Genomic DNA, 57,671 nt, shown 5'->3' on the forward strand with positions numbered 1-57,671 from the left:
AAACACGGCTTCGATACTCCGATTTGGACTTGTCGTCGTGTAGCAAAGTTAATAGAAAAGAAGTTCTGTATCCACTATCATCCGGATCATGTATGGAAAATATTACGTAGAATTGGTTTTAGTGTACAAAAGCCGATTCGACGAGCTAAAGAACGAGATGAAAAAGCGATCTCGAATTGGAAGAAGCGTCGTTGGCTGAAAGTTAAAAAAAAGCCCAAAAAGAGCGAAGAAAGATAGTTTTTATCGATGAAAGCGGTTTAACGCAAATACCTACCGTGTTTCGCACATGGGCCCCCGTAGGACAAACGCCTGTTCTTACACATGTAGGGTCTTGGAAAAAGATTTCCGTAATCGGAGCAATTACACAAAGGAATTTATATTTTCAAATATTAAAGGGAGCAGCTAAACAAGAAGATATTATTTGTTTTCTTAAGTCCCTACTTCGCAATATCCCCGGGAAATTGATCATCATCTGGGATCGAATCAATATTCACCGTTCCTTGGCAGTCAATGAGTTCATTAACTCTTTGAATGGTAGAATAACAATTGAATTTCTACCTCCTTATGCTCCAGAACTAAATCCTGTCGAATATGTTTGGGGTAAATGGAAACGATATCTTCTTCCTAACTTTTGTCCGGAATCCTTTGAAACTTTGAAAAAAGAAGCTAAACGTTCATTAAGAAAATTGAAACGTAGAATTAATCCTGTTAAATCATTCTGGAATCAAGCTCGGTTGTCTATTTAAATTGGTGATATATTATGCAAATGTCAGTAACAGTGAGAAGGTGGGAAAATTTTCAAATTTTTGAATTTTTATAATATTTATAATATTTATAATATTTTTGTGGAATTTATTTTTATTTTAACATAGATAAAAAATCCATATAATTCTGTAAATTCCTCCTCTTTCAATCCATTGCTGGTTTTTTTCTGAGGAAAATTGCGAGTATCTTTTTTGTATAAGGATTGCAACCAAATCCTTTTGACTTTGTCTATAAAACTTGTAGATCTTACTTTTTCAGTTGTTTCTGTAAATACTTAGGCTTAAGAATTATGAAACTAGATGAGTATAGATGATGTTTCTTATACATCGAATTGATTTAGAGATCTCAAAAAACAAACGGTTGTTTCTCTCAAATTTGGTTTGTTGTCGGAAGAATTCTATTTTTAAGATGAGTTGGCGTAAGAACATGAAAAAGAATTTTCTAAAAGTATGAGTTCCCACAATTTTAGAATTTGTCTGTAAAATCGTGATTTGTAATAGTTCCCACAAATTAAACCACATTATAAATTTTAAAACATTCACTTTTTGTAATAGTTCCCACGTTTTAGGAATTGATCTGTAAAGTTTTGATCTCAACTTTTTTCAGAAAAATGGACCGTGGATTTCTTACACAGAATTCACATTAAAAATACGATTTTGAACTTGTACCAAAACCGTCCAATGTGGAAACTACTATGAAAATTTAACGATAAATAGATCTGCTCGAAAGTTTGCAAATTGGACGGTTTTGTATTTTAGTTCGTCCGCGTCAAGGCGCGTTTTCTCTTCGCGAATGCGAAGAGAAATTTGCGGTAAAATTTATAATTTATACGTTGCGGAAAAGGAAACGTCTAAACCGGTTCTATATTTTTGGAATACGTATTCTTGTCCTGTTAAAGGATCTGTTTGTGTAATTTTAAATTGTGTATTCATAATATTTCTGACAGAAGATCTAAAATCAAGTCTATCGTTATGTCTGTAAGTATAAACTACGTCGGAGGTTCCAGTCCCTTTTTGAATTGCGTTTGGAACTCCGTCTGATCCTACCAGTGCAATTCTATCGCTAAAGTAATTATAATAAAATCCTACGTTATGTTTTTTACTTTTAGATACGAACACATCTACTTTCAAATTGGCGACAAAGTCAGATTGACCTTGTAAAGGTCGATTGAGGGTAGTAGGAGAGTAGGCTGCGTATGTAGAAAGAGGGTCCACTTGGCCGGTTGTGATCAAACCGTAAATTTTAGAATCGATCACGTCCACTCTTGACTTGATAAAGAAAACGTTTGCTTCTACTCTTAACCACCAAAGAAGTTCTTTACGATAGTCTAATTCGATTCCTCGAATTGTTGCTTGTTGAGCGTTTGCGTATTTATACACCAAACTTGCACTTCCCGCAACTGGTAGGCCAATCAACTCGATCGGATTGGAAAGATTTTTAAAAAACGCTCCCACTCCTATATAATCTGTATTTGTAATATAGTATTCCCATCTAAGATCGTAATTATGAATGTACGTTCTTTGAAGACTTGCATTTCCGAAAATTCTATCTGCTTGAAAATAAGCTGCAAAACCAAAAGGAGAAAGTTCTCTGAGATCCGGTCTTGTAAGAGTTTGGGAATATCCCAATCTAAGATTCATGTCTTTTGCAAATTCCCAAACCACGTTTCCAGAAGGAAGTTTATCTTTTGTTCTTAGTTCTCCAATGCCTACGTTAGTTGAGTCGCAGATATTAGCCCTGATTAACAATAGTCTTTCTTCTTCGGAATTAGTCTTACATCCATAACTAGTATTAAAACCGTTCCAACTGTTTTTAAGGTCGTAGGTTTTGGTTTTTTGATAACTATCTTCGTATCTGACCCCTACGATCGATTTTAATTTTGCAAGTATCGGAATTTCTAATTGAGCGAAAGCGGCGCGTAACGCTTGGGAGGCGTCGTATGCGTTGTTTCCGGACGCACGTTCGTAGATTTTTCTATTTCCATTTGCATAGGCCAAAGGATTATAAATCACTTCTCCAGGAATTGGATAGGCTACGTCTCTATCACTCCCGGTAAAGTTTCTTTGTGCAATTTCTCTAAATTCAAAATGTTTAAATCGATCTAAGTTGCTGATTCCGAACTTCAATTTGCTTTGAAGTCCGTCCCATTGGTTGAAAGGAATTTCGTATTTCAAAGATTGACTTCTGACGGTATCTGCGGTGTTCGAAAAATATCTGGTTCCGTCTGGGTTGTTCCCCAGTCTTCTATAACCATTTGCAAGATCGGTTCCACCTTGGGACCAAGCCTGATTTCTTGCGTCTGGTTCGTCTCTTTCGGCTAATGCATAGTTGACGTTCCATTCCACTTTATGAGGTCTTGCACTAAAAGCTCTAACTTCGTGTTCTCCACCTAATGTGTTGTTGAAGATAGTTCTACTGATATAACTTAGGTTTGTGGATTTGAAGTTGAAGTTGTCTATGTAGTTTGCGCCGTCTCCCTCTCGAACGGTTTTATCGGATTGAACCGAATATAATGTTTTTATAAAGAACTGCTGTCCGATTTTGGGTTCGTACGCTAAATTTAAATTGTTACCCCAAAGAACTTCTTCTCCATAAATTTTGAGATTATTTTGGTTCAAAGGACGTAATATATTAGAATCTTTTAAATAAATAGAAATAGGATTGGAAGCTTGAAAACGTGCGTTTGCTTCTTCTCTATAGTTGTAACTTCTGTTATACGTAGTTCCTGCAAGAATTCCAAATCTTCCCCACTTTTCAGTCTTAAATGAATTTCCTGCGGAAATACTGAATGATTTGTTAAAAGGAGAATCCTCTTCTTTTGGAGACCATTCTTGATTGAAGGATAAGGCTCCAATTTTCATCAGGTTAGTTGGAATTCCGCCGAAACGATCTCCTTCTACAAAAGGAATTACTTTTGGTAAACCTGAGATCATATCTGGGAGTTCCTGTTTTTTAGAAACCAAACCGAAACTATTATTTATATCTCCAGTATTAAAAGTTTTGAATTTATGGCCTGCAACTTGAGTATTCTTTCCCACGCCTAAGGAAACGGAAAGAGAAAGAGTATCAGGATATTCTTTGGTTTCGATCTTAACGATCCCACCCGAAAATTCTGCCGAGTCTTCTGCGGAAGCGGTTTTAATCACTCGAATGTTTTTGATCACACCCGCGGGAAATAAATCCAAAGGAACAATTCTTTTATCCGGTTCGGGTGAAGGTATTACGGAATCGTTTAAAATGGTATTTGAATATCTTTCTCCTAAACCTCGTACGAAAATAAATCTACCACCTACGAGAGTAATTCCGGTTACTCTTCTTAAAACGTCTCCTGCGGAAGAGTCCGGACTTTTTTTAATCGCTTCCTCGCTGATGGCGTCTGAAACAACTCCACTTTTTCTTTGTAGAGCTAACAACGCGGATTCGGAATTTTCAAGACCTCTTCCTTTTACTTCCACTGTATCTAAAACCTGAGCTCCCATTACTACGTTCATAGAAATCCGAGCGCCTGGAGAGATCGTAATTTTTTTGAACTGAGTGGCAAATCCTATCATTTGAAATTCTACCGAATGTTCACCCGGAGGAAGGTTCAATTCGTATTTACCGTCAAAGTCGCTTCGAGTAGCGGCCTTGATAGATCGAACGATAATCACCGTTCCGAAAACCGGATCTCCTGATTCCGAATCCACGATTTTACCAACCAGTTTACCGGTCGTTTGACCAAATACTGGACTTGCTATCAGAGAGAAGAAAAAGAATAAGCTTAGAATTTTATGTTTCATGTTCCGTATGTACAAACTTTAAATTGATTTTTATGTTCTATAACGAGTTTGATCTCTTCGATTCGGATCGTCTTGGATCCAACTTGTAGATCCAATTCGCCAATGATATATCCGTTGATGTTTGTCAACTTACGGTTGTTATATGGCTGAGTAAGTGGGAGAATTTTAAAATCCCCTTTTGTATTTTGAATCTGTTTTCTAATTTTATCTAAACCGGCGGTTCTTCTTAAAAGAATCAGATACATAGAATCTTCTATTTTAGAATTTGCTGTTATATTGTTTTGATTTACGTTATTGGGAAGATAGATCTTTCTGATTTCTTCCGGGCTACAGGAAAAACGAAGTAAATCGTCTGGTTTATTTGGATTGTCCCTGATTTCTGTCAGAGCGATTTGAATGGCTTTTGCAACCGAAGACGAAGAGTTTAGGATTTGATAAGATTCTTTGATTTCTGATCTTAAAATTTCTTGATCTTTTTGGATTTCTAATGTGTGTTTAGGGTCTGTAAGTTCTTCTTTATTTGAGTTTGGTTTTGGGTTGCTCTTTTTACAATCAAATGTGAAGGCTGATGAAAATATAAATATTAGAATATTAAGAAAAATAAAATGGTTTGGAAGGAAAAAAGATAAGAACGTTTTATCTCTATGAAAAGTAAACTGATTGGAAGTAACGGCCTCGCGTGTCGATTTTTGGAGGGTTTTACTTTCGAATTTTTTTTGAAACATGATCTTGATGATTTTAAAATAGATTAAAAATTTTGAATTAGGATTCCCAAATTAGGGAATCCTAATATATAAGTTTATCTTGCTCTATAAACGGTCCAACCAAAAGCCCAGTTCAAACCGCTTACCATACCACCGTAAGTTGTGTTATCGGTAAAAAACGAATCCGAGGATTGAGCGCTTAGAGCGGAACCAGCTAAAGCCGCGGCTTCTCCGGAAGGTTGATAGTCCGGTTTGGTCGCAAATTCGCAGTTATCCGAATCTCCTGAACCTAAGGAAATTATAGGAGAGGAAGAAAGTCCGTTTGTAGGTAATACACAGGCTGCGTTGTTTCCGTTTCCTTTTGCCGCTTCTACTAAAACGTTTGCAAAAGTAGGGGAAGTCGCTGCTCCACCGGCTCCATTGGCTACACAATCAATATTTCCGGCTTGAAAACCGTAAATGGCTCCGTTCGAAAATTTACCTTGAAGTCCTTCTCTCAGTCTTGCTCCAAATCCGTTGGAAACATTTTTTCCAAGAAGAGTAAAGTTAGAAAGTTTTACGTTCGTGGTCGTTTTAGAAGTTGCGGATGCGGTTCCACCGCTATGAGTTCCGTCCATTTCAAAACCATGAGGATCGGTGGATGCAGTTCCGCCGCAACTGGTAGGATATTTATGAGCGATTAAGAACTGAACCTTTCCAGTAAATGCTTCATCTAAATCTAAGTCGTCGTCCATTCCACCGGTCATCAAAAGATATTTACCGGTCCAAGCGCCGCCCCAAGCTTCGATACCATCGTCTAAATGTCTATGAACTTGAACGTGATCTAAAGTAGTACCACTTCCTACCACATACATAGAAAGTCCGTTTAACTCGTCACCGGGAGAAACTTCGTTTCCTGCAAACTCAACGATCGTATAAGTAAGGTTACCCGAACTTCCGTTATCATTTGCACCGCTATTGTATTGAAGACCGGTTCCACCTTCTGTGTTTTGTGCGGCCGCTCTGGATCCGATGCCGTCTCCTACGATCAAAATTCCACCCCAATCGCCAGGGGCTCTGTTTCCAGAAACTTTAGAAGAAGTAAAACATACGGGTGCAGTAGCGTCTCCATTGGTTACAATCTTTCCGCCTTGTTCGACAATCAGAGCAGAACCTGCAGTTCCGAAAATTACGGAACCTCTTTCAAAAGTAAGAGTGGCGCCGTTTTTTACTCTAACGATTCCGCTTAACGAGGAAGAGGAGTAAGCGGGAAGATTCTGACTAGAAGTGATGTTGCCCGAAAGAACTGTGTTTCCACCTTGAACCGAAGCACCGTCGCAGATAGCGGCTCCGGCGTCGCTGTTACCTCCCGCTAAGAGTGCGAGAAGTAATAACATACTATTGTCGCTTTTGTCTTCTTTACAATTGATAAAAGAAGAAAGTAATAAGGCCGCACTTACGATTAAAAGTGAAGTCCTTTGTAAGAAAGTTGATTTCATCTTATAACTCCTTGAAAATAAACCGTAGAAGGTCTGAAACAAAGATAGAGGGAAGGAGTTACGTATAAGTTACAAACTGATATAATTCGCGTAACTTTTATTAAATTAAAAAGAAAGTTCTTTTGCAGAATCAAAAAGTAAAACGGCATGATTTTGTTTCCTATGGAAGTATAAAAAATAGGATTAAAAGTAAACCCATCGATCCTAAAGCAAGATAACGATCTGATTTGGTTTCTTCTTTCGATTCTTCTTCTTTTGCCCAGGTAACTTCTTTTTTTTGGATTGTGACCGCTTCTTTTTTAAAACCTCTTCTTGTGCCGTCTTGGTATTCTACGATAATTCCTTGTTCGTTTTCTGAAGTTTTAACGTTTTCAATCACTTCGTTTGTTTTAGAGTTTGTGACCGTGTCTGCAAAAAGTAAATTAGAGAAAAATAATGCAGACACGCATAAGAATAGGATGAATTCAGAACGTCTTGTAATCATTTTGTAATCGTTCTCCTTTGAGAATGATATTCGCTTCTCATCCATATCAGATTCTACAAGAGGAAAATCGTACGAATTGTTACAATCGTATTAAAGATAAATTGTAGGGATTTTAAATTAAGAATCTAAATTGATAAACTTTTTTATGTATTAGAGTTGTTGAACAACTCTATAGTTCGACGTAAAAAAATCTGGACGGAACCGACTTGCCACAGACAAGCCGGACCGGGTCCTCAGCTCTGGTTAATAAATTGTATAAAAGAAACGTAATGCGACATTTCGATTTTAGTTTTAATCTAGAACGCGATCTGTCGAGCGATTATAGAAGCGAGACGCTGAGTTTGAGAGAGCGTTCTGCTGAGTTCTTTCGTATCGATTCCTTTCACGTTAACACATGTTAGTTCAGATTAACAAAGCTGCTTCAAACGACCGTTTTCACAAAACCGATGAGAATTCGTTTATTAACAACACTATATTAGGGTTTACGTATTTAATTTAAAGATTTCGGCTTAAATTGAATTGAAAGGATATTTCTATAAAAAAAGGAAATTAAATTCAATTCATCTAAACAGAAGTATAAAATGATTTGAAACCGACAAAGTTCTTTTAGTTTTTTCAGAAAGTTAGTAATTTCTAAAACTAATTATAGAACGATTCCATTCGAAATCATTTTACTAACGGCTTCTAAAATTATACCTTCTCGAATCTTTTGAAAGGTTCCCAGAGAGACTTAACGCGTAATACTTTCTAAAAGTATAATATTTTATCGAATAGAATAGAATCATTTTCTAAAGTAAAACTTTTGTGTTCGTTCCTATTTAATTACATTTTTAAACTTATTCATATAAATTTTTTAGTAAATGAATCAGTGTAAGTTGGTCAATGTCCTAAAGCCATTTCAAAAAAATTATCTTTGAGTAAAATACAGAATTCTAATATATTTTTGAGATAACGGTAACGCTACATCTAAGAAATTAAAATTTCAATTTAGAAATAGAGATCAGTATAAAAACTTATAGCTCTTGGATATTGCTTGAGGAGTTCAATGAAAAATATTATTTTATATAAAGTATATTGATGAATTTCTGGAATATATCTTTTATATTAATTGCTTATTTTTTTACTTAGAACTTATTCCAAAATGTGGTGACTACTGCGAAAATTGAACTGCTCGAAAATTTGCAAATGCGACTTAATTTGTAGGAACTGCTATATTTTATTAAAAATTTCCAAATAGTTATCGCGTAAAATTCTTTGAGATTTTGGGATAAGTTCTTAATTTTTAGAATAATTATCTGCCGAAACGAATTCGATCCTATATATAGTTTTAAGCAATCCATATTCTTACGGTTCGTAAATAGTTGATTCTGCGAAAATGAATTTTATTTTCTGAATATAATAGAAAAAACATTCGTCGAAGTTATTTATAAAAAATTCTATTATAAAATTTGAAAGTTCCTTATAAAATCAAAGATTGTGTAAAATCAGTATTTAGAATATTGTATGATAGAATTACAAAATACGGGATAAAAACGTCAAACATACAATTAAAACAACTCATAAAGTAGCAAAAAGTTTTCAAGTAAACGGAATAAAACGGCGCCTAACTTCAAATATATTGCGTGCCTTTTTTTCATATTTTTCGTCGATTTAAAAAAGAAAATATCAGGAGTTAAATTTTAAAAGTTTGTAGGATTGTTCGTTCGTTTCTCAAAGATGCTCTAGAACCAAAAGAAAAATTTTAGAAAAAGGATACAGGGTAGAATCGAAAAGACCAAATTTTCCTGCCAGAAGCTAGAAAAAGGTTCTTTTTGGGGCAGCGTTTAAAAGTTTGCCGAGAACAATCGGATAAAAATTAAAGGAGAAAGAATGAATCACTCTATTCCGAACTTTCTAAAGCCGATCATTATAATAGAAATCTATAGAATAGTTATCGTTTTATAAATTCAATTGAATGTAATAAACTCTTTGATCGGATAACAAAACTCGAACGGGAACGTTATGAATTCATTGCTCAATCTATATAACTGGAATATTCGCCAAAAGTTAATGGTGATCATTTCAATTATCATTCTTATCTCTTTAGGAACAATCATTGCTCTTGCTACATATTTTTTCAAATCGGATAACGAAATTCGCGTCAAAGAAAACAACTTGAAACTGACGGACGTAATCAGTCAGAAAATACGTTCGGATATTGCTTCTTTGACAAAACGTTCTCTACTTCTTGCTCGGTCTGTAGCGGATTCAGAAGGATCCAGCGATATTTTACAAAACGACGACGATATTTTTTATCTGAAAATTTTCAGAAAAGAAGGTTCTGATTACGTAGGTGTAAAACGAATCATAGACGAACGTACACTTAGAGATTTTAAAGTTAGTTCGGATAACGCGGATAAAATCGTACGTAAATATTTAAACGGACAAAAAAAGGCTCAGTTTGGAAAGCCACTCGTATTCAACGTATCCCCCGATTTTCGCAGACCAGTATTGTATCTTTCCATTTTTGTAGGAGACGGAACTAATTCGGCAATACTCGTGTCTTTGGTTAAAATGGATTCTATATTAGATTCTTTTAAAACGTCCGGGATCACACAATTTTTCCTAGTAGGGAATGACGGCAAACTAATCGCACATTCCGATTCTAAATTGATCCTACAATCTACCGATCTTAAAGACGAACCGATCGTTAAAAATTTGTTGGAAAGTCCAATTAGTAACGGACAAACTCGTTACAAGGGAAAGGACGATCAATACTATTTAGGATCTTTTAGAAGGATTGGATATGCTGGGCTTGGAGTAATTTCCAGTACTTCTGAAAAGAAAGCGTTTGAAGAAGTTTATAATATTCAAAAAAGAAATATTTATCTGATGATCGTAGTGGTAAACGTTTCTATATTATTCGTATTTTTTTATGCAAGAAGGATGACAAGGCCCATCCTTAAACTCGTGGACGCTTCTAAACAAATCGAACAAGGAAACTTTCATATAGATCTCAAACCGGAGTCAGGGGACGAAATCGGAAAACTTACATCTTCCTTTGTCGAAATGGGAAAAGGTTTATCCGATCGGGATAAGATGAAAGACGCTTTCGGAAAATTTGTTAACAAAGACATTGCGGAAATGGTTTTACGGGGAGAAGTAAAGTTAGGAGGAGATAAAAGGGAATGTGTAATTTTATTCTCCGATATCCGTAACTTCACTTCTATTTCAGAAAAAATCGAACCGGAGTTAGTCGTAGAATTTTTAAATCAGTATTTTACCGCAATGGTAAAGTGTATTAACGAAAACGGAGGGAGCGTAAATAAATATATAGGAGACGCAATCATGGCCGTTTGGGGCGAATTGGGACATACAAATTCAGATACGGAAAAATCGATTCTGGCCGCGTTGGATATGCGCAAGAGTTTGATACAATTCAACAAAGGAAGAGGAGGTGATAAAAAACCGAAAATTTTGATCGGGATCGGAATCAACACGGGAGAAGTCATTGCGGGTCAAATCGGTTCCGAGGATAGACTAGAATATACGGTTATAGGTGATACTGTAAATCTTGCTTCTAGAGTAGAATCTTTAACAAAAGTATTCGGTGCAGATATATTGATCACAGGAAACTCTTACGAAAAGGTAAAAGGAATTTTTAATGTAGAAAAACTAAAACCGATTCAGGTAAAAGGAAAAAAATCCTTACAGACGATCTACGCGGTTTTAGGACATTCTAAAGATAAAAACTGTCCTAAAAATTTGAAAGAACTTAGAAAACAAATTGGAATGGAATTCAAACCTGGTAGGTCTAAATAACGATATGAAAGATAAAATTCTTTCAGGCGACAAACCGATTCTATTTCTTCTTATATTTAACATCGTATTGTTTACGGGAGTATTTATATACGATTATACTCGATATGGGTATCAGGGTTCTCAAAAAGTAATTGGAACTATTCTTTATAAATCGAATACAACCCAAAGAAAATATGATTCCGAAGTGGTCTGGAAAGAAATTGAAGTGGGAAATTCCGTCCAAAACAGAGATACAATTTTAACTTCGGAAGGTTCTCAGGCAAAGATCAGACTTTCAGATGGAAGCGAAATCATGATCGCTGAAAACTCGATGATCTTTATAGATTATCTAGACAATCGCACTAATTTGGAAATTTCCGCAGGTGGATTACAGATCACAAGAAAATCGGATAACAAAGAAGATACCTCCTCTTTAGGGATTCGTTCTGGTGATGGAGTGTTGAAACTTGTAGAAGGAGTCGTAAACGTAGAAAAGAAAAAGAATCAAAAAACTCTGGATTACGCGGTTCTTTCCGGCGCGGTTAAACCCGATCCTAGTAATCCTTTTCCCATGTTGCCTAAAAAGTCTTTAAACGGATTTGAGAAGTTATTTCCCGGGTCGGAAAATATCCAAACGGTTAAATCCATTCAAGCCGCCGCTTCTGCTGCAAATTCCAATCTGTCAACTAACACTAATTCGGCGACTACGGTTGGCTCTGGTTCTTCTGTATCAGGTTCTAATACTGCCCCACCTATAAAATCTGAAAATACTACAAAATCACAAAATACAGAAGCTGATTTACAATCTAAATCTGGTTTAAAAACAGAACGAACTAGTTCAGTAGATACTTCATCATCCGGAAAGAAAATACCTGGCTCCAATCAAAACGAAAGCAATTCGAAATCGGATTATGATCCAGGAAATTATATTAAAAAACAAAAGTATGAACATAAGGTTCAGGAGAAGTCCGATTCTCCTGCAGTTCACCAAAATAAAACGGAGTTTAAACCTTCCGAATCGACTCAGGCCCCATCTACTAAGAACGGTAGATCTTCTTCGGAAGTAAAAAAACAAAGACAAAACCGGGAATGGACCCCTGAAGAATTACTTCGACAAGAAAAAGAAAAACGCAGAAGAGAAAGGGAAGATAAAGAGCAAAGAGAATTTTTGCGGATGTAAAACTTTACTCTAAAAAAATTGTGAATAAAATTATGGTTTCGTGTAATTTTTCTCTGAGGAGATTTGTACTTCGTTCTTTAAAAAAAACGCACTCGAAACAGAGTGCTTAATGTTAGGATTGTCTAGAAAAATTAAAATCATTTTGCAAAACTTTTGAAGGCTACTACGTAAAAACGAGAGTCTATAATTGTGATTCTCTTAATTTCAAGCATCACAACCTTCCTCTCAATACTATTGTTGTAAAATTTCAGTCAATATAAATTCAATTGTGGTATAAATTTATTGGATTTAGTTTGCTTAAAAACAAAACGGAAAGGTTTCGTTTCTTCTGAAATTGAAATCTTGCTGTAGTTAAAGAATGGATTTTGTTTTAAAATTTAGAGTATTGGATCTCAAAGAAGAAGAAATTTGTGATTCTGAGAGCAATTTTAGTTAACATCCGGTTTTAAAATGAAAGAAAAAATCATGTCACAAAATTTTCAAAAACTTAAGAATTTAACGCAAAAGTATTGAAAAGAATTTTATAAAAGGGAACCTCTATAAAAACCAAAGGGTTAATAGTCTTAAAATCCAAACTTGTATAAAATTTTATCTCGATTGATTTTTAGAAAAAGGTTTTGTTTAAACGGACCTTAAACAATTTTTGAGATGCGTCTTAATTGTTTTCGATTTCTTTTTTTCCCAGGCTAAAAATAAATCTTTGAGCAATTTCAAATTCTTTTTTTGGAAGCACTGTAAGTATTTCGATCATTTTCGGAAGTCCTTCTTTAGAAGTTATTTTTTTCAACAAAGTATTTTCCAATTCAAATTCTTTCGTTCTTATTCGAGATGTTTGTATTCGTCGAGTTACCTTTTCCGGAAGTTCTCCTTCGAGAAGCCATTGTCTTCGGTATCCATGTACCATTTCTATTGTAATCGCTGCGTCTTCCGGTATTGGAAATCTACCACTTAACCAACCACTGATTGTTTGTTTGGATTTGCCAATTGTGACTCCAAATTCCTTTTGATTTCCTTTGAAATCTAAAAGTATGGTTTTTAGTCTTTTTTTTTGCTCGCTCAAAATATATCCTGAAATAATACTTTTTAATTGACATTAGTATTAAAATAATACTAATCTGTCTTTAGAAAACCTATAAGTAGCACAACTTTCAAAAAATCAATTCAAATGTCAGTTCTATTGCAACTATGGGTCATAATCTTTAAAAAAATAAATAGTTTTATGCTATAGAAATGGATTGGTTGTATAAAAACATGTTTTTGCCGTTGAAAAATAAAATGTTTTTGATCTTTCAATTTTCTTATCCTCAGAGTGATGTTTCCTTTCAAAAAAATTTACAATACGAGCGAAATCGGGGAGAATTACCGGTGCGTATCGTATCGAAGCGAAAAATAAGATCGATGTAAAAGTTTTGTCGGAACACACTCCAAAGGATAAAGAAACAACTCTTTTCCTCTTGAAGATAAATCTGAGTAAATCTTTGTCTGAATTTGAACCATAGATAAAGATTGAGATATATCATCGTGAATTCCAAAACTAGTTTTGGTTACAGAACCAAATTACTACCGATAAGCGAAGACAAATATTAAATTTAGCGAAGAATTAGCGTATGAACCTCAACCATTTAATTCCAGTTTTAGCGGGATTTCTCCATTTGTTTTTTGGAATGTATGTCTTTAGTTTAAAACCAAGACAAAAGTTACAAACTTTATTCCTGTTTATGAATATATGTATGGCTCTTTGGCTTTGCATCCAAGGTCTTAGAGGATTATTTCCTCTTGAATATCGTAATTTCGGATTAAACATAACGTTCCTTCCGATGTCCATTGCGACTTTTATCTATTATATTCTTTGTAAGAAGATGGAAAATCCAGATCAGAAAATTTCGATTTGGATACAAGTGGCTGGATTGATCGGATTTCTTTATTTTACTTGGGCTTCTTTGAATCAGAAAATGGTCGTATTGGGAGATCCAAACACTTTCGTTTTCGATTTTAGTTTAAATTACCATTTAATCATTATCTTTTCGGTTTTTTGGGTGGCGTTGTCTGCTTGGACAATTTTAAAAAAAATGTTGGTTAAAAGAGGAAATGATAGGGTAAGACTTTTTTTTGTTTTGCTCGGTTTCATGTTTGCTTATCCAATGACGTTGGTATTCATTTATTTTCTGCCTTTTTTAGGGATTTATAAAGCTTATTTATCTTCTTTGGGTCTTTCCATTGGATCAATCTGTTGGGCGATTGCAATTTTACACTATGACGCTTTTAAAATTAAAGCAGGTTTGATTCAAGGCCAAAGAGTTTCATTTATTAATCGCTTGGCTTCTAAGCCCTTTTTGACGTTGATGGGCAAATTGGATCCAATGCGATTTATTCAAAAAAGCTCTAGAGAAAAAGAAGAGCTTACGAAACAAATTCTCATCCAGGATTTTTACCTTGCTGAAAATACAGGTGAAATATCAGTCGATGAAAGAGCTAAAATTCTTTCTAAGCGGTTTGGTAAATATTTTAAGTAATAATTATCTAAGAACATTTCAAAAATCCATCTGTGATAATATTATTTGACTTATTATCACAGATGGATACCTTTGTGCTATCGGGTATATTTCGAATTAGAATTCGAGTCAATTTTTTTGTAATTTGAATTCGGATCTGTTTTGAAGCGATCGATTTCTTTCAATCGATGCTAAAATTGATTTTTAGTTACTCGCACGATAGAGGAGGTTGATATGTCGAAGTGGTATGATCCGGCAGAACTGGAAGATTTTTTAGGTTCATTGCCTAAGTTTAGAGTGAAACTTCAACTTGCGTCCGAGTATAAAAATCGCCAAGAAAAAGTACCAAAAGAACTCAGATATATGATTTTAATTCAAAAATTGTATCTGCAAAAGAAAGTACTTTTAAGACGAAACGAATGGATGAAAGGAGAATTAAAAAGTATTTTCTCGGAAAAGATTCAACTAGAGAGTGAATTTAAAACTCTGGAAAAACTATTGAAAGAAACGCGGAATGAAAACGCAAATTTGATCTGTGGTTAATTTGGCTTTATACTACTCAGAACTACATAATAAAGTATCAATTCGATAGTTTACACTTCAATCATATGAATTCGACATAAGAGAATTGGATGAATCCACTCGCTTTTCAGCTCCAGTTAATTAACTACATGAAATAAACTTAATATAATGCGAGTTCGGTATAACTAATGGAAAGTGATTATTATGTTGTGACCGCAATGTTGAGTTTTTATTCGTCGAATTCACGTTAATATAATATTTCATCTTTAGTTTTAATTTATTAGAGTTGTTGAAAAACAATTCTCTATGAGTTTCCGTTTTATGGAAACGGTTGATTGAAGCAGTTTTTTTGATCTGAACTATGAAATTTTCAACAACTCTATTTGTCGAGCGACTATAGACGCGAGACGCTAAGTTTAAAAGAGCGTTCCCTAGTTCTACGCCTCAATCGATTTCGTATTTAATTACGACTTAACGTATTTAAACAAATCTTTGTGATAAACATTTAGATACTCAATTTTATAAAGATAAGTAATTTATTTTAACAACTGAGAAAAATTTTTAAAAGATAATCAAGTGCTGTTGATTAAAAAAATAATTCTTTTATGAAAATGAAGAAGTGCTCTTGTCTAAGGTTTGGGAATATTTTGAACTTTATTTATAAAAATCAAATATCTCTTTGTCACGATAAACTATTTTATTCAATTTTGTTCATTATTTTTAATGGATTGATTGTAAATTTTCTTATAATCTTTTAAACATTACGAATACCTAAGAGAATTTACATGATTAAACTGACTCTATGAGTATTTTCCTTGGAAATTGTGTAGATAGAAAAAGAATCGTGGTTTATAGATTAGAGAACGAGATATTTTTTTGACTTCGATCTCTAAATAAAGAATAAGTTTTTCGAAAATATTGCAAATTTTGAAAAGAGAGAGTTATACAATTAAATCGTTATAAAATAAATTTATAATTTAGTGACTACCTTTTTTGAGGATAAAATACGATATGCAAAAATTCTATATATAGAGCGGAGACTTGTACCTGAGTTTGTTGTATTTTTTAGGTAATTAAAAATTTCTACAAACCTGTTCCAAATTTTAAAGATTACTGATGGAGAGTTAGAAAGTTCGTAAATACCCAGATTTGCCTGATAGTTTTTGTGAAAATTGAAAAGCCATCTCAAAAATAATTTATCCTTGCTTAAAATGTCGAATTCTAAGATATTTTTAAGATAGCGTGTTGAAACTTTGAAAGGATTATCATTTATGCTTTTTGAGGTTTTGGCATAAGTTCTGCGTAAAAGTTTGATCTGAAACGTTCTTTTTCAATTTTATTGAGGTTTTTACGAGATAAATTTAAAAGAAGTCTGTTTTGTAAAAGTAAAATTGTTTTTAGCAAATTTAGATTTGTATTCCTCTTTTTTTGAGAATGTCTAAGGCGGTCTGTCTTAGCAATGGATGAATTTGAAATTCAGAGACATCCGGAAAACTAGGAGTGGACGGAACTTCGGCCGTTGGGTCTGCAGGTTGGGCTTTGAATTTATCTGCACCAATCCATTGGCTAAAAGCCCAAATCATTCTTTGGAAAATTTCATCGATTCGTTTTTGATAACCTGCTTTTTTGTAATAACCATAGGCGAGCAGGGGCATTTTTTTTTCGTACATAAAATGATCCCCTAAACGAATGAGTCCGTCTTTATATTCTGCTTTGATAAAAAGATCTCTGGCTTTTCGAATATCGCCCTCGTTGAAGGCTCGGTTACCTTCTCGGATTATTTCCGCCTTTTCTTTGGAATCCATACTTAAACTTTCGGACATTTTTCTAATTTGCGCAAGTGAAAAATGAAAGAATATCAAAGATTTCCTTTAAAGTTTTAGATTGTAATTCTAATTTCATTTTTTGAAAATAATTATGGTTTTTAAAGAGAGTAAGTAAGTTTAGCATTGGTTAAAATGTTCAAGAAGTTTTGATTATAAATTTGGAATGTTTTTAGTTTCGATATTGTAAACGAATACACATGATTCAATGTTCTTACAAAAGAAAAATAAAATATCTATCAAAACGCTCTTGATTTCATTTCTAATAACTCTACGTAATATTTTAGATAGAATCAGGGATGTAAGACTACGTTTTTATATTATAAAAATATAAAGAAATTATTATATTTTATTTTTTATGAAAAATCAAACTATGAGACAAGTTTACATCGTTCAGGGTAGATAGTATAATGGCATCAACTTTTATTGCAAAAGTTTGTTTACTATTTGCACTATCAAAATTAATGGTCGATTTTACCAAAGATACAGAAGTCCTTAAACATCGCATTGAATCGGAATTTTTTGGTTTTTTTGAAGGAGATTTTGTATTCTAAGTTTTGAAACAAGCTCACTATAGTATTATTTTCATATATTCGAGTTATAAGTACAATATATTATAACTATATTATGTAGTTAACGTAAATTCAGTGTTAACCAATGCAAAAATGATTATTATGTTGTGCTTAAAACAAGATCCGTAAAGAACGTTTTACTGAGTTTGAGCCGTATAGGGGAATGAGATATTGAGTTGGAAAACTCAGTGGATGCCTCTTTGTACTCAGTAAACAGTAGGTGTTTAGATTGGCATCAAGAAAGCAACACTGAGTTCGGGAAGTCGTTACATTGAGTTTTTTTATTCACAAAAATTTTATTACGTCTAATTCTCGTTAGTTGTCAGTTATTGTAAAATTCAGATTCATAATAGTTTCTACAGATTAAGTCACATTACGAATTTTTAAACATTCATTTTTCGTAATTGGAATTTGTGTTAGTTCCCACATTTTAAAAATCCGGTTGTAAAATTCAGATTCGTAATAGTTATTAACATTTTATTTTTATGAAAAAATCAGATTTTATAAAACGGAATCTTTTATTTTGAGCTTTCTTCTGGTTTCATTTTCATCGGATTTTTTATGGTTTTTGGGCGTTTGTCCGTGATTTTGTTTTTGATTCGATCCATCTATAACCTTACCCACAGTTGAAGAGGATTTTGAACCAGAAGGATCAAAAACGCACATTTTTCAAGTGTTCCGACAAGAATGAGTCTTTTTACTTGCAAAAAGTATGTTTTTCTGATAAAGCAAAGTCTCTCAAACTTTTCTACCTCACCACCTAAAATTAGGGAAAACTCATGCAACGCTCTCAAACTCAGCGTCTCGTTTCTATTGGCGCTCGACAGATAGCGTTTTATTTGCATTATTCGCCATTTGAACACTTTTTCAGGAGCGGCTGACTAGAATAAAGTGAGTTCGGCTATGATTTATTTTTCTGAAAAGAATTGGAACCTGAACTTTGCAGATCGATTCCTAAAATGTGGGAACTACTGCAAATCACGATTTTACGAACAAATTCTAAAATTCTAGGAACGCATACTTTTAAAAGATTCTTTCTCATCTTTTAGGCTAAACTCACGTTAAATAAGTATGGGTCGCGAACACATTGTTCAATTCGAATCCTTCTAAGTTGATTTGAGATTTAATTGAAAGAATAGAGTTTTATTGGGCAGGGAAGGATTCGCCTCCCCATCGCTCGACCTCGTGGTCTCGCTCGCGTAGGCTCGTCACAATGTTTGCTCGACTTCCTGTCTCGCATCGCTCCCTTATGGGTCGCGAACACATTGTTCAATTCGAATCCTTTTAAGTTGAATAGAAAATTTTATTGGGCAGGGAAGGATTCGAACCTTCGAAGACATAGTCAGCAGATTTACAGTCTGCCCTCGTTGGCCACTTGAGTACCTACCCGAAGAAAAACAGCTGCCTATAGGAATCGAACCCACAACCGTCTGATTACAAATCAGATGCTCTACCAATTGAGCTAAGGCAGCAATTTGTTATGGAAGCCAGTATTGCAGGCTCTTTTTCTTGGTCAAATAAAAAATCCGAACGGGCTATTTCCGAACATTTCGGGAATGATTTCTTTTCTTAATTTTAGAATTTACTTGAAAAAGAGTTTGGACCGCGGTTCGTATGTCGAAAATAAAAAAGATGATTCTAACCCTGATACATATAGGAATGACTTTTTCAATTTCTTGTTTTTACACTGGTTATTATTTTCGTTTTAGAAAAAATTCTCTGCATCGTATTTTCAATCTGTTCGGTGCGGCTTTTAACCTAACAACTGCCTTTTCACTTTTATATCTGAAGTATTTAGGTGGCGGTTTAGAAAAAGTGGGGATTGTTCCTGCTGTAGAACGTTGGATCATTGATACTCATCGCGTATTCGCATTATTGACCTTGGTTTTAATGCTTTTGATGATATGGTCCGGGATCACTCGAAAAAAAGAATTTCACAGAAAACTACACTATATTTTCCTTCCTCTATACACTGCTATTTTCCTTTCCGGTTTGGTATTGTTTCGTTCTTCGAACTGACCTTATTCCGGCGCCTTGTTTTTTTTAGGTTGGGAATCGCATGATCTTATTCGCTTAGGAAGAATATGAACGAAATCAAAGAACTCAAGAATTTTGCAAACGAACTCAGAAAGAGTGTAATTAAAATGGTAACTGCTGCAAACTCTGGCCATCCGGGCGGTCCCTTAGGTCTTGCCGATATTTACGCGGTTCTATATAAGAAAATTCTAAATCATAAACCTTCTAATCCGGATTGGGAAGAAAGAGATCGTCTGATTCTTTCCAATGGTCATGTATGTGCAATTCGTTATGCGGCTATGGCTCATTCCGGTTATTTTCCGGTCGAAGATCTAATGACTTTTCGCAAACTGGGAAGTAAACTTCAAGGCCATCCTTCTACCCGTTATATGAACGGTATCGAAAGTTCTTCTGGTTCTTTAGGCCAGGGACTTTCTGTTTCCGTTGGTCTTGCACTTGGTGCTAGATTTAAAAAACAAAATCATAAAATTTATACCTGTATTTCCGACGGAGAATGCGGTGAAGGAATGACCTGGGAAGCTGCCCAATCCGCTGTACATTATAAATTGGATAATCTGATTGCTTTTATGGATAAGAACGGAATTCAGATTGATGGTTTTACAAAAGACGTAATGAATCTCGAACCTTTGAAAGAGAAATTTATTTCCTTCGGTTGGAACGTTTTAGAAGCAGACGGTCATGATATAGAACAAATTATCTCTGCATTTGAAAAAGCAAAACTGCATAAAGGATCTCCTACTATTATTCTTTTTAAAACGGTGCTTGGAAAAGGTGTTTCTTTTATGGAGAATAATCCAGGATGGCACGGGACTCCTCCTAAGCCGGAAGAAGAAAAAAAAGCTCTTGAAGAATTATCTGTAATTCCTATTTAAAAAATCCTCTTAACTGCTGTTATGTGGAATTTCGAGTTCACACTTTTTTAGAAAGTACTTTGTAAAATAGAGTTCATAGATTTGAATATAAAGTTTTTATTATAGATAACGGCTCGATTTCTATATTAGATTTGATGAGCCTCTATAAAATGTTAAAAATAATAGAATTGTTGAAAAATGGATCCTCCATCTATTTCTGTTTTATGAGAATGGTCAATTCAAACGGTTCTGTTAATCTGGATTATGAAATTTTTCAACAACTCTAATAAAGTAAAATATACTATCGATGAAAGTGGTTTCTACGATCAAAACTTTCTGATTTATCAACTGTCTTTTTATTGAAAGTGGTAACATTCAATTTTATCCTTTAAGATTGAAGAATTACTGATAATTGTATTATTATAAGTTGTCGGCAAATTTTGTTTCTAAACGGCGATTCATGTACAAATTTAAAATACTTATAGGCGCAGTTCTCAGTAGGATTGATGGACTGAAATTAAAATTTAAGAAAACACTTTTGTTTGGAGATTCATTTTGGGTTGATAACTGATCTGAGTCTTTTGTAAGTATATTCATTTTAAAACTTTTCTGAATCTTAACTTTCGGTTTTTTGTGCCGTAAGACATAGTTCATTTACGATCGTATCAAAATTCAAAATCTTATACTATAAGAAAACTTTAGTAAGTAAATGCTAAATTACTTTTGCGATAGCCCTCGTTTCATTTTTTCCGATGACGGATTTTATTCCGAATTGACTCATTTTGTTTTTTGTAAAAAGATATTGTTTATGCCTTATTACGAGTCTTTTCACCTTCCTCCCGATAAGTTAGAAGAAAAGTTTTACCAACTCGAATTTTCCAATAAGGAAGAAAAAGTTCGAGTGATACGTGAAATTGCGGACATGATTCCTTGGCAATTTGAAATCAACGATTTTATAGAAGAGTTTAAGGACCCTACGTTGAGGGTTTTTGCTCGTTCCGTTTCTTCCATCGTTCATCTCGAACGTATCAATACACGTTATTCGCTTCTTGCAGATAAGGGGCACGTCAACGACTACGGAGATTTAGAAGAGGCTGTATTTCTTTTGTCTAGTGTAGGAGATCCGGATGCTTCTTATCATGAGTTTAAAATTTATTTGGATCGGCTTGCGCTCAGAGTAGAAGAGTTATGCGATCTAAATCCAGAATACGTTTCCGAAGAATTGAAGGTTCATTTTTTAACGAGGGTTCTTTCTTCCGAAGAAAATTTTCAGGGAAATAACGATCAGTACGACGACCCGGACAATTCCTTTGTGACCCGAATTGTTCATACAAGAAAGGGAATTCCTATTTCTCTTTCCGCAATTTATCTTTTAGTCGCAAAGAGACTTTCCTTGCCTCTTTACGGGGTAAATATGCCACTTCATTTTCTTCTTCATTTCGATTCTACAGATTACGAAACCTTTATAGATCCGTTTCATGGAGGAGTTCTTTTGGATAAGTCTACCTGTATCCGTTTTTTAGAAGCGAATAGTTTTGTTCCAAGTGAAAGATATTTCACTAGAGCAAGTACACTTTCGATCATCAAAAGAATGTACCGAAATTTGATTCATATATATCGCAAAGAACAATTTCGAGATATGGAGGACATTCTTTCTAGGCAGCTTCTCATTTTGGAAAACAAACTCAAAGCCTGAAGAAGAGTTCCTGCTTGAGCCTGTAACCGTTATTTTAAATACTTGTCCCACGGTGAAAGCTGCTGTACTAAAAGATTCTCTAATTCGGAAATTTGATAAAAAATTAGAAACGATTATTCGGGAAGACCTTAAAATTCTCTCCGAAATTAAAACCTATACGATCCAGTCCGGTGGGAAGAGGATTCGTCCCATCCTTCATTATTGTTTTTGCCAACTTTTAGGTTATTCCGGTAAACACTGGTTAGACGTTGGGGCAATTGCGGAGTTAATTCACTCGGCTAGTTTACTTCACGACGACGTGGTGGACGAGGCGGAAACTAGAAGGGGACTTCAAAGTGTGGGTTCCAAATTTGGCAATAAAACGGCTATTCTTGCGGGGGATTATCTCCTCGCCTGTGGGATCGATCATCTAAACAGTTTGGGTTATCCCGAATTGATGGACTTTTTTACCCAGGTTATTAAAGATCTTTCCGTTTCTGAACTCATTCAAATGGAATGGGAAAAAAATCCTAAAATTACTTTAGATATTTATAATAAAATTATATATGGAAAAACAGCTTCTTTGTTTGCAGTTGTGTGCGTATCAGCTGGTGTTCTTTCCGGTAAAAGTGAAAAAGAAAAAAAGAAACTCAGACAATTTGGGATCGATTTAGGTTCTTTTTTTCAGAAGAAAGACGATGCGATCGATTATTTTACTTCTGCAAGTAAAAGTGGGAAAATTCCCCTCAAAGATTTTTATAACGGTCTTTATACGTATCCAATTTTGTTATTGCTTGATCAAGCCGATAAGAATGATAAAAAATTGATTCATTCTCTTTTTGCTAAATCGGAAAGATCGCAAGGAGACGGTATTGTAATTTTAAGTCTTCTTTCTCGTTATCAGGTTCGAGAACGAATGGATGTGGAGTTTCAGACGATCGCGAACAATCTGCTGAAATTCTTAAATGGTTTTTCGGAATCTACAATTCGTAATCTTTTAAGAGAACAAATTCTGAAACTTTTAGATGAATAGGTTTTGAGTATCGTTCTTTTTTGGTACGTAGCAACTTATGTTAATTTAAAGCTTGTCCCAAAACCTTCCAATGTGGGAACTACTACGAAAATTGAATGAGATTAATAATGCTTGAAAGTTTCCAAAATACAAAATGAGACAAAATCTGTGGGAACTAACTGTAGTTTATTAAAAATTTCTAAAGAATGATCGCGTAAAATTCTTTGGTTTTTGGGACAGGCTCTTAATAAAGTTGCTGAAAAAATTCTATAATTCAGATTAAAAAACTGTTTCAGTCGACCGTTTCTATAAAACAGAAACGGATGGAAAATTCATTTTTCAACAATTTGAATGTAGAATAATGTGAATTAACGCGAAAGGGATCGATGAATGAACTAAAGCAAAACGCTCTCCTGAACTCAGCGTCTCACTCCCTGAACTCAATGCATCGCTTCCTATGGGTCACTCTGCAGGGTCGCGTTAACTCAGCAAAACGCTTTTTACGAAAGCGTTTTAGGTCGATAAATTGAGACTAAGGACAATATGTTGTATAACGTTTCTTGCATGCAATTTATTGACCAGAGCTGAGAGCCCGGATTCGCCCAGACGTTTTTACGTCGAACTCACGTTAGATTCTAAAACTTATAATTCAGAAAAACGATTGAAGTAAATGAAAATTTAGTTTTAAATTTATGAAAGAAGGGGACAACTTTATGTATTCAAAGTATTTCATTTTGTTTATAATTTTAGGATTTTTTTTTCCATTAGCTGGGATTTTTGCAAAAGGAAGTTTTTACGATTTCAAAGTAAAAGACATCAAAGGAAACGAAGTGTCTCTTTCTAAATATAAGGGAAAGGTAGTAATGATAGTGAACGTAGCTTCCAAATGTGGTTATACCTATCAATATGAACATCTCGAAAAAGTTTATAAGAAATATAAAGATCAAGGATTTGCGGTAGTAGGATTTCCCGCCAATAACTTTGGAGGCCAAGAACCAGGAAGTGATCAAGAAATCGAAACATTTTGTAGGATCCAAAAAGGTGCAAGTTTTGATATGATGTCTAAAATTTCCGTCAAAGGAAAGGACATACATCCTTTGTATTCTTATCTGATTCAAAACTCTCCGAATCCGGGAGAAGTAGAATGGAACTTCGAAAAAATTTTAATATCAAAAAATGGTAATATAGAAGCGAGATACCGTTCTTCTGTTGAACCTGATAGTTCCGTAGTGACTCAAAAAATCGAAACTCTATTAAAGTAAATTGATTTGAATTTGAAAAATTCTTTTTTAGTAGAACTCTTGAATTTAATATTTTTATAAAATTCTAAACTACTAAAATATTAAAAATGAAGTTTTGGATTTATGCTAAAATTAACGCGAAAGGATCGATGCGAGAGGATTCAGTAGAGCGCTCTCTATGAATCGCGTTCTATGATGTTTCAAATTGTATTCTATTGAAGCTAAAGATGTAATATTGTATTATGTTTCTTTTATGCAATTGATTGACCAGAGTTGATAGTCCGGGTTCGGCTGCCTGTGGCAAACTGGATTTGCCCTGATTTTTTTACGTCTAACTCACGTTAAAATTAAGGTGTAGTATTCAGGACTATAAAATGAAGTACTCAATGTTTTTGTATTGAAACAGTTTTTGAGATAAAAATCCATTTTATTTAAATTTCTATAAGTTATTTTGGAAAACATTTAAGAACTTTAGTTTGGCAATAATATAGAAGAATTTTAAGATGATATTACGTAAAATCTTTGTTTGATGATATGATAGAGGTGGTTCTGTGATTATTACTCTTAAAAAAACTTTCATAGTATTTTTGTTTTTAATGTTAGGAAGTACAAATCCGGTATTTTCCGATGACAAATCGGAATCTAAAAAAAACTCAATTCCAGTTTCTATACAAAGTGGGGAAAGTGGGGCTCTTGTCAATTTTGAGACAATTCTAAAGAAGTTAGAAAATTATGATGTTTTAATTCTCGGAGAAGAACATGACGACGTCGTGGGACATCAAATCCGTCTGGATTGGTTTCAAAAGATTGCTTTAAACACCCCAGTGATTTTGTCTTTAGAAATGTTAGAAAGGGATCAGCAAAAAACTTTGGACGAATATCTAGCCGGTCATATCACAGAAAATTCTTACTTAAGATCTCTCATTTTTTGGCCTAATTATATCCGAGATTACCATCCTTTTATCAAATTTGCGAAAGAACATAACATTCCTGTAATTGCGTCTAACGTTCCAAAGAAATACGTAAATTTAGTAGCTTTTAATGGACTTGAAGCGCTGTTTAAAGTTCGTTCTGTGTTCTTACCGCCTAAATACCTTGTTCGTAAGTTTTCTCAGGACGGTTACGAGACCAAAATTAAAAATAGGCTTCAAACACATCCCGGAGTAAATTCGGAAAGTAGATTTATAGACGCTCAGTATCTTTGGGACACAGGAATGGCGGATTCGATCGCAAACGTTTTTTTAATGAAAGGTAAAAAGGTAATTCATATTAACGGTCGTTTTCACAGTGACGAGGGTTTTGGCGTTCCTCATCGATTGAGAGAGTTTGGTTTGAAGATTCTTTCGGTTTCTATGTTTCCTTTGAAGGAAGGCGACGTAGTTCCGACCGAAATACTCAAGGGTTGTGATTTTACGGTGATTACGGAAAGGAGATAAAAAGAGAATTAAATTGCTTGTCTGGAATTCGTACATTCTCCGACAATTATGAGGATGATGGAGACTGGGATTCAGACTCTAAAAACGGCTCGATTTTTATGTCCTGAATGTGGAACTACTTCTAGGCTTCCGGAAGGAGTTCCCACAGGTTCTGTTTTTAGACTTACTTGCTATCAATGCGGGCACAAGGTTTTAGTGAGAACGGATATTCCAAAAATCCAGACTCCAGTTCAGCCGTCCGACAAAATTTTACGTCATCCGGAATTATCTAAAAATGTAGGAACTCCTAAACTACAGTTACAGTCTGCTGCTCCACAGTTTCAGCCTGAACTGACGACTCCCCAAACATCCGGGCCTGGAATTTTTGAAAAACTCTCCGAGATTCAGAATCGACTGCGCCAGAAATTGTGGGAACTCACACAAAAATTTAGAGAAATAAAAAAGAATCGAATCGAATCCGATACTATTCTATCGAGTTCGCATTCATTTCTTAAAAAAGAAAAGATTATATCCGAAAAAAAACCGTTTTTAACCGTTAGGCGGGAAATTGGCGCAAATGGACAACACACAGTCAAAACACTTGCTGAAAGACTCAAAGAACAAATAGGCAAACGTAGTATCCGACTTCCAAATGTGATTTTGCTTTCTTTGGGAGCGGTTATTTCTCTACTTCTTTTGGGAATGATTCTTTTTTGGGTGGGAGTCATTACTCGAGAATCGGAACTCAAAGAGATGATTTCTTTATTCTATAATCATCAACCTTCTGTGATCTACGATCGGGATGGAAAAAAAGTTTCTGAGATTTTTGCAAAAAAAACGAGTAATCTGGAATGGGATGCTTATCCTGAAAATCTGAAAAAAATTGTGTTATTGGTGGAGGATCGTAAGTTTTTTTCTCATGGCGGAATTAACTATATGTCCTTACTTCGCGCAATTTTTGTGAACATTACAAGTTTTCGTTTTAAACAAGGAGCTTCTACTATCACACAACAGCTCGCAAGAATCTTGTTAGATGATAGGGAAAAAAGTCTCGTCCGGAAAATCAAAGAAGCACAGCTTGCCTTTGCGTTAGAATATTCATATGAGAAAAAACAAATATTCTTATATTATTTAAATAACGTATATTTGGGGCACGGAGCGTTTGGATTTGCGAGCGCGGCAGAATTTTATTTCAAAAAAACTCCTTCCGAACTCAGCACGGAGGAAATGATCGTACTTGCTTCTTTGGCTTCTGCTCCAAATCGTTTTTCGCCTTTAAAAAACCCAGATCTTTCTAGACAAAGGGTCAACGCGATCATTCATTCTTTTAGAGAAGATCAGATTTTAAAGGAAAATCCCAAAGCAAAACTAGACGAAATTTATCTTTCCTTTCATATGAGATCTCCAGGCGAAACCGTATTTGGAAACCGAAAGGATCATTCCCCTTATGTAACTGAACACGTGCGTAAGTTTTTGAATTCTTTATACCCGGATTCTAATATCTATGAAACCGGAGGATTTTCTATTTACACGACTATTTCCGAGCCGGTCCAAGCGGAACTTCCAAAAATCGTAAAGAATTACGTAGATAACGTACAAAAAAACGGATTGGTTCGGAAAACAAAACTTACGGATAATAAAAATTCCAGTGAAACCGCTGTTTTTAGAAGATATATACAAGACCTTTCTCCAGCGTTAGAATTGTTTATCGATACGGATTCTTTCGGCGGTGAAAATGAATCTGGATTACAAGTTGCGTTAGTCGCCGTTGACCCTTCAACGGGAGAGATTTTGTTGATGCACGGTGGTTCCGAATTTAAAGCGGATAATCAATTAGACAGAACTACCGCTATGAAACGTCAAACCGGATCTTCTATCAAACCGATTTTATATTCCGCGGCGATAGAAACCGGGTTGATCAATGCTTCTTCTCGAATTTTAGACGCCCCGTTAATTTATAGAAATCAAACCGGAAACTGGATGCCTGAAAATATTGGAAATCAATACGACGGAGATATTAGCGTTAGACTTGCTTTGGCAAAATCTAAAAATACCGCAGCGGTTCAAATTGCTGAGAAATTAGGAATATCAAAGATTCAGGATTTTTTTCAGAAGTATTTTTTTCCTGACTTGAAAGTATTATCTTCTCGATTTAGAGGGGATCTTTCTTTGGCCTTAGGTTCTTTGGAAATTTCACCATTGGAAATGGCACTTGCATATTCTGCATTTGCAAATGACGGAGTGATCAAACGCCCTTATCTGATTCAAAAGATCACGGATCGATCTGGAAAGATCGTATTTGAAAGAAAATCTACGGACGAGTTCGGTTTAAAAGTTCCAGAGGAAAGAAGGGTCTTATCTTCTCAGGTTGCGGAGATAATGATCGACTTACTTCATGGAAGTGCTAATTCCGCGGGAGTAAGAAATACTGGGTATAGAGGAGAAGTCGCTGGTAAAACCGGAACTACAAACGACAACAGAGATAACTGGTTTGTGGGCGTAAAACCTGGAATGTCGATGGCGATTTGGTTAGGTTACGACGATCCTAGTTACGGACTTGGCTCATCTGCGTTAGGCGGAACTGTTGCAGCACCTCTTTGGGGAACCGTTGCCAAAATTTTTGAAACAGCAGAAAGTTCGGACGAAAGAAAAAAATATCTTATTAGTGAACATGCGATCAGCGCGACCGTTTGTGAAGAATCCGGTAAACTTCCTGGTCCTTCTTGTAAACATCCTAAAAAGGAACTTTTTAAAAATGGGACTGTACCTTCCGAAGTTTGTCCCCTAAATCACGGAACAGACATAAAGCGAGAAGTCCTTCGTAATGTATTTTAAAATTCATTATTATATCATAATATTTTTAATTTCTATTTATGGTTTGTATTCTGTTTCTTACGAAGAGGCGTATGCGATGGAAAAAGAAGACCCTCTATTTTCGATTCCTTTGTATGAAGAGTTGGTTCGTACTTCTCAGAAATCGGATATACGTAAAACTGCGTCTTCTAGACTTTTTTTCCTTTATGAGAAATATCGCAAATACATCCCCGCGATTTTAATCATGACCCGTTCCGGAAAAATTACAGATAAAAAAGGAAAATACACTGCAATCGTAAACGAACTTGCGAATGGTTTGAATGTAAGTCCTTTTGCGTTGGTCTCTGTCGTTTCCGGTTGTAGTAAACCGATTCCAAAACCGGATGTTTTTTTTCAGGAAGTAAAACCGGTAGAATCTAAAGAGGAATCCGTCGAGGAAGAAGTATCTTCAACACAAGTGCTCGAAATTCCGGAGATGCCTCTATTGTTTAAAATTCTTTCAAAGAAAGAAAACGTTTCACTCTATAAGGTTTGTTATGCGGTAAAAATTAAAACGGGCGATTTTGACGGTTGGGAAAAAATACATGCTTTCGGAGAGATGAAAGGAATTTTATCTCCTGAAACTTCTTTGGCTTTGCGTATCAGTTTTACTCTTCATTCGGGGAGGGGTAGCGCCTATAAAAGAATCTATTCGGGCGGTAAGCTGAAAATGTTAAGCGAAGAGGGAAAATCAGATCTTTTGTATCTCTACGGAAAGTTTCTTAGAAATTTAGGAAGATATGATTCTTCTGCAAGATACTTTTGGATGAGCGGTTCTTATGCCAATAAAGAGCGAAGTGAAATTGAAACTGCAAAAACTCTTTTGATTTCTGGAAAAAAACAGGAAGCTTGTTCTAATCTTTCAAAAAAATTTTCTCCGGGAGATGAATCAGAAGAACTTTTATCTAGGATTTGTTTTAAAAATTTTGAAAGTAGTTCGGGCTTATTAAAAGCTATAAGTCTTTTAAATGTAGATACTACTGATCCTGTGTTTGAATACTTTTTAGGAAAAAATGTTTTAGACAAAACGGAAGAATCTGATTCGGATGAATCGGATTCTAATTACGGCAAACTTTTAGATGAAAAATTGTTTTCCGGAGAAAAAAATCCCACGCCTTTTTGGGATTATAGAAAAATGAAAACTGAGTTTAGCATCTCTAATCGCCCTTCTTTTATTTGTAAATATGGAAGGGGTTTTCTATTTCAGAAAAGTTTAATACAACCTCAGTATTGTGTTCCTTTTTCGGAATTTTCTTCGGATGCAATTTTGGCGACTCCTTTGTTTACTTCTGATCAGGAAGAGTTGAGTTTGGTTCTTTCTAATTCTTCTTATAGTGCGATACCTACCCAAATTATTTTTGTGAATTCGGATGGTTTGGAAGTTTCGTTTCAAATGAAAAATTTAGTATATCGTAAATCTCTAAATCGTTTTTTTGTGGAAGGGTTTTCAAACGATAAACAATATAAATTTTATTCAGTCGATTTAAATAAAATTTCTGTAAACATATTGGATTTAAAATAAATTTTTTGAATAAATCTATTTAGAGTTTGTCCCAAAACATCAAAGAATTCTATGCGATCATTCTTTAGAAATTTTTAATAAAATGCAGCAGTTCCTACAATAAAATTGCATTTGGCAATTTGCGAATTTTCGAGCAGTTCTAATGTCGTTAAATTTTTGTAGTAGTTCCCATATTTTTGTGAGGGGTGTTCGAAGTAACTCAGCAAACACCTATCGGTGTTTAGGTTTTGGGACAAGCCTCTTATTTAGTAAAACGGTGTTATCCGTTTGTTTTAGAACTTATTCAAAGACCACAAAACTAACTTGAGTTCTTGGAGAAAATGAGAAAGAATTTTCTAAAAATGTGAATTTCTACAACTTTGGAATTTATTCGTAAATCTTGATTTGCAGTAGTTCCCACATTTTAGATCGATCTATAAGTTCAGATTCAAACCTTTTTAGAAAAATGAATTCCTTATACCGAACTTACATTAAAATGAATTATTGTTGAATCTTCAATAAAACGCGGGAACTCTTACAGATTAAGCCACATTATGAATTTTTAAATATTTATTTTTTGTGATTCAGCTTATATGAGTAATTCCCACATTTTATTTTTTACGGAAAAATCAGGTTTTATAAAAAAGTCTCTTAAAGTGGTTTATAGACTTTTAAACAATTTTAAAAATTAAAGTGAAAGAGATCAATGCGAAGAAACTAAAGCAGAACGCTCTTTCGAACAAAGCGTCTCGCTTCTATTGAAACTAAAGACGATAAATTGTATAACGTTTCCTGTATACAATTATTGACCAGAGCTGAGAGGTCTGGTTGTCTTAGGCAGCCGGATTCGCTCTGATTTTCTTAAGTCGAACTCACATTAAAAATTATAATAGTTCCTACATTTATAGATTTTTAAACAACCTTAAAGTAAAAATTTAATATAATAGTAGCATTCTACTTGAGAAAGTGGAAGGGTTAAGAGTCGAAAAATTTTCAATTTAAGGAAAGTAACAAATTTGATTCTATCTAATTTCAATCAACCTAGGTTTAGAGAAAATGACTCGAAGGGACATTATGAAAGTTGGTTCGTCAGAGCTAATCACCCTAACGCGTGTAAGGCGATATGGATTCGTTATACAATTTTCTCTCCAAAAAATTTTCCAGAAAAAGCGATCGGAGAACTTTGGGCGATTTATTTTGACGGAGAAAAAAATACCCGATTCGTTTCTAAGTCAGAATTTCCAATCGATAAATGTAAATTTCATTCTACTCCTTTATCTATAATGATAGGAGATTCTGAACTTTCTGATTCTCATCTTAAAGGAAGCGCTGGAAATAAAAAAGGTTCCGAAGATTTTTTCTGGGATCTGAATATTTCAAACGGTAGTTCTCCACTTTTTCTTTTTCCTGAAAATTTATACGAGGGATCTTTTCCAAAGGCGAAAGTTTTGGTTGGAAATCCTTCAATACAACTTAACGGAAGTTTAAAGTTAGGTTCACAAATCATACAAATTTCAGATTGGGTTGGAAGCCATAATCATAATTGGGGATCCAAACATACGGATCGGTATGCTTGGGGGCAGGTTGTAGGCTTTGAAGAGGATGCAGATTCTTTTTTAGAACTCGCCACCGCCAATTTAAAGATAGGACCTTTTTGGATTCCTGCAATTACTCCGATCGTATTTAGATTTAGAGGAAAGGATTATCAACTCAATCATCCTTTTACAAGTTTTGGAAGGGCTAAGTATCGTTATTTCGATTGGAGTTTTTCTGCGAGTTCTAAAGAGATTCAACTCAAAGGTAGAATTTATGCGGAACCAAATGACTTTGCATGTCTTCAATATTGGAATCCTCCCGGTGGTTGGAAATATTGCCTCAACAGTAAGATTGCAAACGCGGAACTATTTGTGAAAAGAAAAGAAGATCTGACTTTTTTAAAACTGACTTCGAATCGTAGAACCGCATTTGAAATTCTTACAGACGATTTTTCTCACGGAATGAAGCCGGAAGTTTAGTAATAGAAAATTGTTAGTTCGTTTAGCTTTTTTTTAAAATTTAGAAATCAGTTTTTAATTAGAGTTGTTGAAAAATTTCATAGTGGAGTTTAACAAAACTGCTTCATTTTCTATTTCAATACAACGGAAACAGTTGGAGGATTCATTTTTCAAAAACTCTATTACAGAAATTTATATAAAATGAATTTATTATTGAATGTCAGTCGTAAAACGACGATTTGATGAAGAAAATTGATATTGAAAACACTGTTTTCAAACTTTATAGAGGTTTTCTTTAGTAGTTCCGAGTTTGTGTGTAATTGTAAATAGTATTATCAAGTAGAGGATAGATTTATAAAAAAGAAATTCCTCCTCGTTCTATGAACGTTATGCGCAGTTATTTATAGTTTCCATAAAGTTTTATTTTTTTCGTTTTTTATTTAGGTGATACGTCAATGCCAAAGAAATACATACTTTCAATTCTTGATCTGGAATAGGATCTTTGACGTTCAGCTGAATGGAACGATTCCCTTCGAACTCAAACTTTTTGGAAAAAAGTTCTTTAAAAGTGGAGATTAAATTTGTCTGACAATGAAAGTAGATCGCGTATTTATCTTCTTTAGACGGAACTTTATCAATTCGAATTGTACTTCCACTTTTTGTTTCCAAAGTCAGATAACTAGGCTGACCCCATTTTAAGGTTTCTTCTAACTTGCCAACACCTTCGGTCAAATCCGCAGTATCAAAAATGAGTTTTCTTAAGGAGAGTAACTTTTCACGGACTCGGTTTGGATAGTTTTTAAACACTTCGGCAACGTTCGGATCTTTAAATTTTATCTTAGACATTGGAATGATTCTCTGAAAAGTAAAATATAATGAAATATTAATGTGATTCTGTTTTATTCAGGTTATATGAAAAAGTATCCAGTATCTTGCTTGGAAACAGGGTTTTGCAATAAAAATTTACGGTATTTAATTTTATAAAATCGGTAATTAGAACTATATAACAGAGTACACAATTCAATATTTACAACTCAATAATGTAAGTTTTTCGTAAAAAAAAATTTGGGCGAATCCGGATTGCACATTCGGCTTCGATCAACAAATTGAATTAAAAACAAAATTCTTTCGATATTTCAATTCGTTATAGAACTCGATCTGTCGAACGCTCATAGAAGTGAGACACTAAGTTTTAAAGAGCGTTCTGCTCGTTTTCTCAGCTCAGCCGCTTTCTCATTGGATTCTACCGGATTTGCGTTAATTGATGTGAGTTCTACATAAGGAATTCATTTTTCTAAAAAAAGTTGGATCTGAACTTTATGGATCAATTCCTAAAGTGTGGAAACTCATACTTTCAAAAAATAAATGTTTTAAAGATTTATAATGAGACTTAATTTGTGGGAACTACTGCAAATCGCAACTTTACGAACAAATTCTAAAATGTAGGAACTCATACTTTCAAAAAATAAATGTTTTAAAGATTTGTAATGAGACTTAATTTGTGGGAACTACTGCAAATTAAGATTTTACAATCAATTCCTAAAATGTAGGAACTCATACTTTCAAAAAATAAATGTTTTAAAGATTTGTAATGAGACTTAATTTGTGGGAACTACTGCAAATTAAGATTTTACAATCAATTCCTAAAATGTAGGAACTCATACTTTCAAAAAATAAATGTTTTAAAGATTTATAATGAGACTTAATTTGTGGGAACTATTACAAATCACGATTTTACAGTTCAATCTCGAAAATGTGGGAACTACTGCAAATCGCAATTTTACGAACAAATTCTAAACTCATATTTTCAAAAAATTCTTTCTTATTTTCTCCACGAATTCACGTTAAATATAATTTTTTGAAAATTTCTGAGTCTTTGTAAGATCGCCTATTCCTATTTTCGTGCGTCCGAGTAGTAAGTAGAATTTACTTCAATTGGTTTTTAATTTTAAATCGATAGGACTGTAAAAACAAAAAAAATATGGCTAATATAAGAATATTCTAAAAATCGAATTCTTAAACTGACATACCGAAAGTATTAAAATTTACAGATGGTTCTGATTTTTACAGATAAACGATTGAGCTATATCCGTTTATGGAAGCATGAAAAAACTTAAACTGGAACTACGTCCGCAGTAGTTAAAGATTCGATATGATGTGTAAATCCTTCTTTGTCGTGAAATAAAACGACTAATTTATCGTTTTCAAAGGAAATGACTTCTACGATCGTATTTGTATGAACGAAAATTCCATTGTATAAAAAGGTGCGTTTAATGATTTTAACCTTGTCTCCCGGTTTCATTCCGCCTCTTTGTTTAAGAAAATATCTTTGCCTTCTTTTTTCATGACGGAAAAAAGATGGATTTGTTTTTGGTCGAGGCGGGTTCCAATATCATAGACTGCGTCCGTAAAATCCGCGCCTTCTACGTTTGCACCTGCTAGTTTTGCCCAACGAAGATCGGCCCCTCTAAAATTTGAGTTTCTTAGATCTGCGTTGTTTAAAAAAGAACCTCTTAGTTTGGCTCCGGAAAAGTTGGCGCCAACAAAGGAAGAATTTTGTAGAAATGCGTGACCTAGATTTGCGCCCGAAAAATCGACTCCGTCAAATTTAAGTTTTTCTAATATAATGCTAGAAAGGTCTTCGTCTTTGAGAGAACCTTTTACTTTCAAAATCTCTAATGCTTTTCCGGCGGTAATTCTTTTTTCTTTAGGAACGCCCTCTCCGTTTTCGTAATCTCGCACTGCTTGTAGTAGGGCTGAGACTGCGGATTCAGGATAGTTTTTTCTACGTTCCGGGAATTCGAACATGGTTTCGATGTCTGCAGAAGTGATCGATTTGAGTTGTTCGATCGTTTTCCCTTTGGCGAATTCTGTTGCCATTGCGAGAGCTACAATTCCGAACCCGCAACCGGTTGTGGTATAACTTGCGTCTGTGACCGTTTCGGAAGAATCGATTTTTAGATAAATTCGATAACCGTCTCCACAACCAATGTTTCTATAATTAGAAATGACGGTTGCGTCTTCCATTTCACGATAGTTGATTCGATCGTCGTTGATCTGTTTGTACCGCGCGAAGTCCATTACACTCATGAAAATTCTCCTGCCCGGTTGTTAGACGGCATAAAAAAGAAGAAGAGTTTGTAAACTCTCACTGCATCTTATATTTTTTCTTGAACTTATCTACCCGACCAGTGGTATCCACTAGTTTAGACTTTCCCGTAAAGAAAGGATGACAAGCGGAGCAGATCTCAATATTAATATCGCCGATAGAAGTTCTGGTTTCGTATACTGTTCCACAGGATGCACAGCTGATTTTAGCTGCTCTATAGTTTGGATGAATTTCAGTTTTCATAAATTCCCTTGTTGAAACGTTTACTGTGTGTTCATACTGGCTAAAAAGGCGTCGTTTGTTTTAGAAAGCCTCATTTTTTCCAGCAATAATTCCATGCTTTCCGTGATACTCATAGGAGAAAGTACTTTTCGCAGAACAAATACTTTCTGAAGAACGTCTTTGGTAATCAATAGTTCTTCCTTGCGGGTTCCGGACTTATTGATGTCGATCGCAGGGAAGATTCGTTTATCAGAAAGTTTCCGATCTAGATGGATTTCCATATTTCCAGTTCCTTTGAATTCTTCAAAGATAACCTCGTCCATTTTAGATCCAGTATCTATCAAGGCAGTGGCGATGATCGTAAGAGAACCTCCTTCCTCAATATTTCTTGCGGCTCCAAAAAATCGTTTCGGTTTGTGGAGCGCATTGGAGTCCACTCCACCAGAAAGAATTTTACCGGAAGTAGGAATGACTTGGTTGTATGCCCGAGCCAAACGAGTGATTGAATCTAAAAGAATGACTACGTCTTTTCCGTGTTCTACGAGACGTTTTGCTTTTTCGATGACCATCTCTGCGACCTGAACGTGTCTTTGTGCAGGTTCGTCAAATGTAGAAGAAACTACTTCTCCACGAACGTGACGGGCCATGTCTGTCACTTCTTCGGGACGTTCGTCGATTAGTAATACAATTAAAGAACATTCCGGATGATTGTATGTGATCGCGTTTGCGATATTTTGCATTAGAATCGTTTTACCGGTTCTAGGAGGTGCTACGATCAAGGCCCTTTGTCCTTTTCCAATTGGACACATCAAATCTAGGATTCTAGTATCGAGCATAGAAGGATCGTATTCCATCTTGAGCCTTTCGTTTGGATAAAGAGGAGTTAAGTTGTCAAATAAGGCGCGTTTGCCGGCTACGTCTGGAGTATAGCCGTTGACGGTTTCCACTCGAAGCATTGCAAAAAAACGTTCCGATTCTTTGGGCGGACGGATTTGGCCTTCTACTGTGTCTCCAGTTCTAAGACCGAACAATTTGATCTGAGATGGAGAAACATAAATATCGTCTGGACCAGGGACGTAATTATAATCCGGAGAACGTAAAAATCCGTATCCATCCGGAAGTTTTTCCATAACTCCCGCAGCGTGAACCTGTCCGTCTCTTTCTGCTTGTGCTTGTAGAATGGCGAAGATTAAATTCTGCTTTTTTAAGCCGCCAGTGTTTTCTACTCCTAGACCTTTAGCAACTTCGATCAAATCGGCGATCGCTTTTTTCTTGAGTTCTACAAGATCGATGGGCGCAGGTGCAGGACCTTCATAGCCTCCTCCTCGTTTACGTTTACGAGATCTGGGATCCGAATTTTCGGAGGAATCAAACTCTTGAGATTCTTGGCTTGTGCCTTCTTCTTCGAAAGAATCTCCGGAGTCGTTTTGGTTGTTATGATTGTGGTTGGAATGTTGGTGTCTGTTTTTATTGTCTCGTCTTGCTGTTGCCATATTAAGAACTACTTGAGTTTAAAAAGGGAGAAGGATTTCGCCTTTTTGAGATTTTATTTTTGAGATTTTAGAGTGGAGAAGAGATCAGTTAGATCGGTTCTAACCATGAGATAACGGATAAGAACGATGGTTGTCAACGAAATTATTCAGCGACGGCTTCTTTTTTTTACAGTGGTTTTAGAAGGATTTTTTTTGGATGCAGAGTTTGTTTTTGGCCCATTCTTATTGGACTTTTTAGAGTTAGGCGCCTGAGAGTTCTTTGAACCAAGTGTTTCCGTATTTTTAGGCGGTTTTTCTGAAGAACTGGAGGCCTTTTTACGAGGAATCGGATTTTCTTTCGAAAGGGAATAACGATTTTGTAGGTCTAAAAATTTGATTCTATTTTGAAGTGTGGTCCTAGGAACTCCCAATTGAAGCGCGGTATGAGATATATTGTCTTGGTTTGCTTTTAAAGAATAAAAGATAAACGAACTTTCTACTTCTTTAAGCATGGTTTCTAACGGAAGTTTTTGTAAAAATGCATCCCGAACGGACGGGAACTCCAACCCGCTTTCGTCCTGACGTCCCAAAACGGCGCGAGGTGTTACGAAATGATACAAATATCCTACTATTTTTGGGCCTTGTTTGAGAACGATGATTCTTACGTTACATTCTAACTCGGTTATATAGGTTTGCAGAGAAAAAGTAGAATTTCCGTCTAATCGAAGTTCGTTGGTTTTTAGATAGTCTGCTAAAAGATTTTTACTCATTTCCTTGAGTAATCTTTCCGCTTGTTGGATTGAATCCCGAAAGTATTTTTTAGGTAGAATGTTTTGTTCAAAGGTTTCGTTGTAAAATATAGAACTTCCTTCTAAATCGGTTGCTAAAAGTCCGTCTGGAAAGTTTTGAAGTATGAGCTCCATAAACCAAAAACGGGAATTTTGTTCTTTTTCTTGTTTTTGGACTTCGGTTACGGGAGGTACAATTTGACGATTGGCTGATACGAGTTGTCCGAGTCCTGCCATCAATTGCACCTTGTCCCATTCTTCTTTTTTTTCGCCTGTGGTAGATAAGACCGGAATTGATTTTTGTCTTTGAAAGTATTGAAAGAAAGATTCTGGAATGTCAGTTTCTAAAAATGATTCTGGAATTTGTGTATATTCTTTTTCGGAATTACTCAAATCAGCCATTTCCATTTGGATCAACTTGCGAGATAATAAGCCGATCAATTTTCCAGAGTTGTCTACAACGGGTAGATGTGTTGAAGGTGTAAGTAGAAAATATTTGTAAATGGTTTCTATTTTCATGTGAGTAAATTGCTGCCGATTTTACGTCAGAATACTTTTATTTTTTGGTCTGTAGGAAAATTCTTCTCTTTTTTGAAGCGGGAAAGCCGGTTCCACGAAAAAGATTTCCGGAGAATGTGGGAGTTCCCACATCAGCGGAAAAGATCGATGACAAAATCAAGCCTCGATTTAGGATTCACGAGGTTCACTTCGAATTACGGCGGTTAACGGATGAAACGCAAAAAAAACAAAATCTCGATCCCCGAAATTATCATCTTTCTCATTTTCATTCTTGTCCTATCCTTATTCACAGGATTTAGCGCACTCGGTCTTTACGCATTTGGAAAACAAATTCAAAAATCATGGGAAAGTGTTTCCTGGATACCCTCCACTGCGACGATTATTTCTCATCCTTCGGAAGAAGAAGAAAAGTTAGACGAAATCATAGCAAAAAAAAGATTTCTTTACGGTTATATCGTAAACGGAACTAACTATAAAAACGATACGATTCGTTTTGGACTGAGTGAAAACGAAATCGAAAATAGAATTCAAAATTTTAAAAAAAATCAAAATATCTCCATCTACTACAATCCCGATAACCCCAAGGAATCCGTAGTAGAGAACGCATTCGAATTTTCCAATCTCATTTATCCGATCCTATTTTTCGTATTCTGTTTCTTACTCAGCATTTTATTCTTTTCCGTCGAAATCTCTTCGATCCTTTTTCTGTTTGGAAAAAAGAAAATCGCCGGCTCTACGATAAAGATGTTTTTTGGAACATTCCTTGCGATATTTACATTTATACCGCTTTCGTTTGTTTCGTTTTCCGCGCATGAGATTTACAAAGGAATACAAAGTAATACCTGGAAAAAGACGAACGGGAAAATTCTTTCGATAAGGACAATCTCCGATAACGATAGCACAAAACATTCGAACACAAAAGTCTTTTATCAATACGCGTCGGGAGGAAAAACATACACCAACTCAAAAATCAGTTATCTCAAAGAATTTCCTTACATAGGAGAAGAATTCGATACGTTCAATCTTTATAATTCTTCCGATTCGGTGTCCGTATTTTTGAATCCCGATACAAAAGAAGAAAGCGTATTAATACAGGGAACGGGGATCTTTCCTTTTTTTGTTTTGCTTTTAGGCGTATGTTTTTCGAACATATTCGGATTTTGGTTTGCCATATATATCGATTCCCACAAAACCTTAACGAAAAAAATTTCACCGCAGAAACAAAGAAGTGTGTTCTTCACTTCCTTCCTTCTTCCTTTTTTAGCAGTCGCTTCACTGATCAGTTTTTTAGGATTTCAAAATGTCTACACTCATCATTTAGCCGAAAACTGGCCGACAACGGAAGCAACGATTCTAAGAGCAGAAGTTCAAAACAGAGACGACTTACACCAAAATATATCGGATAGAACACGTCTCTCCCAATATATTCCTAAAATTGAATATAGCTATCGAATCGAAAATAAAGAATACATCGGCAATCGAATTCAAACCGGAGGAATATGGAGCTCAAGTGATTCTTCCGTTGCGAAAGAAATAGTACAGAAATATAAAGGCCGTTCCGTTCGAATTTATTACAATCCCGAAAATCCGACGGAGTCCTATCTGGAACGTTCGGGTATTTTTAGAGCTTACTCAATAGGAATCATTTCCGGCCTTTTTTCCGTTTTCATTTTTCTGATTCTGATTCGAATCTGGAAAATAAAGAAATGAATTTGAAAAATATATTAAGAATATGATATTACGAATCGTTCATTTACTCCTTGAAAAGTCCGATTGTTTTCATTCACAAATCGGAACTCGGCACAAATTCGCCAAAAACAAGGATCATTAGTTTTAGAACCTATCTCAAAAATCCTTTATCTTTTCTTTACTTAAAATGCCAAATCGGCGTCAGAATACTTTTATTTTTTGGTTTGTAGGAAAATTCTTCTCTTTTTTTAATTTATGAACTATAAGTGAGAATGACTTGGATTTATCCAAACTTTCTGACTCAGAATTCAACATATTTCGTCCTCAATTCGTAATCTTTCGGATAAAAAGTGATATGACTTTCTAAGTCGTTTGTTATTTTACCGAATACTTTTGATTGAACTGTAATTTATGATTTTCAAACCGAAAAATTTTACTAAAGAGACAATTCCAAAATACTACTCAGATTATTTTGAAAAACTACAGAATTTTGACTTTGAAGGAGGTATGAAACTTCTTAAGGAAATTTTTCAAGACGAGCGGAACCAAAATAAACAGGGAAAACCTACTGATTTTTTAAAGGAAGAGGAAGAATACAAAAGTTTATCTGTTCGTTTTCAAGAAATGATAGATGGATTTCATTTTTCTGAGCCGGTATCTAAAAAAGTGAATTGGATACTGAAATATTTAGAAGAAAGTTTCAATCCGGAAAATTTAAAAGTTCATCAATTTAAACCTTTCAACGGTTTTCTTTTTAAGATGTCCAATTATGGATTTTCTAGTGCGGTTTTAGATTCGGTCCATTTTGATCCGGAAACACAAGAATTTTCGAATGTATTTGGGCTAAATCACGAAATCATCTTTGAAAAAGATTCGTATCCTTCCGGAGAAGATTTAGAGGAAACAGAAGAAAATAGTTCCGAACTCTATAATTTTATCTACGAGATGGAAGGGGGGAAATATTCGATTTACTATCAAGAAGAAAAAGTCGAAGGACGGGATTTACACGTTCATATCAAACTACTTCTATTTTCAAAAATGATTCGTGAAATTATAGATAAACTTTTGTTAGACGAAAGTTTTGCAAGGTTCCCGAAATCGTTTCCTTTTTACGTTCTAATAAACTCGGAAGAATGTTACAGTTACACTCAGGATTCGTTTTTTTTAGAAATTTTGCCTCCGATAGAATTACAATCTCTTCGCGAGAATCCTTATTTCACGTTGTATGAAACATCATCTAAAATTGAAAATTCCATTTCTGCAAAAGAAGAATTTTTATTTCATCTTCGATTTTTAGACCAACAGGATTCCAAAGAATTTCAGATCTTGCTTGGAATGGTAGATTCCAATCCGGAATTTCAGTCTCTTTTAGAAAAATTTGCCTTAGATTCTCTCAATTATAACTTCGAGGAAGAGGAAGAGGAAGAGGAAGAGGAAGAGGAAGAGGAAGAGGAAGAGGAAGAGGAAGAGGAAGAGGAAGAGGAAGAGGAAGAGGAAGAGGAAGAGGAAGAGGAAGAGGAAGAGGAAGAGGAAGAGGAAGAGGAAGAGGAAGCTTTTGCCAAAGTAAAAGATTTTGAACCTCATTTATTTTCTGGCTTTTTTTGGAAACTAGCCCAATTGAATCCAATATCTCATCTTGAAAACGCGCGTAATTTTCAAAACAATGTTTTTTTTCGTCCTCCACCTCCGTTGGTTGATTCATACAAAATAGCAATTCCTAATATTAATAATTTTTCATGTACTTTATTTGAGTCTTATTTGGCCATTCCGGAAGAATATAAGTCTGAGTTTTATACTTCGTTTCAAGAAACGTTAGATCGAATGAAGTCTCTGGCTCATCCTGGATTTAAAATTCGAGCTATGGAGATCGAGGCCAGATTTAGATCCAATCAATATGATTCCAAAGAAAATCCAATGTATTCGGATCCTCCCGAAGAATTCATAAATACGATGATCGATCTGATTCATTGTATGCCGGAAAAATTTCCTTGGTTTGGAGAATCGTGGGATTTTGTTTTTGAAAATAGGCTTATGCTTTTAGGAAAAAAGGCAAAGAGGACGGTTCCCGCAGTAATTGAAGTAATGGAAAGATATGATTACGAGGACTCCACTCGCAAACTCGCTACTATCTTATATACGATTGGATGTGATGATATTCCTTCTCTTGTTCATGAACTGCATAAAGAAAACGAATTTTATATGGAAGACTTTTACGACGAGTGGTCTAAGCAGGCTCCTGCGGCTCGTTGGTCCTATTTTTTGGATCGGTTTGAACATTTTCCGGAAGACTTTGTACGTTCTGAAATTTGGGGAGACCTTCTTTATAATAGTGAACCGGGTTTTTTAGTATATTATGAAAATATTGAAAAGGATACAAATCGAAACCGGATTTTTTATGCGTTTTTAAAAGCTTTAAAAAACGATCCTCAAGACGTTTCCGTTCGTTTTGCTTCGTTTTACGCCGAGAAAATAAGAAATAAGGCTAAAAAAAATCGGGAAAGTTTTTTTCAAATTATATCCGAAATGACGGAACTTTTAAAACTATTAAACACACATGAGAAACTGAACGAAAAACAGAAGGTTTATCTTGAATGTGGTGTTTCGGCAGAATCGATCGAAGCGTTTTTATTAGAAAAGACGGATGTATTGGATATTTTAAATAAAACGTTATCCGAAATAAATCTAAATCCTCTATTACTCTTTTTGAAAGTGAATTACATAGAAAAAAAAGAAGGAATCAAACTGGCTATGGAAGAATTAAGACAAATTCTTCCGATTCTTTGGAAAGATGATTTTGTACTTTCAAAAACGTTCTTTTTATATCTTTTATTTCCAGATCAGAAATGGGACGAAATTCCTTCCGGAAAGTTATATGCTTTTTATACAAAAGTTCGTTCCGTTTTTCAAAATCGTTTTTTTAGGGACGGTAAATTTGTAGCTGATTTTGAATCTTTTTGGATGGATCCGTTTGTAAATGTTTTAAAAGAAGAATATTCAAAAATTGAAATAGAATCACACAAGGTTTGGGTTCAAAATCAAACCGAAGAATTTGTGGTTTTCGAAAAGTTAGGTTCTATTTCTGAAAAGGAACTGGTTACATTTTTAAAACCTGGTAATTTGTCTTTTAACCTTTTGATTGTGTCTAAACTTTTAAAACATTCTAATAATTTTTCTAAAGAACTTTTACAAATTCTAGAATGGGAAACAGAAGAAACTTCGATTTTTCAGATCTTGAAATTGTATTATCAGAATGAGTTTTTAAAAGAAGAACTCTTTCAGAATCAGGTGTTTCATGATCATTTGGCGTTTTTTATTAAAGAATACGATGAGATTTCTTCTCGAGAACTCGCTAAATTCATTTTTTCTAAACTTAAGGAAAAACAATATTCATTAGTAATTGTAGAGACTGTAAAAGATTTGGATCCGAATGCGATCATATATTGTTTTTTAACTGTTTATTGGGCGTTTCAAAATGAAAATCGTTTGAATGAGTTAGAATCAATTCTGATTCAATTTCTTAAAGATTCGGATCAGAGAAGACCTGAATATGTTTTGATTGCAGCTAATTTAGGAGTTTTGCAAATAGAAATAGGCAAGTTAGAAACGGCTAAAATAACTTTTGATTCAATTTTTTCTATGGATTGGAGCCGTTTTGATTATAAAAAAGAATCTGATTTTATGGATAAGATTTTAGGTGAGGATTTAGATAAACAGTATTCAGATATTTTTCATAAATATTATGCACATGCAAAGTTTAACGCGGCTTGTTTGTATTCCAAGTTACAAGATCCCGAAAAAAGCGTATCTTATTTAAAAGAAGCGGCGGGTCTTGAGCCGGAAATTTACAATAGAACGAAAATTCTTTCTGAAAAAGATTTTTTATCCATTGAAAACTTCGAAATATATAAAGAATTTATTAACTCTTTAAGTTAAGGATCAAGATGTTAAGTTGTCATTTGGATTTGTTACATAAAGTTTATTTAAAGGATGTAAATCAATTTGTTATTTACAAAGATTATGCGTTTGTATACGGAGAAGCCCATGAAATTCATATTCTTAGTCTTGAAGTTCCAGAAAAACCTACTCTTGTTCGATCTATTTCGTTTCAAAAAGGAATTGTAAAAGTAGATATTAAAAAAGATATTTTATACGTAGCTGAAGACGAAAGGGCAATTCATATATTTGATTTATCTAATGTTTCTGATCCGAAACGTGTAAATTCTTTTATATTATTAGGCTACAATATTTATGATATGGAAATTGTAGGCGAAAATGTAATTATCGCCTTGAATTGGGAAGGAATCGGGTTGATAGATTTGAATTTACCGGATCAAATTCAACCAGTTCAAAAACTAAAATTAGAAAATCGATATGTGAAGCGTTTGGTTCCGTTTGGGGATAAACTTTTAATCGTAAATAATTCTCAGGATGACTTATTGTTGTATGAAATTTCTATTATAAACGACTTTTTAAAAATCGAAAATAAAATAGAGTTTCCTGATTTTAATCCATCTAGGGTATTTTGTGGAACGTCGGAAGTCATTTTATACGGTGAATTTAAAAAGGGAAAAAATAATCGGAATGGAATTTTACTTTTGGATAACAGTTTACAACCTTTAGGTGATCCGATTCGTTTGGAACGTTCTCCGATTGTTTGTTTTCAGCTTTCTGGTGGTAATTTTCTTTTTGGTTTCGATTATTCTTACGTTTTATTGGATAAAACAAAATGTGAAATTGTTCCTTTGTTTGCACAATTTAAACAAAGAAATTCTAATCAGTACGTGGAGATTATGAGTAATTCTAGTTCTGGATTGGAACCTCGGGATACTTCCGATCTTGTTTCTATGAATTCTTTGAAAAACGCTCATAAACAAGGGGATTTCTTTTTTGCTATACATGGTAGCTATTTTACATCTTTTAGAATATTAGAAAATTCTTTATTTCAAGATATTGTTTGAGAATTTGTAGCTTTCTTTTAGTTGCAGTATTTTTAAAGTGCATTTGTTGGTGAATATTCAGTAGCACCTTTAGGTCGGAACAGCGTCCATTTTTGGAATTGTGGGAACTCTCACAAATTACGAGATTTAATAGTGAAATTCTTTAGGTCGGAACTGCGCCCATTTTTGGAATTGTGGGAACTCTCACAAGTTACGAGATTTTAACCGTAGTTGATTTCTTTAGAAAACCTTTAAAAAGTAAAAACTAAATTCAATTGTGCCGATGAATTATTTCATTCAAAAATTTGTTTACAAAAAATTTAAAGATAAAATGCGAAATTACTAAAATAACGTGAGTTCGGCGTAAGAGATTCGATTCGTTTTATAAAAACATGATTTTTCCATAAAAAATAAATGTGGAACTCCTCGATTCGAATCACAAGAAATGAATGTTTAAAAATTGATTAGAGTTACTAAAAAATTAATTCCCCATCAGTTTTTTTTGCATAGAAATGGTCGATTAAAATAGTATTGTTAATCTAAACTATGGAATTTTTCAACAACTCCATTATACAACTTAATCTGTGGGAACTCTCACAAATCTTGTAGTTAGACTTGAAAATTGTGGGAACTATTACCAAAAGAATCATCGTCCATCCGATTTTTGCACAAAAACGCTGTTTTGCGGTCATCATCAAAATTTGAATTCCATTTTAACGTGAGTTCTGATTGAGAAAAATTTTTCTAAAAGTATGAGTTCCTACAATTTTAGATTTTTTTTAAATCGTGATTTGCAGTAGTTCCCACATTTAAAGAATTAATCTGTAAAGTTCAGATTTCAACTTTTTTCAGAATCATCGGTTCCTTACGCCGAACTCACGCTAAAATAAGCTGGGTAATTTCTATTTTATTAGGTAATGATTGTATTTTTATAAATTTTTGTATTCTATTTTAAGGATTTTGTAAAATGCTCGGGTGCAGAAGTGTAAAAATTAAAAAATATATTATAAAAAAATAATATTATTGTATATTAATTTAATTGAGAAAAAATAAACAATAAGAGAAGTAAAAATAACTTCTCTTTGATCAGAAAATTAATGATGGTAGATTAAATCTTTACTCCAGTCTTTGGGCGGGTTTGAGTCTAGATGCAAGTAAAAAATCTCTCTTGCACTAAGGAAGGACTGTACCCAAAGAAACAAGTATTCCTTCCAACTTCCTCTGTCCCAAACCGTTATGTAATGATAACCACCACCAATCGTATCCCAATCATAGAAGGTGACCCTACTGCCATTTTTTAGACATCCATTGTCTAAATTTTTAATGCCTAAGCTATTAGAACCGTCGTTAAATTTAGTATAGTATCCATAGTCACCACTGGCAGCGCCAATAAACCAATTCCAATAATAATTTAAATAATAAGAAGATTCAATTCTAACCGATCCGCTATTCATACAAGATGGATTAGATTCAGAAACATTCTCTTGTAATAGATTGAATTTAGTAAAATCCGTTTTTATCTTTGTATCTGCTTTTAGCCATCCGTCTTTTCTATTAGGATCTGCTTGGATGAATTTACCATTAGTGGCCGATTGAAAAGAAACTTGATCGTATTTTCTTTTATGTCCGGACTTTGTAGGAGTAGAAGAATCTGCATATACAAAACCGTATACGGGATAACGATCTGAAAATTCGTAACTTGTATATCCATCAGATCGTTTCCAGATTGTACTTGAAATTGGATCGTAAGCTAGGTTTTGCCAAACTGGAGGTTGAGCGTGTGATTTTGAAACGAAAATATAATCCAAGTAAACCGGTTCTTCGTTTTCGTAATAGTATGCGGCAATTGCGTTTGTTTTTGTATCTAAAGTAAAAGGAACTCCCACATATTTAGGTTCGTTAACGTTTAACCTGGAAATCATATCGTAATATTCATTACTTCCTTTGATTACGTTTAAATCACCCGCGATCAAAACAGTTTCATCTTTTGGAATATTTTTAGAATATATAAAATCTCTAATATTATTGAATTGACGTTTACGTATGGTTTCTTCAGAATTAAAGCAATCAGATGCACGAGCTTGTAACTGAGTCCCGATGATATGAAATTTTTTTCCATCTTTATTAATTTTCACATAGGCGAATCCTTTGTTATAATACTGATCTTGGCCACAACTTGAATTATTAAATATATATTGAATTTTTTCTTCGATAGGCCATTTACTAACGATCACAACTCCTCCGTTAGTTATTGGAGGTTCTTTATAGGTTCCAAGAGTTGTGTCCCAATCTTTTTTTGTTCTACCGACCACGTCTGTTTGATACGGATATTCGGAGCGAATTTTTTCTAAAAGAATTTTTCCAGCGGTGTTATGGGATAATCTTTCAAACACGATAACGTCTTGATTTTTTATATAACCTGAACTTGCAATTTTTTGCGCCCTTTCTTCTTGTCTTAAATCTTTTCCGTGTAGAAGATTTGTAGGTGCCATAAATACATTGTGGCTTAAAATTTTAATTCCTACATCTGTAGAATCTGAATTCACAATTGAATTTTGATCTGGAGGAAGTGGTTTGGAAGAGTCAGAACCCGAAACGTTGGCATTTGAATTAGGATCTGTGTTTATTGAACTTTCACTTTCCTCATTTACATTTTTGTTATCTAAAGTGTTAAGAAAGAGCAATAAAAAACTCATGGAGTTTTGTTTGCCAGGTTTACAACTTGTAAAGAATATGCAATAAATTGCAATAACTACTAAACTTATAGATTTTTTCATATATATCCAGCTTTTTTCGAAATACATTTCGCTTGATCATTTTATATATCTGTTTGTTCTTATATATTATTTAAATAAAAAAGAAAGTAATTTCTAGAAAATGTTTTTGTTTCTATCATATCAAATCTTACACTTAAGTATTATTCTATATATAATTTTATTTACTGTTTTTTAATATTTATTTTTGAAAAATCCTGGCCTCCGAATTTAAGAGGCCAGGAAGGGAAATTAGCGATAAATAAGATCCATATTCCAATTTTTTACCGGAGTAGAGTTCAATCTGAGATAAAAGATTTCTCTCTGGCTGATTGAATCTTTCCAAAGGTAAAGATGTTCGTTCCAATTTCCTTTATCCCAAACGGTTAGATAGTAATGGTTTTTAGAATAAGTATCATAATCTTTGAATACGATTTTACTTCCGTCTTCCAGACATTTCTCGCTCAAATTGATAATCTCGAGTTGATTGGAAGCGTCATTAAACTTAGGATAGTAGCCGTAGTTACCGGACCCTCCGCCTAACCACCAGTTCCAAAAGTAATTTAAGGAATGGGAAGATTCGATTCTAACGAGGCCACTTTTGATACAGGAAGGGTCTAAATTCCCTTCTTGTAATAAATTGAATTTAGTAAAATTCGTTTTTACTGTTGTATCTGCTTTTAGCCATCCATTTTTTTTATTAGGATCTGCTTGAATGAATTTACCGTTAGCGGCCGATTGAAAAGAAACTTGATCGTATTTTCTTTTATGTCCGGACTCTGTAGGGGTAGCAGAGTCTGCATATACAAAACCGTATATCGGATAGTGATCCGAAAGTTCGTCACTCGTATATCCGGATACGGTCCAGGTTTGTTTCGAGACCGGATCGTAGGCTAGGTTTTGCCAAACCGGGGGTTGAGCGTGCGATTTCGAAACGAGGATATAATCCAAGTAAACCGGTTCTTCGTTTTCGTAATAATATGCGGCAATTTCATTTGTTTTTGTATCCCAGGTATAAGGAATTCCTACATATTTAGGTTCGTTAACGTTTAACCTGGAAATCATATCGTAATATTCATTACTTCCTTTGATTACGTTTAAGTCACCCGCGATCAAAACAGTTTCATCTTTTGGAATATTTTTAGAATATATAAAATCTCTAATATCATTGAATTGATTAGCTCTATTGAATACTCCTAAGTTTGAACAGTTATGATCCTGGGATTGATTGTGAGTGCCTATGACATGAAATTTTTTTCCTTCTTTGTTAATTTTTACATAAACAAACCCTTTATTCGTAAACCAATCCGCTCCACATCCAGGGTCATTAAAGATATATTGAACCCTTTCTTCGATAGGCCATTTACTAACGATTACAACTCCTCCATTAATGAGCGAGTAGGATCGAAAGTTGCCTAAGTTTGCGTCCCAATCTTTTTGTGTTCTACCGACCACGTCCGTTTGATACGGATATTCTTCCTTCAGGTTGTCCAAGAGAATTTTTCTTGCGTTTGTGTCAAAAGCTTCTTCGAACACGATAACGTCCTGATTTTTTACGTAATCCGATTTCGAAATTCGTTTTGCTCTTTCGTCGTGTCCCCAATTTCCCCAGCGCGGAAGATTTGTGGGCAACATAAATACATTGTGACTTAGGACTTTTAATTCTATATTTTTGGAATTTACTTTTGTAGGAATGTTATTTGAGGAATCTTTCTTAATCAAACTACTGTTAGCTGACTTTTCATTTGCTTGATTATTATTTGCAGGCGCAGGATTCACTGGATTTGGATTTTCGGGATCGTTATTTACTGGAACTGCATTTGCTTGATTATTATTTGCAGGCGCAGGATTCACTGGATTTGGATTTTCGGGATCGTTATTTACTGGAACTGCATTTGCTTGATTGTTATTTGCAGGCGCAGGATTCACTGGATTTGGATTTTCGGGATCGTTATTTACTGGAACTGCATTTGCTTGATTATTATTTGCAGGCGCAGGATTCACTGGATTTGGATTTTCGGGATCGTTATTTATAGAAACCGAATTTACGAAATCGTTATTTGTTTGGTTGGGGAGAAATAACAGCGAAGTAAATAAATCCATATATGAGGATTTATTTTCAGGTAAACAACGTATCAGAGAGAATAACAATAGGCAGTAACCTATCAGTAGTTTTGGTTTTGTTATTTTATTTATCATTATTCACTATCTCCATTCTTTATGTTTGTATTTTATGTTATCATATATCATAAAAATGAATAGTAATTTATAAAAAAATTCTAATAAAGACTATATACTTAAAAATACTTAGGTAATCGAGAAGGAGACTTAAGGAGCGTTAATTTAAGGGTGTTTAAAATTTGGAGCATTGTGCGGGTGTATGTAAAATAATACTCTGGAAATTATTTATAAATAAAAGTTAATTTAAAATTATTATAATATTATTTAACTTAAATTATTAATATAATTGTTTAAAAATTCAATAGTTCATATCAAAAAACTGCTTCAATAGACCGTTTTTGTGAAATGGGGAGTTAATTTTAAAACACCTATATTGATAAATCCATAATTTATTTTTATAAAAAGGTTGGGATCTGAATTTGCAGATAGGTTGCTCTAAAATGTGAGAACTATCACAAGTTATGATTTCACGAATAAATTCTAAAATTGTAGGAGTTCATATTTTTAGAAAATTCTTTCTTATTTTCTTACGCCGAATTCACATTATTTAATAAGTGTGCTTGAAAATTTGAAAAGGATGTTTTTTGTAAATGTTTATTTGGAAAAAAGCCCGGCATTTTTGTTTAAATGACCGGGCATGGGAACTTAACGATAGATTAGATCTTTACTCCAATCTTTTGGAAGAGTTGAATTTAATTGAACGTAAAAAATTTCTTTTTCATTAATTGAATGGCTCCAAAGATAAAGATGTTCTTTCCAGCTTCCTTTGTTCCAAGCCGTGAGATGATAAAATTCTCCGGAATCTGTATCATAATCTTTGAATACGATTTTACTTCCGTTTTCTAAACACTTCTCGCCCAAAACTAAGATTTCTAAGCGTTTAGAAGGATCGTTAAATTTAGGATAGTAACCGTAGTTACCGGACCCTCCGCCTAACCACCAGTTCCAAAAATAATTTAAAGAGTGAGTAGGTTCTACTCGGATGGGTCCGCTTTTTAAACAGGATTGATTCGGATTCCCTTTTTGTAATAGATTGAATTTAGTAAAATCCGTTTTTATCTTTGTATCTGCTTTTAGCCATCCGTCTTTTCTATTAGGATCTGCTTGGATGAATTTACCATTAGTGGCCGATTGAAAAGAAACTTGATCGTATTTTCTTTTATGTCCGGACTTTGTAGGAGTAGAGGAATCTGCATATACAAAACCGTATACGGGATAGTGATCGGAAAGTTCGTCGCTTGTATATCCACCGAACGCAGTCCAGGTTTGAATTGTGATCGGATCGTAAGCTAGGTTTTGCCAAATTGGCGGTTGAGCATGTGATTTCGAAACGAGAATATAATCTAAATAAACCGGATTTTCTTTTTCGAAACCATAGGCTGCAATTGCGTTTGTTTTTGTATCCCAAGTATAAGGAACTCCTATATATTTAGGTTCGTTAACGTTGAGACTAAAGATCATATTAAAATATTCACTACTTCCTTTGATTACGTTTAAATCTCCTGCGATTAAAACGGTTTCATCTTTTGGAATGTTTTTGGAACGAATAAAATTTCTAATATCATTGAATTGATTTTCTCTCGTACTAACTCCTAAATCTGCACAAGTAGAATCTTGAGCCTGAACGTGAGTACCAATAACATGAAATTTTTTTCCATTCTTGTTGATTCTTACATAAGCGAATCCTTTATTTGCAAGCCAGTCTGCACCACATCCCGGATCGTTGAAGATGTATTGAATTTTTTCTTCGATAGGCCATTTACTAACGATCACAACTCCTCCGTTTAGGAAAGCGTCAAGTCTATAGAAGCCTAGAGTTTCATCCCAATTATTTTTCGCTCTTCCAATTACGTCGGTTTGATATGGATATTGAAAACGAATACCTTCTAATAAAATTTTTCTCGAATTCGTATCAAATGCCTCATCAAATACGATCACGTCTTGATTTTTTATATAATCGGCGTTTGCGATTTGTTTTGCTCTGTCCTGGTGCGCCCAATTAGCAATACCTTTTGGTAGCATAAAAATATTATGTGTTAGAATTTTTATTCCTACCGGAGCTTCCTTAACAGATTCCATATCCGTAGAGTAGGTATTACTTGCGGACTTCTGATTCAGAGAATCGATGTTTGTAGTCTCATTGTAAACTAAAGACAAGGTTGTCATAACGTCTTTAGATAAAGATTGTTTATCTGACAGACAACCTACTAAAAAGAAAAATGAGAGGCTTACATTTAAAATAAACCTCAAGTTTGTAATTTTGTTAATTCTCATACACTATCTCCATTTTTTTTGTGTCAATGTCTGAATAATTTTACATTTTAAAAAAGAAAAGTAGTTTATGAAAAATTTTAGTAAAAAATAAAATTCTAATGATATTTAAGTGAAAAAATATTAAGTTATGTAGTCTACTAATATGTACAAAGAGAATATAACATTTTGTTAATAAATTTAGTTAAAATTTAAAGAATTAAATTTTACGATTCATTACTAAAATGTTATTTGTTTGTATTAAATTATTTATTGAACAGGATTGGGTGTTTTTGAAGAAAACCAAATTAATTTAAAATATATTTTATACTTTAGAAGTGCTATTACTTTTTGACATTAAACTACTGTTAGGTGATATTTATCTAATTATTACTTAGACGAATAAAAATAATACTTATGATAAATTTATTTTAAAACTCAAAATGTGAGATCTTCTTCAAAAGCCAATAAATAGGATTTAAATGTAATTTTTTAAAAACTCTAATAGTCTTCTTTGTTTCAATAGAACGCGATCTATCGAACGACTGTAGAACATCCCGGGAAACTCAGCGGATGCCTTCTCTAAGGATTGGCATTTAGAAGGCGATATATTGAGTTTTCAGAAGTGAGACGCTTTAGTTTAAAAGAGCGTTCTGCTGGGTTCTCTAATGTCGATCTCTTTCGTGTTATATCGTAATTGCATTTATTATAAAAAATTAATTCTAAATTACATAAAGACTGTCTCAAAAAATCTAAAAAATCTAAAAAATATAAATGCTCATACTTTAGTAATTTATAATAAATTTTTGGATTTCTAATCGGACGTATAAAAATGGTACACAAAATTAATGAGTGATTTTGCGAAGATGTAGGAGTTCTCAAAAATTGAACGATTCATGGTTTTTTGAAGGGAAGCTGGCGTTCTATTTTTTTTGGGGGAAACAAATTCATAAATAATATTATATTTTCTTAATTTTTAAAACAAGTTCATAACTTTAGATTGTATGTATTTTGTGTTTCGAGTCGATTTTGATTTTGGATTTAAAAGAATTATTTTGATCCGAAAAATATTTGAAACGGATTAGGGATCTTCTATTTCAACATTTTCTAATGTATCAAAAAAGCCGGTTTGAAGAAGAGGGGCGAAATCGATCATATCTTCGGCGTTGAGTTTCAGACCGTTTTCCATAGAATAAGCTTGTAAAAGGGAAGCGCAGGCTAAATGATTTTCTCCGAGCTGCGCGTGAGCTCTTGCTTTGATAATGAGAATATCCGAATCGGATTCTCCAAAATATTGAATATACAAGTCTATAAACTTAAGTGCATTTTTATGATCGGCTACTTTCAAATAACACTGAGCGATCATATCGTAGTGAAGAAAGTTTTCATCGTTATCCATACGCATGGAAGTTTTGAGAGAAACTAAAGCGGAGTTATAACTTCCCCTTTGATAATAAAGATGTCCCAGCTCCGCCCAAATATCTTTGCGTAGAATTCCCTTACCTCTCGAAAGTTTTTCCTGAGCCAGGGCTTGTTTTAAAACCGTGATCGCCTCGTTGGAACGATCGGTATCTTTTAAAAGAGAAGCCAATGTGAGATAAAGTTCTAGCTGATCCGGATAGAGATCGATTCCTTTGGTGAGAATTTTTTTGGCCTGTTTGAAATCGTTGATCTTAATGAGATAGTTGGAATAATAAAGATAACTTTCTGGTTCTTTTGAATATTTGGAAATAATTTCTTGAAATAGGTTTAGGGTTTCCCGAGTGTTTCCTATATGATATTGGCACCAAGCTTGGCGATTGAGTATTTTAAGAATTGTTTTAGGATTATTGGTAAACGAAAGAGCTTCTTTATATAAATTGAAAGCTTTGGTAAATTCTCTTTGATTGTCCCTCTGAATCGCAGATCTGATCAGTGTGGGGAAATTCACAGTTTAGACAGATTAAAAATTTTCAAAAAATAATCAAGTTTTCTATTGATCATCCGAGAATAGAATCGGGGTAAAAAAAAGAAAACCCCAAATTCTCGGAAGAGGGAATTTATGAATATCAACGGAAATACAAACCAGAGTTTACTTTTGGAAAGGGTAGCGAATCTGCCTAAGGAAATCTTTCAGATACAAAACGATCTCAATCGAAAAATGCTGAATCTCGCCATAGAAACCGGGGTTCAGAATTTGAAAGAAGAAGGTCAGAGAAAGATCCTAGACATTTACGCGTAATTAGGATCGGTTATAGACTGGGCGTTTGCGTTCTCTAAAAGATTGCATCGCTCTTCTAAAATCTGCGGAATCTAAAAAGCTAGAATTCCAAAGTGCAACGTAATTTAAACCCGCATCTAGCGGTTTTCCTTCGGAATATCTCATCACGTCTTTGATTCCAGATACGACTATTTTAGGATTTTCGGCAATTTCTTTTGCGGTTGCAAGAGCCGCGTTCATCATTTCTTCTTCGGTTGAAAATACTTTAGTAACGAGCCCGATTCTTTCTGCTTCTGGCCCGTCTATGTCTTTTCCGGTTAAGGCCAATTCTCTTGTATGTCCTTGTCCGATGATAGAAGGAAGTCTGTTGATGGAACCCATATCGGCGACGATTGCTACTTTTGCTTCTCTAAGAGAGATAGACGCGTCTACGGTAGCGTAACGAATATCACAGGCGGAGATCAGGTCTAAACCGCCGCCGATACAATGTTTTTGAATCGCCGCGATGGAAGGTTTAGGGGAATCGTAAACTGCATTGATTCCCTTTTGCATTTTTAAAATGAGATCAAAAAACTTTCTTCGATCACTTCCTAAGGGAGCCTGAATTACATCTCCGAATTGTTGGATAAAAGAATCCAGGTCTAAACCGGTAGAGAAGGATTTACCTCTTGCGGCGATTACAAACGAATGAATGTCCGGGTTCGAATTGATTTCTTCGATTGTATCCGGCAAATCCCTCCAAAAAGGCCAGCTCATTGCGTTTCTTTTTTCGGGTCTATTGAGATAAAGAATGGCGGTTTTGTCCTCTGGTCTTGGAACGATTTCAAAAAATTCAAAATGGGTTTTCATCCCGGCCAGTCTGGGAAGTAAAAAAATTCTTACAAGTCATTCCTGATCCAAAGAAATGGTAGACAATTTTTTAATTATGAGAATGATTCTCATAATCTTTGGAGGTTTGAATTGATTATCAGTTGGGAAAAAATTCGTCATCAGCATCCAAAAGAAGAATGGAAGAGACTTTTAAATCGGGTGGAATGTGGTAGTTCCCACATTTTTACAGAAAAACGGTTTTGGTGTAATTCTTCCGAAGGGGAATTTGTCCTTTCCAATTTTATATCGAGCAAAGCAGATCGGAAAAAACCTAAGTAATATTGTTTTTGGGGTATTTGTAGGATTGTTCTCAAAACTAAAAACTTTGCGAATGTCTATTGGTTGATAGGACTGTTTGTTTTATTGAGTTTAGATTCAATTGTTTTCAAACTGGAAATGGCATTTCAAAATCTCTGAAAATTCGTACAACCCGAGAAACATTTGTTTAAAATTTTAATTTGAGACTGCTTCTAAAAAATTCTTTTGCTTCTTTTCAAAAAATTTTAGTTAGGTGAGAACTTTAATTAGCTTAAATCTATCCCTTGTTATAGGTTTGCCTTTGAGTAGCCGATCTTTTACAATGAATTGTTCTTTGCGAACCTGTTTTTCCCGATTTATTACGGACCTTTCGCGCTCTTGTATAGATTCGTTGTTTGGCGATTGAACAGATTTGCTTAACAATTGTGCAGTATGCTGAAATAGGTTCGCGATTATTATGTCTAGAAAGTTTAATAAAGCATTTTATAATACATTATTTTCAACACTATTAAGCCGCTGTTTCTTTCTCTTGTTTGAGAGGAAGTGGATTGAAACAAATATTCAAAATCAAAAAACTCAAACAAAAAAGTTTCTTTCTCTTGTTTGAGAGGAAGTGGATTGAAACATCTTCTTAAAGCTTTCGTAATATAGTATTGCATACGTTTCTTTCTCTTGTTTGAGAGGAAGTGGATTGAAACTGTTTTAATCTTCGTACTAGTTCCAACTCTGGCCCAGGTTTCTTTCTCTTGTTTGAGAGGAAGTGGATTGAAACGCATAATGAACGGAAACATTCGTTTTTGTGTTGTTGTTTCTTTCTCTTGTTTGAGAGGAAGTGGATTGAAACTCTCTGTTCTGCGAATTGATTCGTTGCCTCTGTGTGGTTTCTTTCTCTTGTTTGAGAGGAAGTGGATTGAAACTCCGAATTTAAACGGACTTAGTCCGAACGAAGGCCGTGTTTCTTTCTCTTGTTTGAGAGGAAGTGGATTGAAACATCTTTACATTTGCCAAGACTAGATGATGCCGAAGAGTTTCTTTCTCTTGTTTGAGAGGAAGTGGATTGAAACATCTTTACATTTGCCAAGACTAGATGATGCCGAAGAGTTTCTTTCTCTTGTTTGAGAGGAAGTGGATTGAAACCCTGATTGTCTGGCAATACAAATGACATCCGTTTGGTTTCTTTCTCTTGTTTGAGAGGAAGTGGATTGAAACTTCATGGTGATAGGAAATCAAGACGCATCGAGCAGGTTTCTTCCTCTTGTTTGAGAGGAAGTGGATTGAAACGTTGTAGATGTCAGTTCCTGCGTATTGAACTACTGTTTCTTCTTCTTGTTTGAAGAACTACATAATAGAGTGTCTAAAATTCCGTTCCTGAAACTGGATTCCTTTCAAAATTTATAGTACTCTAATATATAGGATGAATACTATTTTAGTGATCGGATAGGCAAGAATGATAATTTTTAAGTTTTGTGGTAGTCCCTACAATTTTATGAAAATTGAATATCAAACTGTTGCAGGCTAAATGTATAAACTATGACTGATTTCCATTGAACAAAAGTTATTAGGAAAAAATTTTTCTAAAAATAGGAGTTCCTACATTCATTTTTATTTTTACAGACTGAGGTCTCTTTTTCGGAGAATGACTTGGTTTTATAAGTTTTACTGTGAAAATTTAGTATTTGTGGTAGTTCCCACAAATTAAGTCACATTGTAAATATACAGATTTTAAAATACTCTTTTAATTCAATTTCTGTATCAGTTTCCCAAATCAAAAAATTTTACTGAACGCCATAAAATTAAGTATTTGGGTTTTATAGCAGGGAAATGTTTGAATGTAAAATATTAGAATTATTTTATATAATTTTAAGTAAGAGGACTTCAAATTGAAACAAGGTTCTGAATGATTGCTTTCGTTATCTCGTTTGTCGTTTTTCCTCTCTTACAAATTAAAAGTTTGGCGTAAGAACTAAATATTTCCAAAAAAAAATGTGGGAACTATTACAAATTAAGATTTTACAAACAAATTCTAAAATTGTAGTAGTTCCTATTTTTAGAAAAATATTTCTTTTTACGCCGAACTTATATTAGTTATGAAAATTTAATATTTAAAGTTGTTGAAAAAATCTATATCTACAAATGATTTTATTTATTTGTTTTAATGAAAAAACAAAAGAAAATTAATTATTCAACAACTCTTTTATATAAAACTGTGATTATCTATATTCAGAATTTATTTTATATAAATTTGTTGAATCATAAAAAAATGAT

Annotated in this window: 37 protein-coding genes, 2 tRNA genes and 1 CRISPR repeat array; of the genes, 20 read left to right on the plus strand and 19 right to left on the minus strand. The window is 34.3% G+C overall.

Annotated elements, in window-relative coordinates; genetic code table 11:
- On the plus strand, nucleotides 1-237 hold a 237-nt coding region (locus LEP1GSC059_RS23905), incomplete at its 5' end, for a helix-turn-helix domain-containing protein (RefSeq protein WP_020980165.1).
- Between the two features lie 29 nt (nucleotides 238-266).
- Nucleotides 267-746 (plus strand): IS630 family transposase, encoded by a 480-nt coding sequence (locus LEP1GSC059_RS23910; RefSeq protein WP_036056827.1) that lies wholly within the window; start codon nucleotides 267-269, stop codon nucleotides 744-746.
- 837 nt (nucleotides 747-1,583) lie between these two features.
- Here the strand turns inward: LEP1GSC059_RS23910 and LEP1GSC059_RS01545 are convergent.
- The 4 genes from LEP1GSC059_RS01545 to LEP1GSC059_RS01560 form a co-directional block, all read right to left on the minus strand.
- Complete coding sequence (locus LEP1GSC059_RS01545) at nucleotides 1,584-4,544, minus strand: TonB-dependent receptor (RefSeq protein WP_017215616.1); 2,961 nt, start codon at nucleotides 4,542-4,544, stop codon at nucleotides 1,584-1,586.
- On the minus strand, nucleotides 4,541-5,269 hold the full coding sequence (locus LEP1GSC059_RS01550; protein WP_017215617.1) for an LA3241 family PerA/PerB upregulated protein: 729 nt from the start codon (nucleotides 5,267-5,269) through the stop codon (nucleotides 4,541-4,543). Before LEP1GSC059_RS01550 ends, LEP1GSC059_RS01545 begins: the two co-directional genes overlap by 4 nt.
- Nucleotides 5,270-5,343: 74 nt before the next feature.
- Nucleotides 5,344-6,726 (minus strand): oxidative stress response protein LipL48, encoded by a 1,383-nt coding sequence (gene lipL48 / locus LEP1GSC059_RS01555; protein ID WP_017215618.1) that lies wholly within the window; start codon nucleotides 6,724-6,726, stop codon nucleotides 5,344-5,346.
- Between the two features lie 160 nt (nucleotides 6,727-6,886).
- Nucleotides 6,887-7,210, minus strand: a complete 324-nt coding sequence (locus LEP1GSC059_RS01560; RefSeq protein WP_002178031.1) for an LIMLP_04285 family protein — start codon at nucleotides 7,208-7,210, stop codon at nucleotides 6,887-6,889.
- Nucleotides 7,211-9,211: 2,001 nt separating this feature from the next.
- Between LEP1GSC059_RS01560 and LEP1GSC059_RS01565 the strand changes: the two genes are divergently transcribed.
- Both LEP1GSC059_RS01565 and LEP1GSC059_RS01570 read left to right on the plus strand, forming a co-directional pair.
- Nucleotides 9,212-11,011, plus strand: coding sequence for an adenylate/guanylate cyclase domain-containing protein (locus LEP1GSC059_RS01565; protein WP_002177965.1), 1,800 nt, complete (start codon nucleotides 9,212-9,214; stop codon nucleotides 11,009-11,011).
- 4 nt (nucleotides 11,012-11,015) lie between these two features.
- Nucleotides 11,016-12,170 (plus strand): FecR family protein, encoded by a 1,155-nt coding sequence (locus LEP1GSC059_RS01570; protein ID WP_020980160.1) that lies wholly within the window; start codon nucleotides 11,016-11,018, stop codon nucleotides 12,168-12,170.
- A gap of 655 nt (nucleotides 12,171-12,825) precedes the next feature.
- Here LEP1GSC059_RS01570 and LEP1GSC059_RS01575 read toward each other — a convergent pair.
- A complete protein-coding gene (locus LEP1GSC059_RS01575; protein WP_002177981.1) occupies nucleotides 12,826-13,230 on the minus strand; it encodes a helix-turn-helix domain-containing protein in 405 nt (134 codons plus the stop codon).
- A gap of 547 nt (nucleotides 13,231-13,777) precedes the next feature.
- Between LEP1GSC059_RS01575 and LEP1GSC059_RS01580 the strand changes: the two genes are divergently transcribed.
- Together LEP1GSC059_RS01580 and LEP1GSC059_RS01585 are read left to right on the plus strand one after the other, a co-directional pair.
- Complete coding sequence (locus tag LEP1GSC059_RS01580) at nucleotides 13,778-14,683, plus strand: LIC10906 family membrane protein (protein WP_004434387.1); 906 nt, start codon at nucleotides 13,778-13,780, stop codon at nucleotides 14,681-14,683.
- Nucleotides 14,684-14,896: 213 nt separating this feature from the next.
- Entirely contained in the window at nucleotides 14,897-15,205 is a 309-nt protein-coding gene (locus tag LEP1GSC059_RS01585) for an LIC_10907 family protein (RefSeq protein ID WP_017215625.1), read from the plus strand.
- 1,385 nt (nucleotides 15,206-16,590) lie between these two features.
- On the opposite strand, the gene LEP1GSC059_RS01590 is transcribed toward LEP1GSC059_RS01585, so the two are convergent.
- The 3 genes from LEP1GSC059_RS01590 to LEP1GSC059_RS01600 form a co-directional block, all read right to left on the minus strand.
- Nucleotides 16,591-16,989, minus strand: coding sequence for a hypothetical protein (locus tag LEP1GSC059_RS01590; RefSeq protein ID WP_036056842.1), 399 nt, complete (start codon nucleotides 16,987-16,989; stop codon nucleotides 16,591-16,593).
- Nucleotides 16,990-18,886: 1,897 nt separating this feature from the next.
- A tRNA-Tyr gene (locus LEP1GSC059_RS01595) sits at nucleotides 18,887-18,968 on the minus strand.
- 10 nt (nucleotides 18,969-18,978) lie between these two features.
- Nucleotides 18,979-19,051, minus strand: a tRNA-Thr gene (locus tag LEP1GSC059_RS01600).
- A gap of 160 nt (nucleotides 19,052-19,211) precedes the next feature.
- Between LEP1GSC059_RS01600 and LEP1GSC059_RS01605 the strand changes: the two genes are divergently transcribed.
- From LEP1GSC059_RS01605 to LEP1GSC059_RS01645, 9 genes are all read left to right on the plus strand, one after another.
- Nucleotides 19,212-19,598 carry a hypothetical protein gene (locus LEP1GSC059_RS01605; protein WP_036056844.1) on the plus strand — a complete coding sequence of 129 codons (387 nt, stop codon included), beginning with the start codon at nucleotides 19,212-19,214 and terminating at the stop codon, nucleotides 19,596-19,598.
- A 65-nt stretch (nucleotides 19,599-19,663) separates the two neighbouring features.
- Nucleotides 19,664-20,488, plus strand: a complete 825-nt coding sequence (locus LEP1GSC059_RS01610; RefSeq protein ID WP_017215630.1) for a transketolase — start codon at nucleotides 19,664-19,666, stop codon at nucleotides 20,486-20,488.
- A 787-nt stretch (nucleotides 20,489-21,275) separates the two neighbouring features.
- On the plus strand, nucleotides 21,276-22,163 hold the full coding sequence (locus LEP1GSC059_RS01615; protein ID WP_085976753.1) for a transglutaminase-like domain-containing protein: 888 nt from the start codon (nucleotides 21,276-21,278) through the stop codon (nucleotides 22,161-22,163).
- A 52-nt stretch (nucleotides 22,164-22,215) separates the two neighbouring features.
- Nucleotides 22,216-23,175 carry a polyprenyl synthetase family protein gene (locus LEP1GSC059_RS01620; RefSeq protein WP_020980163.1) on the plus strand — a complete coding sequence of 320 codons (960 nt, stop codon included), beginning with the start codon at nucleotides 22,216-22,218 and terminating at the stop codon, nucleotides 23,173-23,175.
- Between the two features lie 671 nt (nucleotides 23,176-23,846).
- Nucleotides 23,847-24,416: a glutathione peroxidase gene (locus LEP1GSC059_RS01625; protein ID WP_002177831.1), complete on the plus strand. Its 570-nt coding sequence runs from the start codon at nucleotides 23,847-23,849 to the stop codon at nucleotides 24,414-24,416.
- 530 nt (nucleotides 24,417-24,946) lie between these two features.
- Nucleotides 24,947-25,831 (plus strand): ChaN family lipoprotein, encoded by an 885-nt coding sequence (locus tag LEP1GSC059_RS01630; protein WP_036056832.1) that lies wholly within the window; start codon nucleotides 24,947-24,949, stop codon nucleotides 25,829-25,831.
- Nucleotides 25,832-25,879: 48 nt separating this feature from the next.
- Nucleotides 25,880-28,645: a transglycosylase domain-containing protein gene (locus LEP1GSC059_RS01635; RefSeq protein WP_036056835.1), complete on the plus strand. Its 2,766-nt coding sequence runs from the start codon at nucleotides 25,880-25,882 to the stop codon at nucleotides 28,643-28,645.
- Nucleotides 28,635-30,185, plus strand: a complete 1,551-nt coding sequence (locus tag LEP1GSC059_RS01640; protein ID WP_002177920.1) for a hypothetical protein — start codon at nucleotides 28,635-28,637, stop codon at nucleotides 30,183-30,185. The genes LEP1GSC059_RS01635 and LEP1GSC059_RS01640 overlap by 11 nt, the downstream gene beginning before the upstream one ends.
- Nucleotides 30,186-31,180: 995 nt before the next feature.
- On the plus strand, nucleotides 31,181-32,179 hold the full coding sequence (locus LEP1GSC059_RS01645; RefSeq protein ID WP_017215633.1) for a hypothetical protein: 999 nt from the start codon (nucleotides 31,181-31,183) through the stop codon (nucleotides 32,177-32,179).
- 399 nt (nucleotides 32,180-32,578) lie between these two features.
- Here LEP1GSC059_RS01645 and LEP1GSC059_RS01650 read toward each other — a convergent pair whose 3' ends face one another.
- The 6 genes from LEP1GSC059_RS01650 to LEP1GSC059_RS01670 all read right to left on the minus strand — a co-directional run bounded on the left by LEP1GSC059_RS01650 (nucleotide 32,579) and on the right by LEP1GSC059_RS01670 (nucleotide 38,268).
- Nucleotides 32,579-33,004, minus strand: a complete 426-nt coding sequence (locus tag LEP1GSC059_RS01650) for a DUF1801 domain-containing protein (RefSeq protein ID WP_020980156.1) — start codon at nucleotides 33,002-33,004, stop codon at nucleotides 32,579-32,581.
- Between the two features lie 1,267 nt (nucleotides 33,005-34,271).
- Nucleotides 34,272-34,460, minus strand: a complete 189-nt coding sequence (locus LEP1GSC059_RS01655; protein ID WP_002177869.1) for a hypothetical protein — start codon at nucleotides 34,458-34,460, stop codon at nucleotides 34,272-34,274.
- A complete protein-coding gene (locus LEP1GSC059_RS01660; protein WP_017215635.1) occupies nucleotides 34,457-35,248 on the minus strand; it encodes a pentapeptide repeat-containing protein in 792 nt (263 codons plus the stop codon). The genes LEP1GSC059_RS01655 and LEP1GSC059_RS01660 overlap by 4 nt, the downstream gene beginning before the upstream one ends.
- A gap of 58 nt (nucleotides 35,249-35,306) precedes the next feature.
- Nucleotides 35,307-35,510: a 50S ribosomal protein L31 gene (rpmE, locus tag LEP1GSC059_RS21035; protein WP_002152427.1), complete on the minus strand. Its 204-nt coding sequence runs from the start codon at nucleotides 35,508-35,510 to the stop codon at nucleotides 35,307-35,309.
- 20 nt (nucleotides 35,511-35,530) lie between these two features.
- A complete protein-coding gene (rho, locus tag LEP1GSC059_RS01665) occupies nucleotides 35,531-36,982 on the minus strand; it encodes a transcription termination factor Rho (RefSeq protein ID WP_002178030.1) in 1,452 nt (483 codons plus the stop codon).
- 146 nt (nucleotides 36,983-37,128) lie between these two features.
- Nucleotides 37,129-38,268 (minus strand): CBS domain-containing protein, encoded by a 1,140-nt coding sequence (locus tag LEP1GSC059_RS01670; RefSeq protein ID WP_002177895.1) that lies wholly within the window; start codon nucleotides 38,266-38,268, stop codon nucleotides 37,129-37,131.
- A 210-nt stretch (nucleotides 38,269-38,478) separates the two neighbouring features.
- Here LEP1GSC059_RS01670 and LEP1GSC059_RS01675 point away from each other — a divergent pair, with 210 nt between their 5' ends.
- The 3 genes from LEP1GSC059_RS01675 (at nucleotide 38,479) to LEP1GSC059_RS01685 (ending at nucleotide 44,915) form a co-directional block, all read left to right on the plus strand.
- Nucleotides 38,479-39,978 (plus strand): DUF3592 domain-containing protein, encoded by a 1,500-nt coding sequence (locus LEP1GSC059_RS01675; RefSeq protein ID WP_020980155.1) that lies wholly within the window; start codon nucleotides 38,479-38,481, stop codon nucleotides 39,976-39,978.
- A gap of 390 nt (nucleotides 39,979-40,368) precedes the next feature.
- Nucleotides 40,369-43,890 (plus strand): tetratricopeptide repeat protein, encoded by a 3,522-nt coding sequence (locus tag LEP1GSC059_RS01680; protein WP_020980171.1) that lies wholly within the window; start codon nucleotides 40,369-40,371, stop codon nucleotides 43,888-43,890.
- A gap of 8 nt (nucleotides 43,891-43,898) precedes the next feature.
- Nucleotides 43,899-44,915, plus strand: coding sequence for an LVIVD repeat-containing protein (locus LEP1GSC059_RS01685; protein ID WP_017215640.1), 1,017 nt, complete (start codon nucleotides 43,899-43,901; stop codon nucleotides 44,913-44,915).
- Between the two features lie 1,073 nt (nucleotides 44,916-45,988).
- Here LEP1GSC059_RS01685 and sph (LEP1GSC059_RS01690) read toward each other — a convergent pair.
- The 4 genes from sph (LEP1GSC059_RS01690) to LEP1GSC059_RS01705 all read right to left on the minus strand — a co-directional run bounded on the left by sph (LEP1GSC059_RS01690) (nucleotide 45,989) and on the right by LEP1GSC059_RS01705 (nucleotide 54,008).
- Entirely contained in the window at nucleotides 45,989-47,698 is a 1,710-nt protein-coding gene (sph, locus tag LEP1GSC059_RS01690; protein ID WP_238323696.1) for a sphingomyelin phosphodiesterase, read from the minus strand.
- Nucleotides 47,699-47,899: 201 nt separating this feature from the next.
- Complete coding sequence (gene sph, locus LEP1GSC059_RS01695; protein ID WP_155243379.1) at nucleotides 47,900-49,846, minus strand: sphingomyelin phosphodiesterase; 1,947 nt, start codon at nucleotides 49,844-49,846, stop codon at nucleotides 47,900-47,902.
- Between the two features lie 627 nt (nucleotides 49,847-50,473).
- The gene (sph, locus tag LEP1GSC059_RS01700; RefSeq protein ID WP_020980169.1) at nucleotides 50,474-52,102 is read right to left on the minus strand and encodes a sphingomyelin phosphodiesterase; all 1,629 of its coding nucleotides are present in this window, start codon (nucleotides 52,100-52,102) and stop codon (nucleotides 50,474-50,476) included.
- 1,057 nt (nucleotides 52,103-53,159) lie between these two features.
- The gene (locus LEP1GSC059_RS01705; protein ID WP_017215644.1) at nucleotides 53,160-54,008 is read right to left on the minus strand and encodes a tetratricopeptide repeat protein; all 849 of its coding nucleotides are present in this window, start codon (nucleotides 54,006-54,008) and stop codon (nucleotides 53,160-53,162) included.
- Between the two features lie 111 nt (nucleotides 54,009-54,119).
- Between LEP1GSC059_RS01705 and LEP1GSC059_RS01710 the strand changes: the two genes are divergently transcribed.
- On the plus strand, nucleotides 54,120-54,299 hold the full coding sequence (locus LEP1GSC059_RS01710) for a hypothetical protein (RefSeq protein WP_017215645.1): 180 nt from the start codon (nucleotides 54,120-54,122) through the stop codon (nucleotides 54,297-54,299).
- Here the strand turns inward: LEP1GSC059_RS01710 and LEP1GSC059_RS01715 are convergent, their stop codons facing one another.
- Complete coding sequence (locus LEP1GSC059_RS01715; RefSeq protein WP_017215646.1) at nucleotides 54,300-55,127, minus strand: crotonase/enoyl-CoA hydratase family protein; 828 nt, start codon at nucleotides 55,125-55,127, stop codon at nucleotides 54,300-54,302.
- Between the two features lie 111 nt (nucleotides 55,128-55,238).
- On the opposite strand from LEP1GSC059_RS01715, the gene LEP1GSC059_RS01720 reads away from it, so the two are divergent.
- Nucleotides 55,239-55,427, plus strand: a complete 189-nt coding sequence (locus tag LEP1GSC059_RS01720; RefSeq protein WP_017215647.1) for an LIC12628 family protein — start codon at nucleotides 55,239-55,241, stop codon at nucleotides 55,425-55,427.
- Nucleotides 55,428-55,924: 497 nt separating this feature from the next.
- A CRISPR array of direct repeats spans nucleotides 55,925-56,687; the repeat unit is 37 nt; unit sequence GTTTCTTTCTCTTGTTTGAGAGGAAGTGGATTGAAAC.
- Nucleotides 56,688-57,671 lie beyond the last annotated feature (984 nt).

Source organism: Leptospira noguchii serovar Panama str. CZ214 (genome assembly GCF_000306255.2).
In the GTDB taxonomy this organism is placed as follows: domain Bacteria; phylum Spirochaetota; class Leptospiria; order Leptospirales; family Leptospiraceae; genus Leptospira; species Leptospira noguchii.

Excerpts from the sequence above, each read along its gene's own strand:
- lipL48 (WP_017215618.1), bottom strand. The coding sequence starts at position 6,726 with ATGAAATCAACTTTCTTACAAAGGACTTCACTTTTAATCGTAAGTGCG.
- LEP1GSC059_RS01590 (WP_036056842.1), bottom strand. The coding sequence starts at position 16,989 with ATGGATTCCAAAGAAAAGGCGGAAATAATCCGAGAAGGTAACCGAGCC.
- sph (WP_020980169.1), bottom strand. The coding sequence starts at position 52,102 with ATGAGAATTAACAAAATTACAAACTTGAGGTTTATTTTAAATGTAAGC.
- LEP1GSC059_RS01715 (WP_017215646.1), bottom strand. The coding sequence starts at position 55,127 with ATGAAAACCCATTTTGAATTTTTTGAAATCGTTCCAAGACCAGAGGAC.
- LEP1GSC059_RS01670 (WP_002177895.1), bottom strand. The coding sequence starts at position 38,268 with ATGAAAATAGAAACCATTTACAAATATTTTCTACTTACACCTTCAACA.
- LEP1GSC059_RS01550 (WP_017215617.1), bottom strand. The coding sequence starts at position 5,269 with ATGTTTCAAAAAAAATTCGAAAGTAAAACCCTCCAAAAATCGACACGC.
- LEP1GSC059_RS01560 (WP_002178031.1), bottom strand. The coding sequence starts at position 7,210 with ATGATTACAAGACGTTCTGAATTCATCCTATTCTTATGCGTGTCTGCA.
- rho (WP_002178030.1), bottom strand. The coding sequence starts at position 36,982 with ATGGCAACAGCAAGACGAGACAATAAAAACAGACACCAACATTCCAAC.
- LEP1GSC059_RS01625 (WP_002177831.1), top strand. The coding sequence starts at position 23,847 with ATGAAAGAAGGGGACAACTTTATGTATTCAAAGTATTTCATTTTGTTT.
- sph (WP_155243379.1), bottom strand. The coding sequence starts at position 49,846 with ATGATAAATAAAATAACAAAACCAAAACTACTGATAGGTTACTGCCTA.
- LEP1GSC059_RS01565 (WP_002177965.1), top strand. The coding sequence starts at position 9,212 with ATGAATTCATTGCTCAATCTATATAACTGGAATATTCGCCAAAAGTTA.
- LEP1GSC059_RS01640 (WP_002177920.1), top strand. The coding sequence starts at position 28,635 with ATGTATTTTAAAATTCATTATTATATCATAATATTTTTAATTTCTATT.
- LEP1GSC059_RS01710 (WP_017215645.1), top strand. The coding sequence starts at position 54,120 with ATGAATATCAACGGAAATACAAACCAGAGTTTACTTTTGGAAAGGGTA.
- LEP1GSC059_RS01585 (WP_017215625.1), top strand. The coding sequence starts at position 14,897 with ATGTCGAAGTGGTATGATCCGGCAGAACTGGAAGATTTTTTAGGTTCA.
- LEP1GSC059_RS01650 (WP_020980156.1), bottom strand. The coding sequence starts at position 33,004 with ATGTCTAAGATAAAATTTAAAGATCCGAACGTTGCCGAAGTGTTTAAA.
- LEP1GSC059_RS01615 (WP_085976753.1), top strand. The coding sequence starts at position 21,276 with ATGCCTTATTACGAGTCTTTTCACCTTCCTCCCGATAAGTTAGAAGAA.
- LEP1GSC059_RS01635 (WP_036056835.1), top strand. The coding sequence starts at position 25,880 with ATGAGGATGATGGAGACTGGGATTCAGACTCTAAAAACGGCTCGATTT.
- sph (WP_238323696.1), bottom strand. The coding sequence starts at position 47,698 with ATGTATTTCGAAAAAAGCTGGATATATATGAAAAAATCTATAAGTTTA.
- LEP1GSC059_RS01685 (WP_017215640.1), top strand. The coding sequence starts at position 43,899 with ATGTTAAGTTGTCATTTGGATTTGTTACATAAAGTTTATTTAAAGGAT.
- LEP1GSC059_RS01580 (WP_004434387.1), top strand. The coding sequence starts at position 13,778 with ATGAACCTCAACCATTTAATTCCAGTTTTAGCGGGATTTCTCCATTTG.
- LEP1GSC059_RS01660 (WP_017215635.1), bottom strand. The coding sequence starts at position 35,248 with ATGAGTGTAATGGACTTCGCGCGGTACAAACAGATCAACGACGATCGA.
- LEP1GSC059_RS01605 (WP_036056844.1), top strand. The coding sequence starts at position 19,212 with ATGATTCTAACCCTGATACATATAGGAATGACTTTTTCAATTTCTTGT.
- LEP1GSC059_RS01545 (WP_017215616.1), bottom strand. The coding sequence starts at position 4,544 with ATGAAACATAAAATTCTAAGCTTATTCTTTTTCTTCTCTCTGATAGCA.
- rpmE (WP_002152427.1), bottom strand. The coding sequence starts at position 35,510 with ATGAAAACTGAAATTCATCCAAACTATAGAGCAGCTAAAATCAGCTGT.
- LEP1GSC059_RS01675 (WP_020980155.1), top strand. The coding sequence starts at position 38,479 with ATGAAACGCAAAAAAAACAAAATCTCGATCCCCGAAATTATCATCTTT.
- LEP1GSC059_RS01570 (WP_020980160.1), top strand. The coding sequence starts at position 11,016 with ATGAAAGATAAAATTCTTTCAGGCGACAAACCGATTCTATTTCTTCTT.
- LEP1GSC059_RS01610 (WP_017215630.1), top strand. The coding sequence starts at position 19,664 with ATGAACGAAATCAAAGAACTCAAGAATTTTGCAAACGAACTCAGAAAG.
- LEP1GSC059_RS01680 (WP_020980171.1), top strand. The coding sequence starts at position 40,369 with ATGATTTTCAAACCGAAAAATTTTACTAAAGAGACAATTCCAAAATAC.
- LEP1GSC059_RS01655 (WP_002177869.1), bottom strand. The coding sequence starts at position 34,460 with ATGAAACCGGGAGACAAGGTTAAAATCATTAAACGCACCTTTTTATAC.